The sequence below is a fragment of the Subdoligranulum sp. APC924/74 genome (genome assembly GCF_003324125.1).
Classification (GTDB): Bacteria; Bacillota; Clostridia; order Oscillospirales; family Ruminococcaceae; genus Gemmiger; species Gemmiger qucibialis.
In genome coordinates this window covers 1-57,671 of the sequence record NZ_PSQF01000007.1, presented here as the reverse complement: position 1 = coordinate 57,671, position 57,671 = coordinate 1, and the positions used below count along the sequence as shown (strand labels likewise).

The 57,671-nt window shown below is 53.8% G+C and carries 43 protein-coding genes and 2 pseudogenes (1 of these 45 running past the window's edge); 30 read left to right on the top strand and 15 right to left on the bottom strand.

All coding sequences use genetic code 11. The features are described 5' to 3' along the window. Window positions 1-1,682: the 3' portion of a M23 family metallopeptidase gene (locus C4885_RS16950; RefSeq protein ID WP_242979474.1), read on the top strand. The gene continues 52 nt to the left of window position 1, outside the view; only the last 1,682 of its 1,734 coding nucleotides appear in the window; its start codon lies beyond the left edge, outside the window; its stop codon occupies window positions 1,680-1,682. A gap of 36 nt (window positions 1,683-1,718) precedes the next feature. Here the strand turns inward: C4885_RS16950 and C4885_RS03940 are convergent, their stop codons facing one another. The 3 genes from C4885_RS03940 to C4885_RS03930 all read right to left on the bottom strand — a co-directional run bounded on the left by C4885_RS03940 (window position 1,719) and on the right by C4885_RS03930 (window position 6,071). After that, the gene (locus C4885_RS03940; RefSeq protein WP_113999109.1) at window positions 1,719-4,109 is read right to left on the bottom strand and encodes a hypothetical protein; all 2,391 of its coding nucleotides are present in this window, start codon (window positions 4,107-4,109) and stop codon (window positions 1,719-1,721) included. Between the two features lie 80 nt (window positions 4,110-4,189). Continuing rightward, complete coding sequence (locus C4885_RS17285) at window positions 4,190-4,324, bottom strand: beta-propeller fold lactonase family protein (protein WP_158538799.1); 135 nt, start codon at window positions 4,322-4,324, stop codon at window positions 4,190-4,192. A 10-nt stretch (window positions 4,325-4,334) separates the two neighbouring features. Then, window positions 4,335-6,071 carry a class I mannose-6-phosphate isomerase gene (locus C4885_RS03930; RefSeq protein WP_113999107.1) on the bottom strand — a complete coding sequence of 579 codons (1,737 nt, stop codon included), beginning with the start codon at window positions 6,069-6,071 and terminating at the stop codon, window positions 4,335-4,337. A gap of 232 nt (window positions 6,072-6,303) precedes the next feature. On the opposite strand from C4885_RS03930, the gene C4885_RS03925 reads away from it, so the two are divergent. From C4885_RS03925 to C4885_RS03915, 3 genes and pseudogenes are all read left to right on the top strand, one after another. Then, window positions 6,304-7,032, top strand: a complete 729-nt coding sequence (locus C4885_RS03925) for a GntR family transcriptional regulator (RefSeq protein ID WP_113999106.1) — start codon at window positions 6,304-6,306, stop codon at window positions 7,030-7,032. Window position 7,033: 1 nt separating this feature from the next. After that, window positions 7,034-7,909 carry an ROK family protein gene (locus C4885_RS03920; RefSeq protein ID WP_113999105.1) on the top strand — a complete coding sequence of 292 codons (876 nt, stop codon included), beginning with the start codon at window positions 7,034-7,036 and terminating at the stop codon, window positions 7,907-7,909. A 15-nt stretch (window positions 7,910-7,924) separates the two neighbouring features. Further along, window positions 7,925-8,074, top strand: a pseudogene (locus tag C4885_RS03915) (IS3 family transposase); the annotation flags it as partial. A gap of 101 nt (window positions 8,075-8,175) precedes the next feature. Here C4885_RS03915 and C4885_RS03910 read toward each other — a convergent pair. Beyond that, window positions 8,176-9,246, bottom strand: a complete 1,071-nt coding sequence (locus tag C4885_RS03910; protein WP_113999103.1) for a LacI family DNA-binding transcriptional regulator — start codon at window positions 9,244-9,246, stop codon at window positions 8,176-8,178. A 327-nt stretch (window positions 9,247-9,573) separates the two neighbouring features. On the opposite strand from C4885_RS03910, the gene C4885_RS03905 reads away from it, so the two are divergent. The 21 genes and pseudogenes from C4885_RS03905 (at window position 9,574) to sstT (ending at window position 38,859) form a co-directional block, all read left to right on the top strand. Beyond that, window positions 9,574-10,545, top strand: a complete 972-nt coding sequence (locus tag C4885_RS03905) for a sugar ABC transporter permease (RefSeq protein ID WP_113999102.1) — start codon at window positions 9,574-9,576, stop codon at window positions 10,543-10,545. Between the two features lie 18 nt (window positions 10,546-10,563). Then, entirely contained in the window at window positions 10,564-11,529 is a 966-nt protein-coding gene (locus C4885_RS03900) for a carbohydrate ABC transporter permease (protein ID WP_113999101.1), read from the top strand. A 146-nt stretch (window positions 11,530-11,675) separates the two neighbouring features. Continuing rightward, on the top strand, window positions 11,676-13,181 hold the full coding sequence (locus C4885_RS03895) for an ABC transporter substrate-binding protein (protein ID WP_113999100.1): 1,506 nt from the start codon (window positions 11,676-11,678) through the stop codon (window positions 13,179-13,181). A 104-nt stretch (window positions 13,182-13,285) separates the two neighbouring features. Next, window positions 13,286-14,275, top strand: coding sequence for a glycoside hydrolase family 130 protein (locus C4885_RS03890; protein WP_113999099.1), 990 nt, complete (start codon window positions 13,286-13,288; stop codon window positions 14,273-14,275). A gap of 148 nt (window positions 14,276-14,423) precedes the next feature. Further along, entirely contained in the window at window positions 14,424-17,525 is a 3,102-nt protein-coding gene (locus tag C4885_RS03885; RefSeq protein WP_371681619.1) for an alpha-mannosidase, read from the top strand. Window positions 17,526-17,599: 74 nt separating this feature from the next. Then, on the top strand, window positions 17,600-19,450 hold the full coding sequence (locus C4885_RS03880; RefSeq protein ID WP_158538798.1) for a glycoside hydrolase family 20 zincin-like fold domain-containing protein: 1,851 nt from the start codon (window positions 17,600-17,602) through the stop codon (window positions 19,448-19,450). A 3-nt stretch (window positions 19,451-19,453) separates the two neighbouring features. Then, on the top strand, window positions 19,454-20,731 hold the full coding sequence (locus C4885_RS03875) for an MFS transporter (RefSeq protein ID WP_113999097.1): 1,278 nt from the start codon (window positions 19,454-19,456) through the stop codon (window positions 20,729-20,731). 13 nt (window positions 20,732-20,744) lie between these two features. Further along, window positions 20,745-23,345, top strand: coding sequence for a glycoside hydrolase family 3 C-terminal domain-containing protein (locus tag C4885_RS03870; protein WP_113999096.1), 2,601 nt, complete (start codon window positions 20,745-20,747; stop codon window positions 23,343-23,345). 22 nt (window positions 23,346-23,367) lie between these two features. Further along, window positions 23,368-24,312 (top strand): ROK family protein, encoded by a 945-nt coding sequence (locus tag C4885_RS03865; RefSeq protein WP_113999095.1) that lies wholly within the window; start codon window positions 23,368-23,370, stop codon window positions 24,310-24,312. Window positions 24,313-24,323: 11 nt separating this feature from the next. Then, on the top strand, window positions 24,324-25,997 hold the full coding sequence (locus tag C4885_RS03860) for a phospho-sugar mutase (RefSeq protein ID WP_113999094.1): 1,674 nt from the start codon (window positions 24,324-24,326) through the stop codon (window positions 25,995-25,997). A gap of 216 nt (window positions 25,998-26,213) precedes the next feature. Continuing rightward, entirely contained in the window at window positions 26,214-27,119 is a 906-nt protein-coding gene (locus tag C4885_RS03855; protein WP_113999093.1) for a type I phosphomannose isomerase catalytic subunit, read from the top strand. A gap of 540 nt (window positions 27,120-27,659) precedes the next feature. Then, window positions 27,660-27,983, top strand: coding sequence for an HTH domain-containing protein (locus tag C4885_RS03850; RefSeq protein WP_158538797.1), 324 nt, complete (start codon window positions 27,660-27,662; stop codon window positions 27,981-27,983). A 381-nt stretch (window positions 27,984-28,364) separates the two neighbouring features. Further along, window positions 28,365-30,284, top strand: a complete 1,920-nt coding sequence (locus tag C4885_RS03845) for an ATP-dependent DNA helicase (RefSeq protein WP_113999091.1) — start codon at window positions 28,365-28,367, stop codon at window positions 30,282-30,284. A 14-nt stretch (window positions 30,285-30,298) separates the two neighbouring features. Next, a complete protein-coding gene (locus C4885_RS03840; protein ID WP_113999090.1) occupies window positions 30,299-30,745 on the top strand; it encodes a recombinase family protein in 447 nt (148 codons plus the stop codon). 9 nt (window positions 30,746-30,754) lie between these two features. Next, window positions 30,755-31,177: a recombinase family protein gene (locus tag C4885_RS03835; protein WP_113999089.1), complete on the top strand. Its 423-nt coding sequence runs from the start codon at window positions 30,755-30,757 to the stop codon at window positions 31,175-31,177. A 247-nt stretch (window positions 31,178-31,424) separates the two neighbouring features. Further along, on the top strand, window positions 31,425-31,802 hold the full coding sequence (locus C4885_RS03830; protein WP_113999088.1) for a recombinase family protein: 378 nt from the start codon (window positions 31,425-31,427) through the stop codon (window positions 31,800-31,802). A 10-nt stretch (window positions 31,803-31,812) separates the two neighbouring features. Then, window positions 31,813-33,342, top strand: a complete 1,530-nt coding sequence (locus C4885_RS03825; RefSeq protein ID WP_113999087.1) for a recombinase family protein — start codon at window positions 31,813-31,815, stop codon at window positions 33,340-33,342. Next, the gene (locus C4885_RS03820) at window positions 33,339-34,160 is read left to right on the top strand and encodes a recombinase family protein (RefSeq protein WP_113999086.1); all 822 of its coding nucleotides are present in this window, start codon (window positions 33,339-33,341) and stop codon (window positions 34,158-34,160) included. Before C4885_RS03825 ends, C4885_RS03820 begins: the two co-directional genes overlap by 4 nt. A 14-nt stretch (window positions 34,161-34,174) precedes the next feature. Further along, window positions 34,175-35,764 (top strand): recombinase family protein, encoded by a 1,590-nt coding sequence (locus C4885_RS03815; RefSeq protein ID WP_113999085.1) that lies wholly within the window; start codon window positions 34,175-34,177, stop codon window positions 35,762-35,764. Between the two features lie 92 nt (window positions 35,765-35,856). Then, on the top strand, window positions 35,857-36,315 hold the full coding sequence (locus tag C4885_RS03810; RefSeq protein WP_158538796.1) for a helix-turn-helix domain-containing protein: 459 nt from the start codon (window positions 35,857-35,859) through the stop codon (window positions 36,313-36,315). 1,281 nt (window positions 36,316-37,596) lie between these two features. Next, window positions 37,597-38,859: pseudogene (gene sstT / locus C4885_RS03805) on the top strand (serine/threonine transporter SstT). A 656-nt stretch (window positions 38,860-39,515) separates the two neighbouring features. Here sstT and C4885_RS16945 read toward each other — a convergent pair. The 6 genes from C4885_RS16945 to C4885_RS03780 all read right to left on the bottom strand — a co-directional run bounded on the left by C4885_RS16945 (window position 39,516) and on the right by C4885_RS03780 (window position 44,636). Next, complete coding sequence (locus tag C4885_RS16945) at window positions 39,516-39,776, bottom strand: hypothetical protein (protein WP_242979473.1); 261 nt, start codon at window positions 39,774-39,776, stop codon at window positions 39,516-39,518. Beyond that, on the bottom strand, window positions 39,745-39,888 hold the full coding sequence (locus C4885_RS16940) for an AAC(3) family N-acetyltransferase (RefSeq protein WP_242979472.1): 144 nt from the start codon (window positions 39,886-39,888) through the stop codon (window positions 39,745-39,747). Before C4885_RS16940 ends, C4885_RS16945 begins: the two co-directional genes overlap by 32 nt. 136 nt (window positions 39,889-40,024) lie before the next feature. Then, a complete protein-coding gene (locus C4885_RS03795) occupies window positions 40,025-40,999 on the bottom strand; it encodes a pectinesterase family protein (RefSeq protein WP_113999083.1) in 975 nt (324 codons plus the stop codon). Between the two features lie 88 nt (window positions 41,000-41,087). Continuing rightward, window positions 41,088-41,915: a sugar phosphate isomerase/epimerase gene (locus C4885_RS03790; protein WP_113999082.1), complete on the bottom strand. Its 828-nt coding sequence runs from the start codon at window positions 41,913-41,915 to the stop codon at window positions 41,088-41,090. A 15-nt stretch (window positions 41,916-41,930) separates the two neighbouring features. Beyond that, window positions 41,931-43,073: a glycoside hydrolase family 105 protein gene (locus tag C4885_RS03785; protein WP_113999081.1), complete on the bottom strand. Its 1,143-nt coding sequence runs from the start codon at window positions 43,071-43,073 to the stop codon at window positions 41,931-41,933. A gap of 3 nt (window positions 43,074-43,076) precedes the next feature. Next, a complete protein-coding gene (locus C4885_RS03780) occupies window positions 43,077-44,636 on the bottom strand; it encodes a glycoside hydrolase family 28 protein (protein ID WP_113999080.1) in 1,560 nt (519 codons plus the stop codon). Between the two features lie 148 nt (window positions 44,637-44,784). On the opposite strand from C4885_RS03780, the gene C4885_RS03775 reads away from it, so the two are divergent. After that, a complete protein-coding gene (locus C4885_RS03775) occupies window positions 44,785-45,657 on the top strand; it encodes an AraC family transcriptional regulator (protein WP_158538795.1) in 873 nt (290 codons plus the stop codon). Window positions 45,658-45,991: 334 nt separating this feature from the next. Here C4885_RS03775 and C4885_RS03765 read toward each other — a convergent pair whose 3' ends face one another. The 3 genes from C4885_RS03765 to C4885_RS03755 form a co-directional block, all read right to left on the bottom strand. Then, on the bottom strand, window positions 45,992-46,855 hold the full coding sequence (locus C4885_RS03765) for a carbohydrate ABC transporter permease (protein ID WP_113999077.1): 864 nt from the start codon (window positions 46,853-46,855) through the stop codon (window positions 45,992-45,994). Between the two features lie 19 nt (window positions 46,856-46,874). Continuing rightward, complete coding sequence (locus tag C4885_RS03760) at window positions 46,875-47,789, bottom strand: carbohydrate ABC transporter permease (protein ID WP_113999076.1); 915 nt, start codon at window positions 47,787-47,789, stop codon at window positions 46,875-46,877. Window positions 47,790-48,063: 274 nt separating this feature from the next. Continuing rightward, on the bottom strand, window positions 48,064-49,437 hold the full coding sequence (locus tag C4885_RS03755) for an ABC transporter substrate-binding protein (RefSeq protein WP_113999075.1): 1,374 nt from the start codon (window positions 49,435-49,437) through the stop codon (window positions 48,064-48,066). Window positions 49,438-49,907: 470 nt separating this feature from the next. Between C4885_RS03755 and C4885_RS03750 the strand changes: the two genes are divergently transcribed. Beyond that, window positions 49,908-50,087 (top strand): hypothetical protein, encoded by a 180-nt coding sequence (locus C4885_RS03750; RefSeq protein ID WP_113999074.1) that lies wholly within the window; start codon window positions 49,908-49,910, stop codon window positions 50,085-50,087. Window positions 50,088-50,301: 214 nt separating this feature from the next. Here the strand turns inward: C4885_RS03750 and C4885_RS03745 are convergent, their stop codons facing one another. Together C4885_RS03745 and C4885_RS03740 are read right to left on the bottom strand one after the other, a co-directional pair. Next, window positions 50,302-50,916: a thymidine kinase gene (locus tag C4885_RS03745; protein ID WP_113999073.1), complete on the bottom strand. Its 615-nt coding sequence runs from the start codon at window positions 50,914-50,916 to the stop codon at window positions 50,302-50,304. Window positions 50,917-51,048: 132 nt separating this feature from the next. Continuing rightward, window positions 51,049-51,696: a redox-sensing transcriptional repressor Rex gene (locus C4885_RS03740; RefSeq protein ID WP_242979471.1), complete on the bottom strand. Its 648-nt coding sequence runs from the start codon at window positions 51,694-51,696 to the stop codon at window positions 51,049-51,051. Window positions 51,697-52,023: 327 nt separating this feature from the next. On the opposite strand from C4885_RS03740, the gene C4885_RS03735 reads away from it, so the two are divergent. From C4885_RS03735 to C4885_RS03725, 3 genes are all read left to right on the top strand, one after another. Next, window positions 52,024-52,686, top strand: a complete 663-nt coding sequence (locus tag C4885_RS03735; protein WP_242979479.1) for a ClpP family protease — start codon at window positions 52,024-52,026, stop codon at window positions 52,684-52,686. Between the two features lie 492 nt (window positions 52,687-53,178). Continuing rightward, window positions 53,179-56,505: a DNA translocase FtsK gene (locus tag C4885_RS03730; RefSeq protein WP_242979470.1), complete on the top strand. Its 3,327-nt coding sequence runs from the start codon at window positions 53,179-53,181 to the stop codon at window positions 56,503-56,505. Next, the gene (locus C4885_RS03725) at window positions 56,498-57,517 is read left to right on the top strand and encodes a ComEC/Rec2 family competence protein (protein ID WP_113999070.1); all 1,020 of its coding nucleotides are present in this window, start codon (window positions 56,498-56,500) and stop codon (window positions 57,515-57,517) included. Before C4885_RS03730 ends, C4885_RS03725 begins: the two co-directional genes overlap by 8 nt. Window positions 57,518-57,671: the final 154 nt, after the last annotated feature.

Genomic DNA, 57,671 nt, shown 5'->3' with positions numbered 1-57,671 from the left:
CCGGGGAAATCCCGAAAGCTGCGCTGAAAAAGGCGTGGGCGGAGGCCAAGGAGAAAAGCCGAACCATGCTGCGAGAAAGCACTTCTACGCAGGGAGACGGTGATTATACAACTGCGCAAGATACCAGCTCGGTGGTAACCGATACATCCTATTCGGTCATCAAGCAAAACACAGATTTCACCGTGCAGCAAGGGCGCAAGATTGCCCGCAAACAGATAGAAAAATACCGGGAACGCCGTTCCGCCGAGCAAACCGAAACCATCCGCGTCCACACCGCCAATGAGCGCGGTGTCAGCCCCAAACAAGTCGAGTGCAGCACGCTGTCCGATGCAGAGCGGCACCCGCGCCGTGGGGCAGATTTGCCCCGCCAGCGGGCGAAAGAAAAAGTCGTCACCGCCAAGACCGCGCCACGAGATATTCGTGGTGTGACCCAAGGTCAGCGCCAACTGCGAACCGCCGCAAATGAAACTGTGCGGAGCATAACAACCCAAGCACAAATGCAGACCCGTACCCGTCAAGTGCAGCTTGCTATCCAGAAAGCCGCCAGCAGCACCTGCAAGACGGCTGTGGCGGTGCGCTCGGCAATACGGCATTTTCTTGTCGGCCTGCACAGTCTTGTCGCGGCCATTGCTGCAGGGATTAGCGTGGCACTCAGTATTATTATTGTCATCAGCCTTGTGGCCTTTGTGTCCGGCTCGGCCTATGGCATCTTTTTTGCCGCCAATGCCCCCAACGCCGACACAATTACCGTGCAACAGGCAGTAGAAACACTGACAGCAGAATACCGCGACAGGCTGGAAGAAATCTCCGACACCGTACAGCATGACCGCCAAGACATTACAGCCAACGATGACGTGTACTACATTCGTTGGCAAGATGTCCTGGCGGTCTTTTCTTCGTATGTTTCAGGAAATGAACAAGGCACACCCGTTGCGGCACTGACAGAGGAGCAGGTAGATAAACTGCGGGAAACTATGTGGGCGATGAATGCGGTGGATTGTTCCACCCACCCGGAGACTACCACAATAGAAACTACCGATGAGGACGGCAACCCGACTACCACAGAAATCACCGAAACTGTCCTCGTAATCGAACTGACCCACAAAACACCCGACGAGATGGCGGCAGATTATCATTTCACCACCCGCCAGAACACCTATCTGCAACTCCTGCAAGACCCACAGTATGAGGAACTGTGGGCAGAATTGCTCGGCGGTTTTGCACAGGGCGGTGGAGAACTTATGAACCCGGACAGCACCCGCATCCCGACAGGCACCCTGCAATGGCCGCTGCCTGTCGCGGGTACGATTACTTCTCAATTTGGTCACCGCGTGGACCCCATCACCGGCGAGGTAAGCTCCCACACCGGCACCGACATTGCCTGTGCCGAGGGTACGCCGATTCTCGCCGCCGCAGATGGCGTGGTCACTGTTGCCAATGGCCTTGACAGCTGGGGCGGCAGCTACGGCTATTACATCCAAATCGATCACGGCGGAGGGCTGGAAACTTTGTATGCACACTGTTCGTCCATCTGTGTAACTACCGGTCAGCAGGTGCAGGCCGGGCAGGTCATTGGCTATGTCGGGCATACAGGAAGGGCAACAGGCTCACATTTGCATTTCGAGATACACATAAATAAAATTAGGAAGGACGCAATGAGTTATTTCGGGATGCAATATTGAGAACAGATTTACAATTTGCAGCCGGTCACGGTCTGCTCAGCGCACGATCAGGACATAGGGATCAAACAGTTGTTCATGCAGCTCGTCCATGGCCTGTTCGGGGTCGGAAATATCGGTCAGCCAGAGCGAATAGTCATACTGGCAGAATCCGGACAAATCCATCTTGAAGTTTGTTTCCCAGTTGTTGTTCATGACCCAGGAATACAGCGGGCGGGCATTGTTTTCTGCTGCGCCGTCGCACAGGCGGATGGGGTGATGCTGCATCTCGCCGGTATAGAACATGGGAACATCTCTGGCTGCAATCAACACGCCGCCTTCGGGGGAAAGGCGTGCCGCGCCGTCATCCGACATATAGAATTCCATGCAGGTGCCGGGCAGCTGGTCAATGCCGGGGCGGAAAGCCTCACGCGCACCCTTGCGAAGCACGGTTCCGTTGCCGGGACGGTTCAGATCAAGCGACAGGAAAACACTCTCCACTTCGTCCGAAATTGTCTTGCCAAGTTCCAGGGTAAAGTCAATGCGGGGAATTGCTTCATACAGTTTCAGCAGAACATCAGCTTTTACTGTACCGGCAAGGCTGTAATGCAGACGCAACTGGGTGAACACAGGACCATGTTCCATGCAGGTGATTTCCATCAGTTTTCCGATGTGCGTTTCTGCGTGTTTGCCGCGAATATTGCGACCCAGTGCGCGGCGCTCCTCGTAAGAAGAGAACGGCACCTCCTGATGCAGAGGCGTACGCTGGTACACCGGCGTGAAGAATGGAATGGCAGTGCCGGCCATTTCGGTTCCAGTGCGCTTATCCACAAACGAAGTGATGCCATCGCCCGGCTTATAGCAGATGCGGAAGAATTTGTTTTCCACTTCATACGGCAGGCGGTACGTCACCGGGTCGTAGTCATTCACAATATCCCGTACTTCTTCAGCGCCCATATAGCAGTGACGTGTATTCAGCGTTTCCGGAGCTTTGTGACGGGCAGTGTAGATGTATTCTTTTTCTTCGCCGTAAGACAGCGTATCAATAAAGCTGATTTTGCGTCCGCGCGGGTGAGGGGATACCTGGCAGGTGTACAGGTTTCCTGCCAAATCACGCACCTCAACATCTTCAAGTGCAAGAGTTTCAATATAAAACTCGATCAGCTGGGGTTGGCTCGTGTGGCTGACGCCTACCGCACGCACAGCACCGGTGGTGTTGTAGTAGCGGAGCATATCGCCTTTCTTCTCGGCAATGGAGCAAAGCATAAGGGAGGCGGCTTCATGCGCCTTGGATGCGTAGCTGTTCTTACGCATATCCAGGTTCAGCACCATCGTGTCATATGGGTTAGTGATGGTGGAAGAATGTCCCCATGTATGCTCTGCATACAGCATCAAGTTGTCCTGCACGGTTTCGGACAATGCCGGATAGCGTGCTTCTGCATCCGGGTCCAGACGGTTTGCAAGCTGCCAACGGTGGTCGGCATCCTTGTAGTGCTTGACCGCATAAGGGGTACTGCCGACACCATTGGCCCACCAGTCCGTCCAGTCACCGCGGTAAACAGGTGCATCCGTAAGTTTCGGCGCGATGGCAGCGTACAGTTCCTGCAGCGAAACCATCTCAACGCGGACTTCCTGACCGTACTTTTCATTATAAGCACGGATGGTTTCCATAATCTCGGCAGACGGCGGCGCATTATCGCTGAAAACACCGGACACTGCGGTTACGATGAAATCATACGAATAGCCCTCGGTTTCACATTCGGTCAGATACTTGTCAAGATTTGTATGCAGCTGATCCGAGAAGGAAGTGCCGGCGTCGGCATCTTCACCCAGACGGTTGCGCATCATCCAGTTGACAGCGTGGTTGGGCTGAAGCCCCAGCACATTGCCCAGATTATAATGTTCGCCGTTCCAGACCAGCAGCCGCTGTCCGGAAGCGTTTTCCCAGAAGAAAGCATTCTGGTTCTGGTACAGCGGATACATACCGTGGTGGCAGTGAACATTCGTGAAGAAGAACTCCACACCGTTTTCAATCATGGCGTCACGGTAGCCCATGGAGAATCCATTGACATCGGCTGCCATGGCTGTGTGAATTTTTGTGCCGAACGGTTGCAGCTTGTCCTGCCATTTGGCCAGACGCTTGCCGAATACATCCGCATTGACAAGATCATTGAAGTTCAGATAGTTGGCCGAAATACCGATTTTGCCTTCCTTGACAAAACGGGCAAAGTCAGCGCGGTCGTCCTCACTGGCCTGTTTCCAGAACTCCTCTACGCAGTACAGCGTTTCGCAGTTCCAGCGGAAGTCAGCATATTCCGGCTGACGCATCATGGACAGCACGGTTTTGATATAGTTGACCTGAATTGCAATAACGCGTTCCTGCAGATCCGTGTAGCCTATGTCCGTGTGGGAATGATGGACAACATAGACCGTCTTGATGGAATGTGCCATGATAAATACCTCCTAATATTTGATTTGCGGTTTTCGGGGGAAAGCCACAGACTTTTGAGATTGATAAAATGCCGGCGATTCTACACCGGATGTGCCACAATGCATACCGGTACAGGGCAGGAGATTCCCGCTTTTTCCGGTTTCAGACGTCCCGTCTTTTCATCCCGGCGGAAGCAGGTGATGCAGCCGCTGTCCTGATTGGCAGCCAGCAGCATATAGGATAACTCAGTTGCGAACACAGGCAAGAATGACCTTGACCTCGCTGCCGTCCGGGCTGGAAATTTCATAATCGCCGGCTGCCTGAGGAACAATACAGGTTTCGGCATAGTGCAGCTCCAGAGGAGGGAACGCATCGCTTTTGCTGCGCAGAACCGCCCGCGTACCATCAACCAGGTTCAGCATATGCACACTGACGTTGCGATGTACCGGCAGGGTAGAAGATGTTGTAAAGCGGAATGTGTCCAGAAACTCCCGTTCATGCAGACCGGTGCGCACAACCGTTCCGTTTTCGCCGGTATAAACTTCTGCCACTGCGTTGACAAGGTTTCTGTGAACCCATTCGGTATTACGGTACCATTGGATGTTGGCTGCACCATGTTCAAGGTGGATGGGGCGCGGTTTGCCGTCAAGGTCAACACGACCCCAGTCCCACAGCTTGAATGTGAAAATATAGGGTGTAGCGCTGATTTCCAGCACCATGGTATCTGCACCGGAACAATGCACAGTGCCGGCCGGAATCAGCACATGGTCATGCTTCTTGACGGGAATCTTGTTGACAAATTTTTCTGCCGGGAAAGGCTTGCCGCCGTTCTGGGCCGTCTGCAGGGCGTCGATCATTTCTTCCGGCTTTGTACCGGCTTTAATGCCCAGATAGACGCAAGGGGCTTCGCCGGCAGCATCCAGAAGATAGTAGCTCTCATCCTGTGTATAGTGCATATGGAAATGGCTCTGAATGTATTCGGTCAGGGGGTGAACCTGAAGCGAAAGGTTCTGCCCGTGCATGGTGTCCAGCATATCAAAACGAATGGGAAATTCCTTGCCGAAGCGTGCATGAACACAGTCACCCAGAAGCTCACGCGGGTGCGCATAGACAAGGTTGAGCGCCGGTGTTTCCACAACACAGGAACCGAAATCCAGCAGCAGGCTGTTTTCCTCCGGAACGCCGTCAAAGCTCCAAGCATAGTTGCTGCCGTTTTCGGGCAGGTCAAAATGCGTTTTCATCCAGTCGCCGCCCCAAACGCCCGGGTCAAAGTAAGGCACCATGCGGAACGGCTGCGCCGCAGCTTTGGATAGTGCATCACGGTAAGCGGTACCCGGCACAATGGCAGGGTTGCCGGCTGATGTGGTATCGAGATAATAGTCAAAAACCGGCAGCAGTTTGTCCTTGATCCGGTCGCCCCAGCGCCATTCGGCAAAATAGCCGCGCTTATATTTTGCGCGCTGCGGCAGGTCATGCATGGCTGTATGCCAGTTGTCCTGCCCTTTGCGGAAACGGAGCTGAATTTCCCACCGCGTAATGTCCGCATAGATGGTGATGTCTGCACGTTCCACAAGAGAGGCACCGACACCGTAAACCAGTACCAGACCATCCGTTACGGCATCAATTTTTCCCCGGGCGGCACACAGTGCTTCTTCCGGGTAAAAATTTTTCATCTGCCAGGTGGTCATGATGCCGAACACAGGGTCGTCCGTCAGTTCGTGTTCGATTTTTGCATCCAGCTCAGCGGGTTGGATTGCCAGATCATCTGCATGAATGATAAGTTCAGCGTGCGGGAACAGCGCAAGGATCTCCGCTTGATCGGTACCGGGGTAGCATTCAACCGTCACAACGGTTTTGCTGCTGCCTGCACACAGGGCGTGCAGTTCCTGTTTTACGGCATCGGTTCCCCGTGCAGCATGGTCGGCGGCACCGACCTGTATGGTGGGGAAGCGCCGGTAAGGGTAAGTAGAGGGATTCGGCATAAAAGGCACCTGCTTTCGGATATTTTGTACGATATAATCAACATACACGGAAGCGGGACAAATGTCAATACATTTCTGAATAAAATTAAAATTAGTAATTACATCTTTACAAGTTGCCGTCTGCATGGTATACTTGATTCAGAAGTTCTGTGTGGTATAAATCTGCGCTGTGACAATATTTTTGCGCGGAGAACGCCGGAAACAGCACATCAGCAGGGAGGTTAGATATAGTATGTCGCAGCCGCGATATCTTCAGATTGTACAGCAGTTAAGGAATCGGATACAGAATGGGGAATACCCGCCGAACACCCGCATTCCCACAGAAAACGAGCTGTCTGTTTCTATGGGGGTAAGCCGCCCCACGGTTCGTCAGGCGCTGAACCTGCTTGAACAGGAAGGACGCCTGACAAGGGTCAAGGGAAGCGGCACCTATGTGACAGAACCAAAAATACAGCACGAATCCACGCGGTTCGTGATCGGCTATCAGGAAGAAAGCCGGGAACGGCACAACCACCTGCACACCAGCGTGCTGGCGCTGCAAAAAGAAAAACCGGGCAAGCTTGCCGCCAAGGCACTGGGTCTTGCCGAGGGGGAACGCGTGACCCGGATGGTTCGGCTGCGCTGGCTGGAAGGTATGTATAACGGTTGCCCCATTGTGTATACAACGGTGTATGTGCCGGTACGCCTTTTCCCGGAAATGGAAGAACAAAACTTTACGGATGCATCCTTTTACGAAATGCTGGACAGTCGCGGGCTGACCGTCATGCGAACCTCTCAGCGACTGGATGTGCGTATGCCCCCGGCAGAGGTCGCGGCAGAGCTTAAACTGTCGCCTTTTGAACCGACAGTCTATATTGTCTCGACCGGCTATAGCCAGAACGGTATTGCGGTGGAATACAGCGAAAGCTATTATCCGGCAAGCCGGAGCAGTTTTAATATTGAAATCAACCGGGGGAGATAAAATGCAGGAAGTGTATCTGTGTCTGGATGTGGGCGGTACGGAAATCAAGGCTGCGCCTCTGGATAAAAGAGGAAATTTTCTGGCACCTGTCCGCCATTTCCCGGCAATGGCCGGCGCGGACAGGCAAACGTTGCTTGAAAACTTTGGTTGGATTTTTAGCAGTATCTGCCCGGAAAATGCTGTTCCCATTGAAATTGATCTTGCGTTTCCGGGACCGTTTGACTATAAAAACGGCATCTGCCTTTTACAAGGACTGGACAAATACGATGCACTGTACGGCTGCAATCTGCGCCGAGCATTCTCCGAAATCAGCGGCTTGCCGGAGCAAAGGATTCAATTTATCAATGATGCAGCGGCCTTTGCGTTGGGGGAAATGACCTTTGGTCAGGCGACGCAAGCCGGGCGAGCTCTGTTTGTAGCAGTGGGAACCGGCTGCGGCAGTGCATTTGGGGTGAACGGATTTCTGGCTGAAGAAGGTACACCCGGTGTGCCGCCAAACGGATATTTTTATAATGCACCGTTTCGGGACAGCTGCGTAGACGACTATATTTCCCGGCGGGGGCTGGAAAAGCTGTCCGGCGAGATGCTGGGTGTGCCGCTGGATGGTCTTGCGCTTGCTGAACGCATCGCCGCCGGGGACGAACGGGCCAAAGCCTGTTTCCGGTGCTTTGGTGAACAGCTGTGCGATGCATTGCAGCCGCAGATCGAAGCATTCTGTCCGGACACGCTCTGCATGGGGGGACAGATTATGGAAAGCGCGGCATTATTTCTGCACCCGTTGGAAAAACTTTGTACAAACAAGAAGATTACTTTATATATTACACAGGATACTTCTCTGCGGACTATGCAGGGGCTGACAAGAGCTGCCAGCCGGTAGGCATATATCAATCTGCTTATATATCTGGAAAAATTTCAGTCCATGGAGCACTTCAAACAGGAACTCGTCGAATATCTGGATTACTACAACAACCGCAGAATCAGAGCAAAACGAAAGGGCTTGCCGCCTGCAATTCACAGACAACAAGCCCTTTCGGCTACTTGAACAATTTTTACTTCAAAATATGGCCCTGACTTTTTGGGATCACCTCAAAACCGCGGATGTCCTGCTATTTATTTGGTGAAAAAACCATGTAGCTGATTGCTTTATAGAATAGACTCGTCAGGATTTGAAGCTTTTGGATCGGATGCCAGCACGCCGCGGTAAAGCACTTCGGAAGAAACGTAACTGACTTCGGGCGCCGCTTTCGGGTGTTCTATCACAAAAAGAATCTTGGCGGCCAAGCGAGAACCGATGGTTTTCGGCTTTACATCGACTGTTGTAATACGGTCGGCAACGTTCAAATATTCGCTGTTGTTGTCAAAGCCCGTCAGTACGATACGTCCTTCAGGGTCTATCCCTTTTTCTTCAAGATAACGCTGGATGAAATGAGCAATATAGTCGCTGGCACAGACGATACCGTCCGGCATGGTTGGCAAAAAGTCCAGAAAGTGACTGATTTCCTCATAATGGGTACGAAGACCCAATGACCCGGTAAGGTAAAGACTGGGGTTTGGAATGATCCCATGCTCATGCAGCGCATCCAGAAATCCCTCGTAGCGTTCTTTGTTTGTCTGGGCATATTCTACATCGCCTATGAAACTGAGCTTTCGGCATCCATGACGGAGCAGATTGCTTGTAATCTGCCGGATAAGGTCGCGACCCTCAATAATGAGCAGATCCCCATGTAACTGGTTATAGGGGACAGAAGGAACCGTGTCCAGAAAAACCTTTGGTATAGGTAAAGAGGATAACAGCCGCAGCAAGGGCGCAGAGTACGTGTTCAGTACAATGACACCATCTACTGTACCGTTTGTCAAAGGCTCCGGCAACACATAGCCCGCTTTGTAATTTGTGGGAAGATATGTGTACATGAGGTTGACATTATGCTCGGAAAGATCTTTGGCAATCTGATGGATAATCTGCATCCAGAAAAGAGAGGACTCCGGTCGGCACACGGCTACCGCTACGGTGCGTGTGTGGGGAGGCAGTTGAGCAGAGACGGTCGCAGTGGTATCCTGAGAGGGAGTGTGGAAATAGCCCATCTCGGTGGCTTTTTGATGGATTTGGGCACGCATAGAATCCGAAACGCCGGGACGGTTGCTTAGCGCTTTCCATACGGTGATTCTGGAAACAGAAAGAGCATCAGCAATATCCTGCATGGTTGGTTTGCTCATGAAAGAAATCCTCCGCTTTTTGAGTTTATAGTAAGTATAGCACAATCATAAGAGAAAAGCAACGCGAAAAGTTAACTTTTGCTAATGTTTGATGTTGAAAATGTTGGCTATCTTGCACAAAAAAAACAATGCGAAAACCGTTGATATGCACGAATACAATGAAACGGTGCGCGATTTGTGCAAAATGACGATTGACAGGTACAAAAGTAAATGTTAATATTTAACTAACAAATGGCAACGAATGCTAACTATGGAGTTAACGCTTAGTTAGCACGAAATGCTGGCGGCTGTTAACACTTGGCTCGCCAAAAGAAAGGGGCACATTCTATGAAAAAGGATAAGCCGGCAGTTTCAACTTCAACGAAGCCACGCCGCAAACGTTGGACGAGTGATGACACGGAGCTGACACTGCTGGGGCTTCCGGCAGCCATCTGGTATGCGGTCTTTTGCTACCTGCCTATGTTCGGTCTGATTATTGCGTTCAAGAATTTCAAGATCACTCCGGGAAGGGGTTTCCTTTACAGCTTATTTCACAGTGACTGGGCAGGATTTGATAACTTCAAATTCTTTCTTACCAGCAACACCTTTACCATGCTGCTGCGCAATACGCTGTTATATAACATCTTATTTATCGTATTGAACATTGTAATTCCGGTTACATTGGCTGTGCTGATTAACCAGATTTACAGCCGAATCGCTTCTAAAGCATACCAGACCATGATGTTCTTCCCGTACTTCCTTTCGTGGGTTGTTGTCAGCTACTTTGTCTACGCCTTCCTGAACCCCGACAAGGGCTTGATGAACACTATCATACAGTTTTTCGGCGGCGATAAAATCATGTGGTATTCTCAGCCAAAATGGTGGCCGCTGATTTTGACTTTCATGGAGGTCTGGAAATCCATGGGCTATAATATGGTTGTCTACCTTGCAAGTATTACCGGCATTGACAGTACGCTGTACGAGGCGGCAACGCTGGACGGCGCGACCAAGTGGCAGCAGACCAAATATATTACACTGCCGGCACTGAAACCCATCATCGTTATGATGTTCATTCTGAATGTCGGCCACATCTTCTATTCCGATTTCGGCTTGTTCTATCAGGTTACGCAGGGTGTTCCCAACTCACTGTACAACGTTGCCAGCACATTTGACACCTATGTCTACCAGGCTTTGCAGAGCAATGTGACAATCGGCAGAACTGCTGCCGCAGGTTTGTTCCAGGCTGCATGCTGCTGCGCGACCGTTCTGGTTGCCAACTTCATCGTTTCCAAGATTGATGAAGAAAGCGCGATTATTTGATGAAGGGAGAACACACAAATGACTCTGGCAGAAAAGCATAAGATAAAGGCCGAAGAAAAAAAGCTGGAAAAAGAGGAAGCTCGTGCGGCGTTCCGCTTAAACCAGATTAAGCCGACAACGAATGCCTGCTTTAACATTCTGTTTGTACTGCTTTCCTTCGTCTGTCTGTTTCCGGTGTTCTACGTCTTTATGATTTCCGTTTCCTCCACGGATTCTATCACAAAGTACGGGTACAGGCTTTTCCCGGATACATATTCCACGGCGGCGTACACGTTCCTTTGGAATGAACGCGGAACGATTTTTAATTCACTCATAATTTCCGTGGTGGTCACGGTTATGGGTACGGTGCTGGGTGTGCTGCTGACCACAATGATTGGCTATGTGCTTTCCCGCCCGAACTATAAACTCAAAGGCTTCTTCACTTGGATGGTGTTCATCCCGATGATTTTCAATGGCGGCATGGTTGCAAACTATGTGGTTGTTGCCAATATGCTGCGTTTGAACAACACCATCTGGTGTCTGATTCTGCCGCTGGCGATGAGCAGCTTCAATGTTATTATCTGCAAGACCTTCTTCCGAACAACGGTACCGGATTCCATCATTGAGTCGGCAAAGATTGACGGCGCATCCCAGATGAAAATTTTCTGGCGTATCGTGGTGCCCATCTCCAAGCCTGTTTTTGCCACAATTGCGCTGTTTTTGACCTTCGGCTACTGGAATGACTGGTTCCAGTCCGCCCTGTATATTTCGGATTCCAAGCTGGTATCCTTGCAGGCACTGCTGAACAACATGATGAAGAACCTGGAGTACATCGCCAATAACCCTAGCGCAGGTCTGAGTCTGCAGCAGTACCGTAACTCGATGCCGTCCGAATCCGTTCGTATGGCAATCGCAATCATTATCGTCATTCCCATTGCGTGCGCGTATCCGTTCTTCCAGAAGTACTTTATTTCCGGTCTGACGGTTGGTGCGGTTAAGGGCTAAGAGAAAGACTCTGAAAAAGAAAAACACTGTATAAGAACATCGATGCTAACAAATAAACCCATTCAATTTTCCCACCACATTTGGTTCTGTTCCCCTATAAGGGGAATGAAGATACACAACTTTACACAAGCAAAGGAGAAAAACAGATGAAAAAGTTCAACAAAGTGCTTGCGCTGGGCATGGCCGGTTCCATGGCCCTCAGCATGGCAGCCTGCGGCGGCAGTTCCTCTTCTGCCTCCACCGGCACCGATGGCAGCAGCACCTCTACGGCTGCTCCTACGGCTGCTCCCTCCAAGGACGTCGTCACCCTGAAATGGGTGGCCGTTGGTTCTGGCATGCCTTCTAACTACGATGCATGGCTGGCACAGATTAACCCGTATCTGGAAGATAAGATCGGCGTCAACATCGACATGGAGGTTATCTCCTGGGGCGACTGGGACACCCGCCGCAATGTTATTGTGAACACCAGCGGTGAATACGACATCCTGTTCACCAACGTCAACACCTATAACAACGACGTCAATACCGGTGCTTTCCTGGATATCACCGATATGGTCAAGGAAGCGGCTCCTGAACTGTACGCTTCCGTTCCGGAAGATTATTGGAAAGCCTGCGAAGTGGGCGGACGTGTTTATGGTGTGCCTACCTACAAGGATTCTTCTCAGAGCGAGTACGTTGTCTGGGATAAGGCAAAGATCGAGGCTGCCGGCTATGACTATACCAAGGAGTTGGGCATCACCGACCTGGATGAACTGACTGCGCCCCTGAAGGCTATCAAGGACACTGACGGCGAGGCTTCCTTCCCTCTGAACAAAAACGGCGGCGGCTACCAGTCCTATATGTATGACCAGCTTGGCGCCGGTCTGTATCCCCTGGGTGTGCGCTATGATGACAGCGAGGGTAAGGTTGTTGCTACTGTTGAGCAGGATGACGTCAAGCAGATTCTGAAAACCTTCCATGAGTGGTACAACGAAGGTATCATCAACTCTGACGCTGCAACCCGTCCCGAAGATGCAAACTACAAGGCTTGCTCCATTGCACAGGGCTGGTCCGGTGCGGCAATCACTTCCTGGGGTCCGCAGCTCGGCGTTGAGTGCGTTGCCCAGAAGTGGGGTCCGACCATCGTTTCCAATGAAACTGTCCGCGGCTCTCTGAACTGCATCTCCGCTAACTGCGCCTATCCCGAAAAAGCACTGCAATTCCTGCAGCTGGTAAACACCGACACCTACGTCCGTGACCTGTTCTACTACGGCGTTCAGGGCGACAACTGGGATTACACCGATGACAGCAAAACCTTCGTCCATAAGAACAACGCGGATTGGTCTATGGCCGGTTACACCCAGGGCAGCTTCTTCGCTATCACCCCGACCGACGATTTCGATTTCAACCAGTTCGACGAAGTTAAAGAGCTGAACGAAAAGGCTGAGCCTTCTGTCCTGCTTGGTTTCACTCTCGACACCACCCCCATCGCTGATGAACTGGCAAACTGCATCCAGATTGCAGAGCGTTACAAGGGCGAGCTGCTGACCGGTACGGCTGATCCCGAAGTTATGGTTCCCCAGATGATGCAAGAACTGCGCGCTGCCGGCTTTGACAAGATCGTTGCTGAGGCACAGAGCCAGGTTGACGCTTTCATGGCTACCAATAAGTAATCTTTAAAAATCCAAATACTATCCCTGCAGGCAGGGAAACCTTCGGGAGCGGGACGCTGAGTTCCCGCTCCCGATTTATTTTAAGTACACAAGGAGAATCAAGTATGGCTAAAATCATCGGCAGCGCACTGCCCAATATTCCGTGGCAGGAACCGCCTGCAAACACCCGCACCCCTTTCTGGCGCTATGATGCAAACCCCATCATCGGTCGTGACGGCAACGCCCGTTCCAACAGCGTGTTCAACAGCGCCGTTGTGCCTTTCAAGGATGGCTTTGCCGGCGTATTCCGCTGCGACAGCCTGTCCATCAGCATGGATATTTTCGCAGGCTTCAGCAAGGACGGTCTGCACTGGGATATTGAGGATACCCCGATTCATCTGGTAGGGGACGACCCGGAGGTCACAACCCGTGAATACCGCTATGACCCCCGTGTATGCTATATGGACGGCAAATACTATGTGACCTGGTGCAACGGCTACCACGGACCCACCATCGGCATTGCATGGACGGATGACTTCAAGACATTCCACCAGTTGGAAAATGCCTTCCTGCCGTACAACCGTAACGGTGTCCTTTTCCCGCGCAAGATTCAGGGGCGCTACATGATGATGAGCCGCCCGAGCGATACCGGGCATACCCCCTTCGGCGATATTTTTGTCAGCCAGAGCGAAGATATGATTTACTGGGGACGCCACCGCTTTATGATGGGTGCTGTAAAAGGCGATGAATCTGCATGGCAGAGCATGAAAATTGGCCCCGGCCCCATCCCCATTGAAACCGATGAGGGCTGGCTGCTGATTTACCATGGTGTTATCAACACCTGCAACGGCTATGTATACCGCATTGGTGCTGCTCTGCTGGATATTGACGAGCCGTGGAAGGTAAAATACCGCGGCAAGGATTACCTGCTGGCTCCTCATGAGCTGTATGAGTGTGTAGGCGACGTGCCGAACGTGACCTTCCCCTGCGCCACCTTGACGGATGCCGCGACCGGTCGTATTGCGATGTACTACGGCTGTGCCGATACCGTGACCGGTCTGGCGTTCACCACGGTGGATCGTGTATTGGACTATATCAAGAAGAACTCTTTCTGATGTTAAAGGGGCAAAGAGATGCCACAGGATAACATTTTGCTGATACCACGATTTCGGTGTAGATACGTTCCACTAACGCAAACAAAAATGCAAAAAACAGCCAGCTTTGAATTGCTGGAAGCCTCGTTATGAGGGAAAGGAAAGACCTATGCGCACCATTGATTTTCTTGACAAGCGCGTCACAGGTATCTGCAATGAGCTGAAAAAGCTTTCTGTAAAACAGAAGTTTGAAACGAGCGACTGGCTCATAAAGCCGGGCAACTTCCTGCGCCCGGAAGATGCCGATGCAGACCCTGCACCGTTTGAACCCTTTGACAGCCGCACCATGCATTGGTACGGACCGGACAAGCATTACTGGTTCCGCGCGGATGTGGCTGTGCCGCAGGAAATGGACGGAAAACCGCTGTGGATGCACGTCTGCACCCAGATTGATGAGTGGGACGATGCCAAAAACCCGCAGTTCCTGCTGTTTGTGGACGGCAAGGTGACACAGGGCGTGGATATGAACCACCGCGACATCCTGCTGGACCGCTGCGCCAAGGGCGGTCAAAAGTACCGTCTGGAATTGCAGTCCTACACCGGAATCCTGCATACCGAATTCAACCTGATTGTAGACCTGCGGGAAATCGACCCCGAAATTGAGGGTCTTTACTACGATATGGTTGTGCCGCTGGAGGCTTTTCCCCGGTTGGAAGAGGACGGCAAAGCCCGCCGCGATCTGGAAAACGTGCTGAACGAGGCTATCAATCTGATCGACCTGCGCACACCTTATAACGAGAGCTTCTATCAAAGCATTGCTGCTGCCCGCCGGTATCTGGCAAAAGCACTTTATACCGACCTTGCCGGTCATGAGGAAGTCATTGCAAGCTGCATTGGTCACACGCACATTGACGTGGCATGGTGGTGGACTGTTGCACAGACCCGGGAAAAAGTGTGCCGCAGTTTTGCAACTGTGCTGAAACTGATGGACGAATACCCCAACTACAAGTTTATGTCCAGCCAGCCGCAGCTGTATTACTTCCTGAAGCAGCGCTACCCCGAGCTGTATGAGCAGATCAAACAGCGCGTGGCGGAGGGACGCTGGGAACCCGAAGGCGGTATGTGGGTTGAGGCGGACTGCAACCTGACCAGCGGCGAAAGCCTGGTGCGTCAGTTCCTGTACGGCAAGCGTTTCTTCAAGGAAGAGTTCGGTGTGGACAACCGCATCCTCTGGCTGCCGGACGTATTCGGCTATTCGGGCGCACTGCCGCAGATTATGGCAAAGTGCGGCATTGATTATTTCATGACCACAAAACTGGCGTGGAACCAGTTCAACAAAATGCCTTACGACACCTTCAAGTGGCGCGGCATTGACGGCACCGAAATCCTGACCCACCTTGTCACAACGCTGGGGGTCGGTCAGAGCGAGAATGACTTCTTCACGACTTACAACGGCATCCTGCATCCCGATGCGCTGATCGGCGGCTGGCACCGCTACCAGCAGAAGGACATCAACAATGATATCCTGATTTCCTACGGTTACGGTGACGGCGGCGGCGGTCCGACCCGCGCCATGCTGGAAACCTCCACCCGTATGGAAAAGGGCATCGAGGGACTGCCCAAAGTGCGTCAGGCATTTGCACGCACCTACTTTGATGAGCTGGCTGAGCGTGTGAAGGACAACCGCCGCCTGCCCACATGGGAAGGTGAACTCTACTTTGAGTATCACCGCGGCACATACACCTCCATGGCGCGCAACAAGCGTTCCAACCGTAAGATTGAGCTGCACATGATGGACTTGGAACTGCTCAGCCTGCTGGCACAAGCCAAGGTCGCATACCCAGAGGCAGAAATCGACAAGCTGTGGCATGGAATCCTCATCAATCAGTTCCATGATATTCTGCCCGGTTCCTCCATCCACGAAGTATACGAAGTCACCAAAAAAGAGTATGCCGAGATGGAAGCCGAAATCACGGCACTTCGCGAGGAGCGCCTGGATGCACTGACCCCCGCCGGGGAAGGCGTTACCGTGTACAACACTACCGGCTTTGTCCGCAGCGATGTGGTTGAACTGGGTGATTGCAAGGCAGAGGCTTTGCAGGACGAAGCCGGCAATATCTATCCCGTACAAAAAACAGCCGATGGTGCCGTGGCGTTCCTGAACAACCTGCCTGCCAAGGGCAGCAAAACGTTTGCGGTCGTACCGGCACAGGTTTCGGCTGCGCCTTTTGAAATTGCGACCGATGGACATAAGATTGACACCCCGTTCTATACTGTCACCTTTGATGAACACGGTCAGATGACCGGCATCTTTGACAAAGAGAACCGCCGCGAAGTGCTCAAGCCCGGTCAGGCAGGCAACCTCTTCCGCGTATATGAGGATAAGCCCATCTATTATGACAACTGGGATATCGATATTTTCTATACCGAAAAGTTCTGGGATGTCACCGACCTGCAGGACTTCACATGGACGGAGAACGGTCCCGTGCGCGCCACACTGCACATCGAACGCAATTACAGCAACTCCACCCTGGTGCAGGATATCCATTTCTATGCAAAGCAGCGCCGGATTGAGTTTGTTACAACCGTGGACTGGCACGAACACCAGAGCCTGCTGAAGGTTCACTTCCCGGTAAATGTCCATACTGACGAAGCTACGTTTGAAATCCAGTACGGCAACCTGACCCGCAAGACGCACGCCAACACCAGCTGGGATCGCGCACGCTTTGAAAGCTGCGGTCAGAAGTGGATGGACCTGAGCGAAGGACATTACGGCGTCAGTATGCTGAACGACTGCAAGTACGGTCATTCCGTCAAGGATTCTGTGATTGGGCTGACCCTGATTAAGTCCGGCATTGAGCCGAATCCTACCACGGATCAGGAAGTTCACCATTTCACATACGCCATTTATCCGCACGCCGAAAAATGGCAGGCAGCCGGCACGGTGCCGCAGGCGTTCTTCCTGAACCAGCCCGCGTTGGCTGTGCAGGGCGGAAAGCCGGGCGAAAGCTTCAGCCTTGCCGGACTGGATGCACCCAATGTGGTGCTGGAAACCATCAAACGCGCCGAGGATGGCGATGGTGCCATTGTGCGTATGTATGAGTGCGAGAACAGCCTGACAAATGTCACCCTGGACTGGAACCTTCCCTTCCATGCGGCAGAAAGCTGCAACTGTCTGGAACAGCCCGACGGCGAGCCGGTTGAAGTCAAAGACGGCAAGATTACCTTTACGGTAAAGCCGTATGAAATCAAGACAATTCGTATCCGTTAAATAACAAAGTCCGAACATTCTGCACGGGCGGTTGGCAATGCGCCCGCCGCCCGTGCCTTTTTTTGGAGGAAATGATGATGGAGTTTATTCCGAATCCACATAAGATCGAACACCCTGCAGGGGTTCATATGCTGGACAATCAGAGCCGAATCACCCTGTGGCAGACCGAACCCGCCGCGTTGCTTTATGCACAGATGCTGCAGGGCTGCCTGCGGGAGTACGCCGGGCTGGAAGTGCCGTTCACCCGCGGTAAGCCCCGGGCAGGTGACGCCGTACTTACGGTGGATACCGCCCTGCCGCAAAACCGTTACACGCTGAGCATTATGCCGGAATGCATCACGCTGAAAGCCGGCAGCGATGAAGCACTCTGCAACGGTGTGCAGACACTGTGCCAGTATATTGAACAGCACGGAGCCGTACTGCCCGCACTGGAAATTGAGGACTGGCCCGATCTTGCCAACAGAGGCTATTATCAGGACTGCTCCCGCGGACGTGTCCCGAAGCTGGACTACCTGAAACAGGTGGCAGATATTCTCTGCCGCTACAAGATCAACCAATGGCAGCTTTATATTGAGCACACCTATCTTTTCCGTGACCTGAGCGAAGCATGGCGTGAGGATACGCCGCTGACCGCGCAGGAGATCATGGAGCTGGATGATTACTGCGCAGTCCGGCACATTGAACTCGTTCCTTCCTTGTCTACCTTCGGGCATATGTACCGTATTCTCAGCACAAAAACCTGTTGCGACCTCTGCGAGCTGCCTGACTCGGAAAAGATTCCGTTCAGTTATACCTATGCAGGGAATCACCATACCCTGAACGTATCCAATCCCGATGCGCTGGGGTTTGTAAAAGGGCTGATTGACGAATACCGCCCGCTTTTCCGCAGCAGCAAATTCAATATCTGTGATGACGAAACGTTCGATTTGGGCAAGGGGCGCAGCAAGGCACTCGCCGAGGAGCAGAGCGAGCGCAGCCTGTATCTCAGCCATGTGAAGGCGCTGTGCGAATATCTTGTTGCGCAGGGGGTAACACCGCAGTTCTGGGGGGACATCATGTGGCGCTTCCCGGAAAGCTGTGCCGAGCTGCCCAAGGAAACCATCTGCCTGAACTGGGGATATCTGCCGCATCAGCGGGAAAATGAGATCCGGGATATTGCCGCCAGCGGGATTACGCAGTACGCCTGCCCCGGCGTCTGTGGCTGGAACCGTTGGATGCCTCTGATGTACAATTCTTACCTGAATATCCGTACCATGTGCCACCATGCACACAAGTACAACGCCATCGGCCTTTTGAACACGGACTGGGGCGATTATGGTCATGTCAATGACCCGCGCCTGACGATTCCGGGCATCCTGTACGGCGCAGCGTTCGGTTGGAATGCAGAGCCTGTGGAATTTGACGAGCTGAACGAAGCGGTTTCCCGCCTGTATTACGGCGATACCACCGGGCAATTTGCCGGTCTGATGGCAAAGCTGCAGGATTATGAAGTTTTTGACTGGCGGAATACCGTCAACTGGATAGAATGTGATGAGAAAACCCGCGCCGAGATCCTTTCCGAGGTGGACTTTACAAGGATTGACGATGCCAACCGCGCCGTAGAAAAGGCAAAGGCAGATATCCTTGCAGCCGCGGTAAACCTTCCTGCCGGCAAAAAGCAGATTGTACAGGTACTCTGCCAGACGGCAGACATCATTGTGCTGTGGAACCGTATTGGCGCATGGCTCAATGCAGGCTGCCCGCACGGCCCCGAAGCAGATGCCATGGCAGCTGCGCTGGAACACTGGCTGCAGCGCTACCGTGCGCAGTGGCGTCAGGTCAGCAAAGAAAGCAGCCTGTCGGTTCTGACAAACCTAATCTGCCGTTACGCGGATCTTCTCCGCGGACGCGCTTACGGAACCGTGGAGGCGCCTGCCGGGAGGTAAGCCATGGGCTGGCTTTATCAGCTGTTTTTTCCTGCGCATACACCGACCGAAAATGAACTGGAAATGGGTCGCTACCGGATTATTGCCGAAGGCGCAGTGGCCGGCGTGATTTATGCCGTTGCCACCGGCAACTTTCTGGCCGGGTATTTGAGCAGCCTTGGGGCGTCCGTATCCTTATGCGCCGCAGCGGCCATGATACCGTCTTTCGGGTGCGTACTGCAGTTTTTCTCGCCCTTTGTGTTTGAACGGATGCACCACCGCAAACTGGCTATATGGCTTATGTGCGTGGTGTTCAGGCTTTCCATCAGCAGCATTCTGCTGGTACCGCTGGCTCTGCCGGACCCCGGTCATGCCCGCGCTGTGGTGCTGGTGCTTTATACCATCGGCTTTTTCTCTGCGGGGCTTGTTACGCCGGGGCTGGAACACATGGTTTTGGGCATCGCCCCCCAAGGCGGGCGCGGTCAGTTCTACGCCGTCAAGAGCATTATCGGAACCTGCGTTTCCAGCGCGGCAACACTTGCACTTGGTCGCGTACTGGATTATTATCTGGAACAGGGGCAGGGCTATACCGGCTTTCTTATCATCGGTATTGTCAGCCTGTCGCTTACTGTGGTGGATGCCGTTCTGCTTGCTTCGGTAAGAGAGAACCCGGTAAAATTCACCTCCAAAATGCGCCCGGCGGATATTCTGCGCCCAGTGCGCGACCCTGCTTACCGTCCATTGCTTTTTTACTGCATCATCGGCGGGCTGACTGGCGGCTTTGCTTCTCCGTTCCTTTCCGTGTATGAGCTGCGGGTGCTGGGGCTCAGCCACACCTTCATCACATCGGTGGGTGTCGTGTCCGCTGTTGTGGGCATGGCAGGCAGCTGGGTGTGGGGGCGGCTGGCCGACCGCACTGCGTGGAACTGCGTTATTTGGCTTACTGCATTCCTGAATCTTTCCTGCACGCTGGGCTGGTCCTTTGTGCGCCCTTCCTTTGCACATTTGGTTGCGCCGGTTCTGATTGTCGTTGCGGCGGGCTGTGCAGGCGGCGCATCACTGGCAAGCACAAACCTGCAATTTGCATTGAGTCCTGAAAGCGGCAAAACCGCTTACTTTGGCGTAACGGCTGCCATGAGCAGCATTGCCACCTGCACATCGGCCGCAGTGGAAACCGCCATCCAGCCCATGCTGGAAAAATCTATGGGGGACAGCTCAATTTCGCTGCTGTTTTTTGTGGCAGGCATCGGCGGTTTTGCCAACCTGATTATAAATGGGCGAAAATTGCCCTCTGTAACATAAAGGGAGAAAAAAGATGTACCCATACCAGAACCCGGATCTTTCGACAGAAGAGCGCATTAGCGACCTGATGAGCCGGATGACCCTTGAAGAAAAGATCCTGCAGACAGATCAGTATTATTCCGGCGATTTTACAACGCAGGACGAAAACGGCAAGGTTACAGCCGTGGATATGCAGCGGTTTGATGCACTGATGCAGCACAATAGTGTCGGCAGTGTGCAACTGCGCGGTATGACTGCTGCCCAAGCCAATGTTGTGCAGCGGTATGCCATAGAAAACACACGTCTTGGCATCCCATACCTTTTTAGCGAGGAAGCACTGCATGGGCTGATGACAAACAACGCAACCAGTTTTCCGCAGCAAATTGGTCTGGCGGCAAGCTTTGAGCCTGAACTCGGGCGCGAGATGGGACACGCCATTGCGGCAGAGTCCCGGGCTTGCGGGATTCACGAAACATACAGCCCCGTCATGGATCTGATTCGTGATCCACGGTATGGTCGCGCGGAAGAATCCTATGGTGAGGACACATACCTTTGTGCTGAGTTTGCACGCGAAACCGTATTGGGTATGCAGGGGACAGACCTGACGACACCGGACACCGTGGCTGCCGAACCCAAGCACTACGTCGGCTACGGCAACCCTGTGGGGGGACTGAACTGCGCCCCCTGCACCATGGGTCGGCACGATGTATTCAGCGACTGTCTGCCTGTCTTTGAAGCGGCTTTTGCAGACGGCAAAGCGTGCGACGCTATGTGCAGCTACAACTCCATCGACAGTATTCCGGTATCCATGGACCATGAGCTTTTAACGGATGTCCTGCGCGGGCAGTTTGGTATGCCGGGGTTTGTCCGCAGCGACCTGACGGCGGTTTCCCGCCTGTATGACTGGCACTTTATTGCCGAAACGCCGGAGGAGGCCATCCGCCTTGGGCTGGAAGCCGGCGTGGACTTGCAGCTTTACGACTTTCCGCATGATGTCTGGCAGAAAGCGATTGCCCACCTGATTGAAAGCGGTTCCATGAAGATGTCGGTGCTGGATACGGCGTGTCGGCGTGTGCTGCGTATGAAATTTGCACTGGGGTTGTTTGAAAATCCTTATACGGATGAAAAACGCGCCGATAAAATCCTGCGCTGCCCGGAACACCTGACCACCGCGGAAAAAATAGCGGAAAAATCCATCGTATTGCTCAAGAATGACGGCTTGCTGCCGATCAGAAAAGACCTGCGCAGCGTGGCAGTCATCGGTCCGGCAGCTGATACGGTTTCTTATGGCGACTATACCGAAACACGCGGCCGTAAAGGCGGGGTTTCTGTGCTGGACGGAATCCGTGCTGCAGTCAGCCCTGAAACCGAGGTGCTGTATGAGCGCGGCTGCAACTTTTTGGGGCAGGCGCTGCACCCGTTTGATCCGTCCATGCTGCGCGATGAAAACGGCGAATCCGGGCTGACAGGTCACTATTATAACGGACCTGTGCCGCAGGGCGAACCGGTGCAGGTTCGCACGGATCGCACCGTCAACTTCAACTGGATTTTCGCACTGCCGCATCCTGCCCTGGATGCCAACTGTTTCAGCGTTGTCTGGACGGGTTCTGTGGTTATGCCCCGCACAATGGATGGCTGCATCGGGCTGAGTACGCAGGATAGTATGCGCCTGTACGTGGATGACAAACTGCTGATTGATGGCTGGGGCAAGGATAAGAGCGCTGACCAGGCATTGGATTTCCACTTTGAAGCCGGACGCACTTATAAAATCCGCATTGAGTTTGTCAACGACCGGCGGGGCGCCCGCGTGATTTTCGGGTACAGCGCCGGGCGGGAAAATTTCCCCGCAGCAGTGGAAGCCGCACGCAAAGCGGATGTCGCCATCCTTTGCATGGGCGACAACGAGGAGACCAGCGGCGAGAACTTTGACCGCACCGACCTGAACCTGCCCGGCAGACAGCTTGAGCTGGTACAGGCTGTTTATGCAACCGGAACCCCTGTGGTGCTGGTGCTGCAAAGCGGACGCCCCGTTACGGCGAATTGGGAAAACGATCATCTGCCTGCCATTCTGGAGGCGTGGTTCCCCGGTGAGCAGGGCGGCACCGCTATTGCAAAAACACTGTTTGGCGATGCAGCCCCGGGTGGACGGCTTCCCATCACATTCCCGCGCAGTGTCGGGCAGATTCCCTGCCATTACAGCCGGCGACCCGGCGGCGGAAAACGCTATGTGGAGATGGACTGGCTGCCGCTGTATCCGTTTGGCTACGGTCTGACCTACACAACATTTGCTTACCGCGATATGGCCCTGAGCCGCAGCGTGATCGACCCGCAGGACACGGTCACTGTCAGTGTCACGGTCACCAATACCGGCAAGTACACCGGCGATGCCGTGCCGCAGCTGTATGTGCGGGATATGTTCAGCTCCGTCGTAAAGCCGGAGCGCCAGCTGGCAGCTTTCCGCCGTCTGACGCTTGCGCCCGGTGAAAGCCGTCGGGTGGAACTGACTGTCGGACCAAAGCAGCTGCGTACCCTTGGTCCTGATTATGTATGGCGGGTAGAACCCGGAAAATTTGAACTCCAGCTTGGCGACAATGCAGAGAATATTCTGCTGCGCGCCGACCTGACCGTAGAGTAAAGCAAGGAAGGAGAAACGGCGTATGTTGTATCTGGGCGTAGATCTTGGCGGCACAAACATCAAGGCCGCACTTGTGAACAGCGAGGGTGAAATTCTGTGCGAAGCCAACACCCCCACAAACCTGCCGCGCCCGGCGGAAGCTGTCTGCGATGACATTGCAGCGCTGTGCCTGCAGCTGGCGGAGGGAAAGGACGTTGCAGGTGTTGGTGTCGGATGCCCGGGAACTGTGGACGGCGGAACGGTGCTGTATTCCAACAACCTAGATTGGCATGATTTTGCAATGGAGGAATATCTGGCGCAAAAGACAGGTCTGCCGGTTGCCGTTGGTAATGATGCAAATGTTGCTGCATTGGGCGAGGCTCTTGCGGGCTGCGCTAAAGGCGCACAGAGTACGGTTGTCGTTACTCTGGGTACCGGCGTTGGCGCAGGAGTTGTACTGGACGGAAAACTGCTGACAGGCTACACCGGCGCCGCCTCCGAAGCCGGACACATGGTGATTCTTGATACAGCAGACGCCCCGCGCTGCACCTGCGGACGTCATGGATGCCTTGAGGCACTGGCCAGTGCCACCGCACTGATCCGCATGACAAAAGAAGCACGGCTTGCCCACCCGGAAAGTGCGCTGAACGTGCTGGCCGCAAAGCCGGAAGACGTGAACGGTCGCACGGCATTTGATGCCGCTGCGCAGGGGGATGCCGCCGCACAGCAGGTTGTGGATACCTACATTCATTATCTTGCGGTAGGCATTGCCAACCTGATCAACATCTTTTTCCCGGAGGTCATCGGGCTGTCCGGCGGTGTAGCCAACCAGGGTGAAAACCTGCTGAAGCCGCTGCGTGCCGCCGTGGAGCCCATGGTGTTCGGACATGATTTTGCCCAAAAACATACCCGCATTACAGCCTGCACGCTGGGCTACCGCGCAGGGGTCATCGGTGCAGCCCTGCTGGCCAAAAGCCGCATGGAATGAGGAAAATTAAGATGGACATCAAAAAAGAATATGAGCGATGGCTTGCTAATGCAACGGCAGATGCCGATGTTGCCGCCGAACTGAAAACGCTGGATGATGCAAAAGTCGAGGATGCATTCTACCGTGACCTTGCCTTTGGCACGGGTGGTCTGCGCGGCGTAATCGGTGCGGGTACTAACCGCATGAATATTTACACGGTCGCAAAAGCATCGCAGGGCTTGGCTGACTATCTGAAGAAAAACTTTGCAGAACCTTCTGTGGCAATCGGCTATGACAGCCGCATCAAGAGCGACGTGTTCGCAAAAGTTGCCGCTGGTGTGTTTGCAGCAAATGGAGTGAAAGTCAATATCTGGCCTGTTCTGATGCCTGTTCCTACAGTGTCCTTTGCGACCCGTTATCTGCATACCTCTGCGGGTGTCATGGTCACCGCTTCCCACAACCCCGGCAAATACAACGGCTACAAGGTTTACGGCGCAGATGGCTGCCAGATTACCACTGAGGCTGCTGCGGAGATTCTTGCCGAAATCGAGAAGCTGGACATTTTTGCAGACGTCAAGACTAGCGATTTTGAAGCAGGTGTTACAAGCGGCAACATCCAGTACATCCCGGACGAAGTCTATACCGCATTTGTGAATGAGGTCAAGAATCAGTCTGTCCTGTTTGGCGAAGAAGTCAATAAGGATGTGGCTATTGTTTACAGCCCGCTGAACGGCACCGGCCTGAAGCCTGTGACCCGCACACTGAAGGAGATGGGCTACACCAACATCACCGTGGTCAAGGAGCAGGAGCAGCCGGACGGGAACTTCCCGACTTGCCCGTACCCGAATCCGGAGATTAAAGAAGCTATGGCACTGGGCATGGAGTATGCCAAAAAGTGCAATGCGGATTTACTGCTTGCCACCGACCCGGACTGCGATCGTGTGGGCATTGCAGTCAAGAACAAGGCGGGTAAATATGAACTGCTGACCGGAAACCAGACAGGTATGCTGTTACTGGATTATATTTGCTGCCAGCGTGTGAAACACGGCAAGATGCCCGCCGACCCGGTCATGGTTAAGACCATCGTGACGATGGATATGGGGGAACAGATTGCCACCCATTATGGTTTGCGGACAATCAATGTGCTGACGGGATTCAAGTTTATCGGTGAGCAGATTGGCAAGCTGGAAAAGCAGGGCAGGGCAGACAGCTATGTGTTCGGCTTTGAGGAAAGCTACGGCTACCTGACCGGCTCCTACGTCCGCGATAAGGACGGCGTGGACGGTGCTTACATGATCTGCGAGATGTTCAGCTACTACGCCACCAAGGGCATCAGCCTGCTGGATAAGCTGGACGAGCTGTACAAGACCTATGGCTACTGCCTGAACACCCTGCACAGCTACGAGTTCGACGGCAGCGCCGGTTTTGCCAAGATGCAGAGCATTATGCAGGCATTCCGCGGCAATATCAAAGCGTTTGGCGGTAAGAAGGTTGTAAAGCTGCTGGATTATGCTTATGGCCTGGACGGGCTGCCCAAGTCTGAAGTGCTGAAGTTCCTGCTGGAAGATAACTGCTCTATTGTCGTGCGTCCCTCCGGCACGGAGCCGAAACTGAAAATTTACATTTCTGTCAGTGCCGAAAACAGAGAAGCTGCTGAAAAGGTCGAATGTGAAATTGTGAAAGACGCCGAGAAGTGGTTTGCTTAAAGTGAAGATTTTAGCGCCCTGTGCTGAGCGCCATAACCTATTTTGGTGCAGCTGCGACCGCACGGGGCATCGGCGGCATAGCCGAGGCTGGAATGCGGTGTTTCTACTCTGGCTGGGCATGACACAGTCAGCGTTTATTGTGTGCTATTTTTTGCGAGAACAGGAAACAGAAGATGCCTGAGTAAAAAATGAAATTTTGAGGTAAAGGAGATCCATATGAATATACTGAAATTGACTCCCAGCTGCAAGGATTACCTGTGGGGCGGCAGCCGCCTGCGCAGTGACTTTGGCATCAAGAGCGATCTGAACCCGCTGGCCGAGGCGTGGGTGCTTTCCTGCCACCCGGACGGTCCCAGCTATCTGGCGGACGGCACAACGCTGGCGGACTATGTGACCGCCCACCCGGGCTGCCTTGGCACCGACTGCGAGAAGTTTGAACAGTTCCCAATCCTGACAAAGTTCATTGACGCAAAGAACAATCTGTCCATTCAGGTACACCCCTCCAACGAGTACGCGCTGAAAAACGAGCATCAGTACGGCAAGACCGAAATGTGGTATGTGCTGGACTGTGAGCCGGGTGCCTTCCTGTACTATGGCTTTGACCATGAAATCTCCAAGGCGGAGTTTGAGGAGCGCATCAAGAATAACACCCTGACCGAGGTGTTGAACGCCGTGCCGGTGCACAAGGGTGACTGCTTCTTTATTCCGGCCGGCACGCTGCACGCCATTTGCAAGGGCATTGTCATTGCCGAGGTACAGCAGAACTCCAACGTGACCTACCGTGTGTACGATTACGGCCGTGTGGGGGCGGACGGCAAGCCCCGCGCCCTGCACGTGGAGAAGGCGTTGGACGTGACCCTGCGCACCCCGCCTGTCAAGCATGACTTCGGCAGCCATCTGGCGCAGGGTGAATATTTCACCGTGGATGCCAAGAACGGCGCGTTTGAGGACACAGCGGACGAGAAGAGCTTTGTTTCGCTGCTCGTCACAGACGGCGAGGGTGAGCTGACCTGCGGTGGTGAGACCGTGGTCGTCAAGAAAGGCGACAGCTTCTTCCTGCCCGCAGGCAGCGGCAGCTATGCCGTGCGCGGTACCTGTCAGACCTTGGTGACAAGGGTGTGAAGTAAGACTATTCGCTTGGCAGCGAACATCGGGATAGAAAAACACCGCAACTTAGAAATCAATCTGTGCTGGATACGCAAGCAAAACAGATGAAAAAAGTTTATAAAAGCAAGATGGTAAGGATACACATAATAATAGGTGAAGTAATATAAGGCAATACCGCATAATTCTAAGTACCGATACGGCGAGCAAGGTGCGGCAGCCGCCGGAACGGTGCTTAAGCCGTCAGGCGGGAATTGTGCGGTATTGCTATAAATTTTATGCTGTACCTGATACATTGCAAACAGCAGAAAAACTAGTACAGAGATATTTCATTGAAGAACTTACACTGAATCTTTCTGTATGAGACAGGAACTTTTCCGCTATTGGCATATAGTCGGAATAAAAAACTTCTAATGCAAAACACCGCTGATTCCTTTACTGAAATCGGCGGTGTTTTTTTAACTTCAAAAATTCACAAAAAGTTCAAATAATTAGTGCAAGGTTTTTGCACTAATTACATTTAAGATGGGGTTTAGAGAAATGAGAGGAGGTGATGGAGTGTCTGACGTCGAAATACGCCGCAATGAAATTATTGAGCTTTTATATACATATAAAAAATATAGCATCGATGATTGTGCGAAACGGTTCGGCGTTTCTCGCCGCACAATCAATTATGATATTGTTTACCTTATGGACTTTTACGAAATTGACACGAAGCCCGGTCCGCATGGAGGAATTTCTCTTATAGACCGCAGACCCAATTCTCATACAGCATACTTAAAACCGATAGAAATTGAGTGGCTTCGCAGGAAGTACAATGAGGCAGAAACAGAAGAAGATCGTATGGCGGCACACTCCATTCTCCGACGCTTTTCTCTTTAGCGGATATAGTCCGTTCCCCAGCACCTTGACAACTGAATACCCAGCATAACAGGTACGTTCCTTTTCCGGCAGACCCGATGGGCGGTTTGGCAAAACCATATGTTGCCAAGGAAAAGGCTATAATGATACACCTGCAGCCTCCCGCGTCAGAGGGGGTGACCGAGCCGGAGTTGTAAGCAGTAAGACTCCGGCAAAGTCAGTGAACGGCCATTGCCAGTGGCCTGCCTGTTGTGTTCCCGGTGTCAGGGGTGCGGGCGGCAAATGTGGCACAGTTTCTTAACTATCTACTTTTGCCGTTTAGGGCAAATCGTGGGCAGCAGGACCCCAAGCGCCTGCTGCCCATCATTTTGCTTTAAACGGGATGGAAAACAGGGGTGTAAAATGCAAACCTATCCAACGGGCTATGCGGAATCCCACCACATAGCCGAACAGATTTTCCGGGAGATTTTACCCCGGCACGGCATGGCGGTGCGCGAGGAACAAATCGCGCTTTGCCATGAAGTTTTAGATACCTTATATAATAAGGAAATTTCCCTGTGCGAAGCAGGCGTGGGTACCGGCAAGACGCTGGCCTACCTCGTGGGCTGTATTCTTTGGCAGATGAACCGTCCCGAACGGATGAAACTGCCTATCGTTATCTCCACTTCCAGCGTTGCCTTGCAGGACGCTATCCTTACTGAGTATCTGCCCGACCTGTCCGCTGTCTTGCTGGACGAAGGTATCATTACAGCACCCATCACAGCCGTTGTCCGCAAGGGCAAAGAACGCTTTGTCTGCGATGCCCGCCTTGCCGAAAGAGCATCGCTGGTGCAGCCAAGCAGAAAACGGCAGACCAACAGCCTGAACATTGCTGCGCACATTTTGGACATGGATCATATCCCGGAACTTTCCCGGTATGACCGCTGCCGAATTTGTGTGCCGCAGTCCTGCCCGCGAGATTGCTTTATGCGCTTGGATTGCCGCTACCAGCAGTATCTGCGGGATTCCATGAAACCCGACATCCAAATTTGCAATCACAATTATTTGCTGGCAGACGCATCGCACCGACTTGAAGATAGGCCGCTGCTCCTGCGCAGCTATCAGGCGCTGGTGGTGGACGAGGCACACAAACTGCCCGATGCCGCCCGTCAGATGTACACGGAAACACTATCCTCGCGCGCCATGGATGAATTGTGCCTTTTATTACAACAGGCGCACTACAAGGATTTTGCCAGACAGCTGCGGACGACGTTCCTTACGCTGTCGTTCTCCTGCACGCAGGGGTTTTCCAAGCTGCGAAGAAAAGTGAGCGAACCGTTCGTGCTTACACCGTTCCGCCGCGCTGCTCTCATCGACTGTATAGCACTGTTGCAAAATGCTGGCGGATTGCCGGATGTGCCGCGATACCTGCTGAACAGGCTGGGAGAAGCAGAAAGCCTCCTGCGCCTTTTTCTTTTGGAGGTGCCGACGCGCATCTTATACATCGACTACGATGCCGATGGCCAGCCCACATTCTGCGCAGCCAGCAACCGCGTACCGCAGCTGCTCCGCAGCGCCCTGTGGAACACACGCGAACCCGCGATTCTGACCTCCGGCACGCTGGCTGCAGCCGGAGAGTTCAGCCACACCGAACAGCTTTTGGGGCTGACAACCTACCGGCCGTTGCGCCACTTCCGCGCGGATTCTCCGTTTAACTACAAGAAAAAATGTCTGTTATACTTTCCGCCGCGCACAAAAACGCGAATGGACAACCGCCGAATGGCAGAAGAAATCGTTCGGTTGGTTGGTGCCTGTCACGGTCATGCGCTGGTGCTGTTCACAGCGTACCGCCAGATGGCGGAAGTCCGCGCGCTGACGGACGGTCAGTGGCAATACCCGACCTATCAGGCATGGCGCAACGGCGGCAAAATCATCCAGAAGTTCAAGCAATCCGGCAACGGCGTTCTGTTTGCGGCAGGCTCCTGCTGGGAGGGCATCGACTTTCCCGGTGACATGGTGTCTTTGCTGATCATCGCCAAGCTGCCGTTTCCGATTCCCGACCCGGTCAGCGACTATGAGCGCCGGCAGTACCCGAACCTGCGCGACTACATAAACGCCGAGGTCATCCCTGAAATGCAGAAGAAGCTGCGGCAGGGTTTTGGTCGTGCCATTCGCACGGAACAGGATTCCTGTGTGGTAGCCATTCTGGACGAACGTGCGGGCATTGGCAGCAGGTATCATGACGCCGCGCTGGCAGCGCTGCCGTCCTGCCCGACCACCGAGAAAATCGAAGATGTGCAGCAATTTATCCGGGAGCAGAAGCGCCCGGATTACTTTTTGTGAAAGAGGGATCTGAGATGTACCTTATGCGAAACCACGATGTCTGGATTTATGTGCGCTGCGCCAACAGCGATCCGCGCATTGCCTTTGACCGGCTGTATGACCTTATCGACGAAGCAGCTGGGCATGGATTCCTTGTGCGCGGCACATCTTTTGACCATTGCAGCGGAAACACCTTGAAAGACCGCATCGGTCTGCGTTCTATGTTGGACGCAGTAGAGAACGGTCGGATTGAAGCCGTGATGGTGCGCGATTTGGAGCAAATCAGCCGCAACAGCTACATACTGGTAGGAGTTATTGAAATTCTGCGTCAGAATGATGTCTATCTCATCACCACCGAATGTGACCTAAACGCCGAACTCATCAACAGCGGTCTGGAACGCTTTGTCGGCGACCGCTTCACGCGGGCCTCCTTTGGCAAGCCCCGCTTTGATGTCCGTCTCCCACTTATGGATCAATTCTGAGGTGCGCCCATGAAAGAATACAAAATTTGGGCGTTCGCCCGCAGTGCCGCACCGAACCTGCCCGCATTGGAAGAACAGCTTGCCGATGTCATGCGCGAAGCCGACAGGCGCGGCTACATCATCGTCAACTCCTGCATGGAGCAGAAGTACGGCACCGAGTTCTGGCGACCTGATTTGTTTGCCATGCTCACCGCTGTGCAACAGGGGCGTGTCAATGCCGTCATGGTGCAGAGCCTTGACCGTTTGAGCCACGACATTACAATCTTGTACCGCATCCTACGCTTTCTGCAAAATTACAGTGCCGTACTGATTACGACCGAAACCAATCTACAATATGAACTCTATCTGACAGGGTTGGAGAGTCGCATCCTGGCTCGTACCGCGCGAACCGGAAAAAGAGTGCCGTGGGAGGTGGCTGTCGATGCAAATTGACCCGTTTCCCGTAAGACTGGAACAGGAGCTGAAATATGCACTGGCCTATGCCGCGCTGGTATCCGCTGCCGCAAACGGAAGATTGCCTAGGGACATCTGCCAGCGCACGAATGTTGGTTATGCCCGGAAATGCGGCGTTTTGCGCCGAGAAGTTTAGTGGTTCTCGTGAATAGCTTTTGACCTGCCTTTCGAGTATGTTGTATGTGATAAAAAGAATGTCACAGCGTCAAATGCAAAGGAGAAAGTCATGCCACAAATAGCAGATAGAAAATCCATGGCGCGTTACATCTGTGTGGATAAAGGTGCAACCCACCCTGCATTGCAACGTGAAGAATTACCTAAACATATGGCGATTTATGCTGACTATGGCGTTACGGGTACGGATCTGCGCCAACGCCCGGAACTCAACCGATTGCTGACTGACTGCCGTGCAGGACGTGTCAACTGCATTGTGGCGCAGTCAACGACACATCTTGCCCGCCGTACAGCAGACCTGCTGACAATCCTGCAAGAATTGCAGAGCCTTGGTATAACAACTGATTTTGAAAAAGAGCGCTTCTCCACCAATTCTCCTACAGGGAAAAAGATACTGGACACACTTCGCGCAATGAGTGCAAGCATTTAGGAGAACTCTCATGCCACAAGTCCAAGTTATCCAGCCAATCCAGCAACAACCGAAGCGTCTGCGCGTGGCGGCCTATGCCCGCGTCAGCAGCGATTCCGAGGATCAGCTAAACTCGCTGGCCGTGCAGGTGGATTACTACACCCACTTGATACAGGAAAACCCCAACTGGGAGTTCGCTGGAATTTACACTGATGAGGGTATCACCGGCACCAGCACGAAGCGTCGTGAGCAGTTCAACCGCCTGATGGACGACTGCCGTGCCGGACTGATTGACCGTGTGCTGGTTAAGTCGGCATCCCGCTTTGCCCGCAACACGGCGGATGCACTGTCATCGGTTCGTGAACTGAAAAGCCTTGGTGTGACGGTAGCCTTTGAAAAAGAGGGCTTCGATACCGAGACCTCCAACGGTGAAATGCTACTGAGTATAATCTGCGCCGTAGCACAGGAAGAATCGCTGTCCATCTCACAGAATATGAAGTGGGGAATACACAAACGGATGCGTACGGGTAACTATATCACCAACGCTACACCGTTTGGGTACACGCAAATCAATCACCAGCTCGTGCCAGAAAAAAATAACGCAATGATTGTCAACGATATTTTCAAAAGTTACCTGTCTGGAATGAGCATAAATGAAATTGCTGAGCATTTAAATACAATATATCCAAAAGAAAATAGCAAATGGAATCCCCGAACGATTCATGCAATCCTGCGTAATGAGAAATATATTGGAGACAGCTTGTACCAAAAAACCTACACAACGGATTCACTCCCATTGAAAAGGTATCTTAATACCGGTCAGCGCTCAAAATACTATGCGATGGAAACGCATGAAGGTATAATTTCTAAGACCGATTACGAAAAGGTACAGAACCTACTTGCAAAGAAAAGCATTACAGGGGAGATTGATAGAACTTGTGTATTTTCAAAGAAAATCTACTGCTCAATATGCGGCGCTATATGCTCTAGAAAAGGGCCGCCCACGCAAGGATTTGTATGGTGCTGCCGAACGCATTTGCAATCGAAAGCTCTTTGCCTACTCAAATCAATCCGTGAGGATGAACTCCAACAGGCGTTTTTGTCAATCTATAATCGACTGCAATGTAATCAGAAAACGATTCTGGAACCACTTGTGGATGACCTGCTTGGGTTACGGCATTTGCAAGAACAAAAATATAAAAAACGCCTTGCACTTGGAGAAGATATTCAGCATCTTGCAAAACAGAAACACAATCTTACCAGAATCCATACACTAGGTTATATTGAGGAACCACAATTTATAGAGCGAAGTGCAGCCATTGAGCAGCAAATCAGGGAAAGGAAACAACAGCTTTCACGAAATGATATGTCTAACACATCGGAAAAAATTCTACAAAAAACAAGACTCATCCAGAAGAAACTTTCCAGTACACCGCCGCTGGAATTATTTGACGAGTCTGTCTTTAAAGAGCTTGTGAAAAAAGTGCTGATCAGCAATACGGCAATCCAATTCGAACTCATCAATGGCATGAAGTTATCAGAAAGCCGTGCAGCCACATGAAGAACAGGTACATTCCTTTCGGCTATCAGATTCAAAATGGAGATTCAGTCATCAACACGGAACAAGCCGCAACTGTACAACACATATTCTATGCGTATACCGAAGGACAGAGTTTTAAGGAAATTGCAGAATACTTGACCACAAGTGGCACAGCCTATCACTTTTCAGATAATAGCTGGAACAAAAATATCGTTGCCCGCATACTTGCAAATGAGATTTACTGTGGAGCCAAAGGATACCCAGCCATTATTTCAAAAGAAGTTTACAGCCAAGCTGCCAGCATCCGAAGCAATAAAACCGTAACATATTCAGCAGTGCTAAAACCATTTCGAAGCGATATGCAGTGTGCCTGCTGCGGTGAGCGCCTATACTGGCGACCTAGAACCCAACAATGGACTTGCCGACAGTGCGGAATGTGGTCAAAGCCGATGCAACCTGAAAACATGGCACAACAAATCGTGGATAGGTTATACCAAATCCAACAGCACCCGGAAATAATCCACAATCCAAAGGAACAATGCAACACCCGGTCAATAGAAGTTGCTCAGCTGGATCATGAGATTCACACAGCCCTTGCATTACCAGAGCTGGATGCAGATGCAATCATCGACAAAATTCTGCGCCGAGCAGAACTGCAATTTAATTACTGCGCAGCAGGGGATGACGATCCGACAACAATGCAAATCAAGCGCGCCTGCAAAGAATTCAAACCCACAGATACATTTCCAGAATCATTCTACAGCTCCATCGTCAGCAAAATCATCTTACACCTCGATACACATATCGACATCAAACTGCGAAACGGACAGACATTATAATAAGGAAGAGCACCATGAGCAACGCAAGAATCATCGAAATTCCAGCCACTAGACAGATACGCAGTGGGAAAAACAACACCATGCGAAAAATGCGAGTGGCGGCCTACTGCCGCGTCAGCACCGAGGAAGAAGAACAACAGGGAAGTTTTGAAACGCAGAAACTGTACTACACTGAGAAAATCAACTCAACCTCAGAATGGGAACTGGCCGGGATTTATGCCGACGACGGTATCTCCGGCATCCATACAAAAAAGCGTGACGGATTTAACCAGATGATTCAAGACTGCAAAAAGAAGAAAATCGACCTAATCCTTACAAAATCCATTTCGCGCTTCGCCCGCAACACGCTGGACAGCATCCAATATGTCCGAATGCTGAAAGCAATCGGCATTGCGGTGATTTTTGAAAAAGAAAACATCAACACGTCAACAATGAACTCCGAAATGATTCTGACGGTGCTGAGCGCCTTTGCACAGGCGGAAAGTGAGTCGATTTCGCAGAACGTAGCACGCGGTAAACGAATGGGGTTTAGGCAGGGAAAATTCCCGTTTCCCTATGGACAGATACTTGGCTACCGAAAAGGCTTGGATGGTAAACCAGAGGTAATCCCCGAAGAAGCCGAAGTGATTCGCATGATATTCAACAGCTATCTGCAAGGAGCCAGTCTACTGACCATTAAAAAGAAACTGGAAGCGGGCGGGGTTCTGACTGCAAGAGGAAACAAAAAGTGGTCGTCCGAGAGCGTACAGCGGATTCTCCAAAATGAGAAATACTGTGGCGATGTGCTGCTGCAAAAGACCTTTATCGAGGATGTACTGACAGGCGTTTCCAAGAAAAACACGGGTCAGTTGCCACAATACTACATTGAAAACAACCATGAAGGTATCGTCACCAAGCAGATGTTCCGTGAGGTGCAGGCTGAAATCGCCCGCCGCAATAGTAAGTCGGCAGCTAACCAACGCAAACGACACCAAGGCCGCTATAACAGCAAATATGCCTTATCCGAACGACTGGTCTGCGGAGACTGTGGCAGCCCTTATAAGCGGGTTACTTGGAACATCCACGGCAGAAAACAAATCGTTTGGAGATGCGTCAATCGACTCGAATACGGAACAAAATTTTGCAGTCATTCACCGTCAATCCCGGAAGAAGAATTGCATCAGGCTATTTTGAAAGCTGTGCAGAATCTGGCCGCAAACTTTACCGATGAAGTTGCTGCACAACTTGACGGTATTCTCCGTCAAATGAAAGCAGGAGAAAACTTGAAAGCCCAGCTTCAAAAGCAGCTAGAAAAAGCACAGCAAGAATTTGATCGTCTGCTTGAAATGTCACTGGAACTTGACGAGAGTACACCGTTCCTTGATGATAAGCTGAGAAAACTCAGCGGTAAAATCAAAATACTGAAAGCAAATATCGCAGAAAGTACGGATGGTAAGGGGGAGGACGAAGAAGCAACCAAACAGCTGACGGCGCAAGACCTTTTAATAAAGGAATACGATGACATCCTTACCGCAAGAATCATCGAAAAGGTTATTGTCCACTCACGGCAAGAAATCGAAATCTACTTTATCGGCGGTTATACCCAAAAGATTGACCTTATATAGAGCCATTCACTCATACACAAACGCCCGCACTGGCAAGTCGAAAACGCTTGCTGATGCGGGTATTACTTTTTGGGAAAGTGAGCTATTACACGATGGATACAGGATCACGGATCAAACTGGTACGCGAGCATCGCGGCCTTACACAACAAAAATTGGGTGAGATGCTCGGATACGGAAAGAGCAGCGCGAACCGCATTGCACAATATGAAATGGGGTATCGCAGCCCAAAGGCAAACCGTTTAAAAGAAATTGCAAAAGCCATGAACATCCGCGAAGAAATTTTCCTTATGCCGGACGAGACACCAATCGACCTGCTTCGAATTTTGATATGGTACGATTGGGAACATGAAGGTGTTTTGCAACTGGCAACGAGTAGAACGGCGAACACACCACCCGGAAAGACAGTCAGTCCGATAATTTATTCTGAACAACTTCCACTAAATAGATTGCTGCTTGATTGGGCTGACCAAAAGCATTCTCTTTCCGTAAGGAAAATAACGCGCGCCGACTATCTGGAATGGATGCTGCAATGGCCGCCACGATTGCCCTAAAAGAGCAAACAAAAAATCGGATGAATTTTGAGACAGGGTATCTTTTTTGTCACGTCGAGACAAAGAAAAGCACCTAGAAACGTAAGTTTTTAGGTGCTTTCTTTTTGCTGTACCGCAGCGTTTACCGCACCTCCGTACAGGTACGCGCCTTTCGCGTCCAGATAATGGACTTCTGTACAGCTTCGACTGCTTCGGTCAGGTCGTTGACAGCTTCCACGATGTCGTACGGGTCGGGGGCATCGTGAATTCGGCATTTATTCCCACACCCTAACCGGAGACGCCGCCCACACGGCCCAGGCCGTGAACGGCGTGTTCCTGCAGGTACTGAAAAATGCATAAAAAATAAGAGCCGGTCATAGACGGCTCTTGAAAGGGTGGGGGGGCGCACACCACTATGACATGGCGTGTTGCAACCTCCTCCACCCCAATAATACAGGATTATAGCGTATATGTCAATAAAAAAAATGGCGAGACGCGCCCACCGAAAATAGCGGACGACACCTCGCCGGGCCGTTGGCCCCCCGCCAAAACGGGCAGAGGAGCGGCCACTAAAGCTATAATACAATTCTTTTTCTGTGTTGTCAATACCGCATTTTTACCGCATCTCGGGGCCGTGGTTATACCGCACTTTTTACCGCACTCTTGCATTTTACAGCGCCCTGCACTGCTCTTGTGACAGAATAAAAACGCTTGTAAAAATCATAGCTATGCAGGATTATGAGCACTGCGTTTTGACATAATACCGCGCAATATTGGTTCAAATCCCTTCATCCGCACCAAAGAGCTTCAAGCTTTGGCTTGAGGCTCTTTTTCTTTGTCTTGGCTTTTAAGTTGTTTATTGCCCTGCCAAAAGCAGAGAGATGATTACCGCTCCGGTATCAGTGAGGAAAAAGGCCATATGAAGGTTTACCACAAGCTGTCAGGCGAATTTCCATATGCCTGCGTTTCTCTGTGGCTCTGAATCTGGCTCTAAACCGTGTTCCCAATAAAGCAAGATAAAAGGGCAGTGTATTCGTATGCTGCCCTCTTTCATACAACGAAATGTCCACGGACGGAACACAGATATATTGCCCACGAAAACATTTTTTGAATATTTTTTACTTCGTATCAACGATAAAAATAGATTGTTTTTCCACAGGGCACACCTGTCCGCCTCTTGCAATCTTGAACGATTGCGGTATAATGGAAAACATTCCGCGAAACCGTTTGTGCGGGCGGCTGCGGAATGGGCAGGTGCGGAACATCTGCCAAACCCAATTAAAATAGGGAAGAGGAATTGTTATGAATCAACTCACAAAAGCGGCCAAAACGCTGGCTGCCAAGTACAACTCTACCAGCCTGATCCTGCGCATTGCAATCGGCCTGGTGGTCGGTTCGGTGCTGGCTTTGATCTGCCCCGGTGCTGCATGGATCGAAGAATTCGGCAACCTGTTTGTCGGCGCGCTGAAAGGCGTTGCACCGGTGCTGGTGTTTGTTATTGTTGCCAGTGCACTGGCGCAGGGCTCCTCCAAGCTGGACCGCCGCTTTGGTACGGTGGTCTGGCTGTACATGCTCACCACCTTTGTGGCGGCTGCGCTCAGCGTTGTGACCAGCAAGCTGTTCCCGCAGACGCTGGTTCTGGCGGAAGCTGCCACGGCGGATGTGGTGCCCCAGGGCCTGGGTGATGTGATGCACACCCTGCTTTCCAACATTGTTTCTAACCCGGTTGCTTCCATCATGAACGGCAACTATATCGGCATCCTGATGTGGGCCTGCCTGTTCGGCCTTGCCATGAAAAAGCTGGGCAGCGATACCACCAAGAACTTTATGGCCAACACGGCGGATGCAATTTCTACCATTGTGCGGTGGATCATCAACCTGGCGCCGTTTGGCATTATGGGCCTGGTGTTTACCAACGTGTCGGACAACGGCCTGTCCATCTTTACCCAGTACGGGCGCCTGTTGCTGCTGCTGGTGGGCACCATGCTGCTGATGGCGTTGGTGATCAACCCGTTCATCATCTTTATCTACCTGCACCGCAACCCCTACCCACTGGTGTTCCGCTGCCTGCGTGAAAGCGGCCTGACCGCTTTCTTCACCCGCAGCTCCGCCGCCAACATCCCGGTCAACATGTCTCTGTGCGAAAAGCTGAGCCTGGATAAGGATATTTACTCCGTCTCCATCCCGCTGGGCGCAACCATCAATATGGACGGCGCTGCCATTACCATCACCATAATGACGCTGGCTGCCGCCAACACGCTGGGCATGCAGGTCTCCGTGCCTGCCGCCATCCTGCTGTCCATCATGTCGGCTTAGGGCGCATGCGGCGCTTCCGGTGTTGCGGGCGGTTCGCTGCTGCTCATCCCCATGGCCTGCTCGCTGTTTGGCATTTCCAATGATATTGCCATGCAGGTCGTCGGCGTTGGCTTCATCATTGGCGTTATTCAGGACTCCGTTGAGACTGCGCTGAACTCCGCCGGTGACGTGGAATTTGCCGCCACCGCTGAATACCACCAGTGGCTCAAAGAGGGCAAACCTCTGCCGGCTTTCATGGGCGGTAAATAAGGTACATAGGTATCATTTGAGGCAATACCGCATAATTCTAAGTGCCGATACGGCGAGCGAGGTGCAGCAGATGCTAAGCCAAAAGCGCAGATAATACTGGATGCTGCAAAGGTGAGCGCCGCCAGTGGCGGAAACAGCGAACCGAAGCAGGGGCAGCGGTCGCAGAGTGCGAGGGGCTTTTGCCCCCGAAGCACGATGCGGGTACCGCAACCCGACATTATCGAGCATTTTGGCAACGCAGATGCCGTGCCGCAGCTGCCGGAGCGGTGCTTAAGCCGTCAGGCGGGAATTGTGCGGTGCTGCCTTAAGTATTACAGCCCCGGTTCTGCGTTTGCAGAGCCGGGGCTGTTGTTATATCCTGAGTGTGGGTAGCAGGGCGGTGGGGGAAAGTGGGGCGGCCAGCCCTCTGGCCGCCGGACGGGCCCGATCACAAATCTCATTATGCCAGATTTGGACAAGGCCCCGGAACGGTCAAGACCATTCCCTACAGAACATTTTATTCTGCGCGGCTAACCTTCTAAAATACCAGTAGGGCGGGATGCTCTCACCCCGCCGCGGAGAAACATAAAATCATTCGTTGTGCACCTAAATGATAATTTGTAGGGGACGATGCGTGCCATCGTCCCGTTTGGCAGCCTTGCCATCAATTCTCTTTCCTATACTTTGCTACTTTGCCTATAAAACATAAACTCAATAGAAGGTATACCAATGCCCACATGCACGGCTCGGAACCACGACCGGTATCCGCCCGCCAACTGTGGGGCATGGGGCTGCTGGGCGTTGTAGTGGCTGCGCATATAAACAGTGTGTGCGCTGCCATCGGTATCCACGCTTTGCAGCTTCATGGGCTGGTCGGCCAGGCGGTGAGGCACGTTCAGAACTTCTTCAATGCTGTGGATCCAGCACAGTATCGGCACCGCCGTCCACCGGGCCGATGGACTTCATGGAAGAATGGATTAGAATGGTTTCCTGCCCGGTCAGGCCCATATCAGCCAGGTCCTGCAGAAGGTCCAGTTTGGTATAGCTCATTAAAAAATCCTTTCTGGAATCAAAGCGGCGGTATGACAGCAGCAAGCCCGCAGGCGCATACAGGGGCGCGGTGCGGGCTTGCTGCTTTTTTAGGAGGAGGTGAAATGTTATAATTGGCGGCTCCGCAAAGAGCGTGTTACACTTCTGCACCGAAGTCGGCCCGGAATTCAGCCAGCATGGCGCGCATTTCCTGGGCGGAGGCTTCATCATTCAGGGCGGCGTAACCGGCGCGGGCGGGGCTTGCTTTGGGGGCACCGGGGCCTTTGGAGCCGTACTCGCCAAAGTGAACGGTTTCCTCGTTGGCGGGGTCAGACCAGTTGTCCCACCCAAGGGGGATGATCTCATCGCTTAAATCGCAGTCCAGCCAGTACACGCGGGCATACTGCCGCCACGGGCGGCCCAGATAGACACTGCCTGCGGGGCTGTTGCCCTGCACGGTGCAGTTGGCAAACAGGTAGCCCGGCTTGCCCTGCGGCGTGCTGGCGGCGGCAATATAGCTGGTAACGCCGCGGTGGGCAACGGGCACAATGCGGCAATGGTCAAACACCGCGTTGGCCCCGCCGAAAATGAAATCAATGTTGCCGGAAATCTCGCAGTCACGGTAGTATTGTTTGGTGTCCAGCCGGGGCGTGTTCTCCCGCGGACCGCGGAAGCCGTTTTTCTGGCGCACGGCCAGCGGCAGGGGAGCGGTGAAGAGCGTATCCTGGTTGCCGTGCAGGGAAACATCCACCATGCACACACGGCTGGCATCGGCATATACCGCCAGCGCCTGGCCGCGGTCCGCACCATCACCGGCGGTGTTTTCCACGGTCAGGTGCTCCAGCCGGGCGCTGCCGCCGCCAAGGAAAAGCGTCTGGCTGCGAAAGGTACCGGTGCGCTCCTCGCCGGGCCAGGGGTCGCGCCCGGCGGCCCCGGCGGAGATCACGGTCTGCCCCATCCCGGCACCGGTGATGATGTAATCCGCCAGTTCCAAAAACGGGCGTTCATAATAGGTCCCGGCCCCCAGCACAAAGTGAAGCGGCTGGGCGGGGTCCTGCGCGGCAGCAGCGGCGGTCAGGGTGATAAATTCAGCGCTGCCATCCACGGCAACGGTTACAAGCTTGCGTTCCATATTGAATCGGTTCCTTTCACAAAAAGGCTTCCATGGTATCAGTGCAAATACTCCGGTCCGGTGGGGCAAAAAGAGGCGGCATTACACCTTAGAAAAACTGTTTGATAAAAGCAATATCGCCGGCAGCGCGGGCGGGCACGGCTTCCTCGCGCAGAACGGGCAACGGCTGTGGCAGGGTGCGCAGCATAGCAAAGGCACCGGCGTAATCGGTGCAGGAATCTTCCAGGCTGGTGTGCAGCATGGTGCCGTCCGGCGCAAAGTTCTTGCCCTTAAAGTGTACGGCCTTGATTTTGTCCCCAAGCAGCTCGCCCATGGCGTCCCACAGGGGCTGCTGGTTGTCCTTGCCCTCAAAGCTGACCAGGTTGCTCATGTCCAGGATGACCCCCAGCGCGGGGCTTTGCATCATATCCAGGATGTGCCGCGCTGCCTGCGGGGTGTTGGTGCTGTCGCCAACAACGGGCTCAATGGCAACGGTCACGCCAAGGCGCTCGGCTTCCGGCAGAATGGTTTCCAGGCTTTTGCAGAGCATATATTGGGCACGCTCGCGGGTGGTGCCGGCGGGCTGCTTGTGCATGCCGGTAGTCTCGGTGCCAACGCAGCCCGCGTTCAGCGCCTTGCACACGGCCAGCTGGCTTTTGAAATCCGCTGCGTTGGCGCTGCGCTGCACTTCGTCCGCGATGGCAAGCTCCACATAGGTGCCCAGCACGGCAACAGCGATGTTGTGCTTCTTTTGCGCTTCCAGCGTGTTCTGCACCAGCTGCGGGGTAACGTCCGCATAGCTGGCAACGCCGGGCACGCATTTTTTGTAGGCCAGCTGCACGCAGGCAAACCCGTCTGCGGAAACCTTGCCAAACAGCTCATCGGGCGTGCCCTTACCGTAATCATGCAGGCGGGCACCAACGGTAAATATGGCCATAACAGCGGAACCTCCTTACTGGATGATCATTTCAGTATAGGCCAGCAGCAGGGGGGCAACGCCCTTGGCGTCGTTTTCCACAACCGGCTCGCTGAAATAGTATTCTAGGCTGCCATCGCGGCGGGTGGCGCCGCCCAAACCGGCTACCAGGCAGATGCCGGACAGTTGCAGCTCGCCCTTATCGTTCACGCCCAGGTATTTGTCACAGGTGCCATAGAATGCCTTTTCGCCGTAAGCGCGGAACCGCTTGGGCAGGTAGCCCAGCCGCACGCCTTTGAGCACGGCGTAAGCGAACAGGGAGCTGCCGGAGGTTTCCAGATAGTTGCCCGGTACGCCGGCTTTATCAATGACCTGCCAGAACATGCCGGTCTCGGCGTCCTGGAACTGGATCATGGCCTCCACTGCTTCCTTGAACATAGCCATAATGGCGCGGTATTCGTAATACATCTGCTCGTCCATGCGCTCCAGAACATCCACCATGGCAACCAGGAACCAGCCCATGGCGCGCAGCCAGAAGTTTGCGCTGCAGCCCGTTACAGGATCGGCCCAGTACATCTGGCGGCTTTCATCATAGCCGTGGTAGTACAGGCCGGTTTTGGGGTCTCGCATGTACTTTTTGATGTTCATGAACTGCTTATAACTGTCCTGGCAGCCCTTCATGCCGTTGTAGCGGGTCTCGTATTCCATGTAGAATGGCTGCGCCATATAGGTGCCGTCCAGCCAAACCTGCCACGGGTAGATGGCTTTGTGCCAGAAATTGCCATCCTTGGTGCGGGGCTGGGTGTCCAGCTGGGCGCGGATGGTGTTGATGGCATCCCGGTAGCGCTGTTCGCCGGTCAAATCAACCAGGGAAAACAGGTTTTTGCCCTGGTTGATGTTGTCCAGGTTATGCTCGTTGGCGTCAAAGGTGTAGATCTCGCCGCCATCCTTGACAAAGTAGTCTACAAAATCACGGGAGAACTTCAGGAACTTTTCATCCCCGGTGGTCTTGTACAGGCTCAGGCAGGCGGTGATCATGCAGCCGTCCACATAGTTCCATTTATTGGGCTTGCCGCTGCGCACCTTTTCAATGTTCCACAGTGGGGCTTCGGCAGAGCTGCCGGCAATCAGATAATCCACATAATTGCCCAGGGTGGTCAAAATCTCTTCATGGGTCATGGCTTAATCCTCCTTAAAGCTGCCAACGTTGATAAAGTTCAGGCGTTCGCCTGCATAGCCTTCCAGTTTGACATTGTGGAAGTGAATCTCCTTCACGTTTTCGGCCCAGATCGCCAGCTTGCTGCATTCGGCGGCACCGCACATCATGGCGGCGTGGCCAGCCCCGGCGTTTTCGGCAAAGGAGATGCTGACATTGTTCATCTCCACTTTTTCAACCGGCTGCTCCGGCAGACCGCTGAACCAGCAGCCTGCATACTCGGCGTCGGTGGCAGTGATATTTTCCATCGTCAGGCTGCCCAGGCGGGGGGTAGCATCGTCCAGCGGCAGGGGTTCATGGCTCTGCACATAGTCGCTCTTGCCGTCCGGGTCACAGAAGTAGAACATGTTGATGACGAATGGGGTCAGCACATGGCGCATTTCCACGTTGCGGAACACCAGCCCGTCGATCACGGCGTTCTTGCCGCGACCGCGGCGGGTCTTGATGCGCAGGCCGCGGTCGGTGTGGTCCATCAGGCACTGGGTCATCACCACATTTTTCACGCCGCCGCTCATCTCGCTGCCAATAACCAGGCCGCCATGGCCGCGGTTCAGGTTGCAGTTGCGGATGGTCACATTTTCGCAGGGGGTATGCATCACAGTGCCAAGGAAGAGTTTGCCGGACTTGAGGGCGATGCAGTCATCGCCAACATGGATGGAATCACCGATGATGTTCACATTCTTGCAGCTTTCGGGGTCAATGCCGTCGGTGTTGGGGCTGTCGGCACGGTTGTGGATCTGCAGCTGCAGGATGTTCACCCCGTCCGAGTAGGTGGGGTGGATGGTCCAGGAGAAGCTGTTGCACACCTCCACACCGTGCAGGGTCACATTCTTGGCTTTGCTGGTAAAGAAGAGCCGCGGCCGCCAGGCGACAAGTTTCACCTTGATGTGCTGGTACCAGTCGCCGTTGTCGGCGTTGGCGTTGATGCAGCCTTCGCCGGTGATGGTCACATTTTCGGCATTGATGACATTGATCAAACCGGCAAAGCAGTCCAGCGGGTTTCCCTCCCAGCCGCCGAGATAGGCTTCGTGCTGTTCATCGGCGCAGGGCAGCACACCAGGCAGGATGGGATATTCGCGGCGGTCGGTGCCGCCCAGCAGGGTGCAACCTTTTTCCAGGTACAGGGTGGTGTTGCTGCACAAAAACAGGCTCTGGGTGCGGTAAGTACCGGCGGGCACATACACTGTGCCGCCCGGCGGGCAGGTGGAAAGCGCAGCCTGCAAAAAGGCGGTGTTGTCGGTCACGCCGTCATTCACCAGGCCATAGCGGGAAGCATCTACAAAAAAGCTTTCCGCCGCGGTGGCAAAGTCCAGTGTACCGGTATCGCCATCAGTGGCAAGCACTTCCAGGTGGTAGGTTTTGCCGGGTTCCAGGCTGAACACGCTGAACACGTTGGTGCCGCAGGCTTCCAGCACAGTCTGGCCGTTCAGCTGAACCCGGAACGGGGCAGGGGCGGTATAGCAGGTGTTGTTTTGCAGCTCAAAACAGGCGCTGCGGGTACAGGCACGAACGAGAGCGAGTTTCATACGATAATTTCCTCCATAAAAAATGAAAAAAGTTTTGAAATTCAACAAGAAATGTGTTAATATGAAATAAATCAACAAAATTGAAGCGCGTTCCGCCCTAAAACTGGCAAAAATGCTTGGGCGGGGCGTGGCGGGAGGTTTGAACAGGATGGTCAAGGAATATACCTATTCCCCCCATGTGGACTTTTATATCGATATGATCGACCGCGAGCATAGCTACGATATGGGAAGTTTCCACACACACCACAAATATGAACTGTATTATGAAGTGGAAGGCGCGCGGCGCTATTTTATTGAGGATTCCGCCTATATCGTCAATGCAGGCAATGTGATCCTGATTGGGGAAAACCAGATCCACAAGACTGGTTCGGTAGGGGATGGCCCCACCAGCCGCATTGTGTGCAATTTCAGCCGCGAGTATCTGCAGGAGATCAGCGGGGCTTTCCCGGAGATTGACCTGTTCAGCTTTATGAGCGAGGAGAACAACCACCTGCTGAGCAACATCACGGTTAAGCAGCAGAACTATATCTACTCCATCCTGCAGCAGCTGATCCAGATGCAGGACGAAAACAACCCCGAAAGCGCTGTGACCCGCAAAATGCTGCTGGCCACGCTGCTGTTGCAGCTGAAAAAGATGTGCGAAAACCAGCATGAGCTGGGGGGCGACAGCGGCCGGGTGACCAACCGCATCGTCAGTCAGATCCAAGGCTATATTGCGGAGCATTACGCCGAGAAGCTGACCCTGACAAGCATTGCCAACCAGTTCTACATCAGCCCGTATTACCTCAGCCGTCTGTTCAAAAAGACCATCAACCTGAGCCTGATCGAATACATCAACGGCGTACGCATCAAAGCGGCGCAGAACATGATCGAAAAGACCAACGAAAGCATTTCCAGCGTGGCGGAAAAGACAGGCTTTATGACAAGCGCGCATTTCCGGCGGGTGTTCAAAGATGCCACAGGGCTTTCGCCCCAGCAGTACCGCCAATATTTCAAGCGGGTAAACAAACCGGAAAAATAAGGCCAAAAATGTTACAGCACAAAACCACAACCCCCGGCGGCTGCCAACAGGCAGCCGCTTTTGTTTTGCCCCTAACGGATAAGCAGGGCAGGGGAGAGCGATGCAAAGGGATCAGCAGAAAAGGCACCATCATGTGCCGGAATACAGCGGAAAGCCGAAAGCCTTTTTATTCCGGCTGCATCCTGAATATTAGGAACGGCCAAAAGCGAGAAAAGCCAGTGGCCGGAGTTTTCAAAATAAAAGCTGCCCGGTACCCCTTTTGCAGCGGTACGGGGCAGCCTGTGTGGTGGTTTGGGCGCAAAAAAGATCAAAAGTTTTGGAAAAAACTTGAAGCTTAGCCCTTTACACTGCCAGCGGCAATGCCGTCAATAAAGGAATCCTGAGCGGCAAAGAAAACCAGCAGCTGCGGGATAATGGAAATCAGGGACAAGGCAAGAATGCGGTTCCACTGAATGCCTTCACTGGTACTGTCCATAGACAGCTTAACAAAGATTGCCATGGGGTATTTGCGCGGGGTAGTAACGTAAAGCAGGGGACCCATAAAGTCGTTGCAGCTCCACATGAACTGGAACAGCGCACAGGCGACCAGAGAGGGGCTGAGCATGGGGCAGATGATCTTGTACAGGATCTTGACCGGGCCGCAGCCGTCAATGGCGGCGGCTTCGTCCAGGTCGTGCGGGATGCTGCGCATGAACTGCACCAGCTGGTAGACGAAGTAGGTCTCGGTAGCAAACAGGGACGGCACCCACAGGGCGGGGTACAGGGGGTTGTTGATCCAGTTAAACTTGTTGTACATCATGTACTGCGGAACGTTCAGAACAACCTGCGGCAGGAACAACGTCATGATCATAACGCCGAACAGGAAATCGCGGCCCTTGAACTTGAAACGGCTGAAACCGTAAGCAGCAATGACAGAAGAAATAACAGTGAACACAACCTTGGGGATAACGTAGCTGTAGGTGTTCAGGAATGCACGCCAGATGGTGATATCGCCGCCGTAAGTTTTGGTCACAGCGTTATAATAGCCATCCAGGGTGGGGTGCGTGGTGAACGGGGAAAGGCTGGTAAAGATTTCGGCGTTGGTCTTAAAGGTGGAGCCCACCATCCACAGCAGCGGATAGACCATGATAAAGCCCATCAAGATCAGAACAAAATACTTGAAGAAGGTTGCCACATTGGCGCGTGCTTTCATACCCATAAATCAATTCCTCCTTCAATCAGTCAGCATAGTAGACCCAATGCTTCTGGCTGCCAAATGCGATGACAGTGAGCAGGGCGATGATGATGAACATGACCCAGGCCATGGCGCAGGCCATACCCATTTCGTTGCTCTTGAACGCATAGTTGTAAACCAGCAGCGAAACCAGCGTGACGGAACCGCGGGGGCCGCCATTATTAAAAATAATGTAGGGACCGTTGAATTCCTGGAACGCCTGAGCAATCTGGGTAACGAGGTTGTAGAAGATAACGGGGGTGATCATCGGCACGGTGATGGAGAAGAACTGGCGAGTCTTGGAAGCACCGTCGATGGTGGCGGCTTCGTACAGGTCGACCGAAACGCCCTTCAATGCGGCAAGGAACAGCACCATGGCGGAGCCGAACTGCCATACACGCAGCACAATGATAACGACCATGGCGTAATCGGGGTCAGCCAGCCAGCTGGGCCCCTGAATGCCGATAAAGGAGAGCAGCATGTTGATGATGCCATCCTCTTTGAACAGGGCCTTCCACAGAACGGCAATGGCAACAGAGCCGCCCAGGATGGAGGGAATGTAGTAGATGGTACGGAACAGGTTGACGCACTTGATTTTGAAGTTCAGGATGTAAGCGATGAACAAAGCAAAAATCAGCTTGAGGGGAACGGTGATGAGGGCATAACGGAAGGTGATGATGAACGAGGTCAGCGTTTTCTTGTTGGTGAAAATGTAGATGTAGTTCATCAGGCCGTACTTGGTAATGCCGTCAAAGAAGTTCATATCCGTAAAGCTGTAGAACAGGGAAGTGGCAAACGGATACAGCTTGAACACCACAAAACCAATGATCCAGGGAATCAGGAACAAAAGGCCAACGTTTTCATCACACCATTTTTTGAAAGGAGTGCGGGTCACTGTCTTGGCAGCAGGTGCGCTCATAAAGGAAACCTCCTTGTTACATAATAAAGGGCTGGCCCCACCGCCATGGGGCCGGGGCCAGCCTTGCTGATGTGTAAGGTTAAGGTAATACCGCATAATTCTAAGTGCCGATACGGCGAGCGAGGTGCGGCAGCTGCTAAGCCAAAAGCGCAGATAATACTTTGTGTATTATCGAGTATTTTGGCAACGCAGATGCCATGCCGCAGCCGCCGGAGCGGTGCTTGAGCCGTTAGGCGGGAATTGTGCGGTATTGCCTTAAGTGTGAAAACGGGGATTAGGCAAGTGCTTCGCAGATGCCATCGTACAGGATCTGGGCAGCCTCGGCGGAATCATACTGATCGTAGCTGAAGCCTTCAAACACATCGCCGTACACGCCATTGGTCTCGTCCTTCAGGGAAGTGCTCTCGTAGCAGGGGTCGAACGGCTGGTCAACAAAAGCCATAACCTTGGTGTTGGCTTCCAGAATCAGCTCGTTGACAGCACCGGCTTCCTTGGCGTATTCCTGGCCGGCCTTGGAGCAAACCATGCCGCACTGGGTGCCCATGATGGAAGCGCCCTCTTTTTCGTTCAGGATGAAGTTGATCAGGGCAGCAGCCTCAACAGGATGCTCGCAGCTCTGGGTAATAGCCATACCCATGGAAACCTTGGCAAAACCGCCGTTGGCAGCCTCGCCCCACTTGATTTCGTCGCCAACAACGTACTCAGCGTCGTCGGGCAGGTTCTGGCTTGCACTCAGTGCGCTGGAGTCCCAGGTGAAGATGCCGGCGTACTTGCCGGTGATCCAAGCCTGACCATCGGTGATGGTCTTATCGCCGGCGGCGTTCATGGTCTTCAGGTCGGGCATCACGTGGTTATCTTCCAGGCTCTGGATCCATTCCAGACCTTCCTGCAGCTGCTCAACGGTGTAGTTCAGGGTGCTGTCGGTAACCCAAGGCTCGCCGTACTTGCTTTCCAGGTAGAAGGTCATCATGATCATGCGGTCCAGCGGGCCGGCAGCCAGCGGATAGTAGTCATCGCCCAGCTTTTCCTGGAAGGTCTTGGCGGCGTCCAGCAGCTCCTGCTCAGTAGTGGGGTAGTGGTCCAGGCCAGCCTTCTTGAAGGTTGCCATGTTCCAGTAGTAAATACGGCCGGCCATAGCGACGGGAACAGCCTGCAGGGAATTAGCCACAGTGCAGGCATCCAGAGCGTTAGAGGGGAACTGGGTCAGATCCAGCACATCGGAGTAATCGTTCAGGTTAACGAAGCTCTGACCCTTGCCGGAGTACTGGAACAGCCAGTTCCAGTTGACCTGCATCACGTCGGCAGCGGTGCCGGCAGCCAGGGCAGTGGACTGAGCTTCCTCCCAGCCGTTCCACGGGCCGTAAGTACACTCAACGGTGATGTTGGGGTATTTTTCAGTGAATGCCTTGCAGGCAGCCTCGTATGCAGCCTGGCGGGCATCGCCGCCCCACCAGCTGATGGTCAGGGTGATGGGATCGGTGGTGTTGACGGTGTGAGCCTCGGTAGCAGCCTCGGTAGAGGTGGAAGCAGCTTCAGAAGAAGCGGCCTCGGAAGAAGCTGCGGTGCTGTTGGCAGCGGAGCCGCCGCAGCCTGCCAGCAGGCCAGCAGCCATAACGCTGGCCATTGCAAGGGCGATTGCCTTTTTCATTGTTTTAGTCCTCCTAAAAATGTTCCTATAACGAGCGGCCTGACAACTGACCGCTTCATTCAACGCTATTATAATAACAAATTGTGAACATCAAAAAAATATCCAAAATAGTGTGCAAATTATAAAAACAAACAAATATTGCTTTAATTAAATGGGCAAAAAATCAGCTCATGTCAAAACATACGAACTAAGAAAAAACAATTTGTACATAGTGCTGAAACGGCTTGACCCTGCATCTAACAAAAATTACGGCAAAATCTTGCATAAAGTGAGGCGATTTGTGCGTATTTGTATATGCTACAAACGGTTACAACGAAATTATAGGGGAAAACGTGTAAAATGCTGAATGAATCACAGAAAACAAACGCACAAATTCGGTAACGCAAAAAATGTACGCAAGCGCACTTCTTTTGCGCATTCGTGCAAAATTTGCAATGGGAAGAAATACAGTATGCTAAAAAATATTCGCGATGGCAAAATATGTGCGAAAAATGGAATGGAAATTGCTGCACATAAAACATATCTTGTATATGCGGCCTTTTGGTGCTCTGAAAATTGTGCCGCAAAGTGTTGGAAACAAAAATGGCACAAAAGCGGTGCTGCAAGGCTGGGCAGCGGCTTTTGTGCCATATATGTTGTCATTTACTTAAGGCAATACCGCATAATTCTAAGTGCCGATACGGCGAGCGAGGTACGGCAGATGCTAAGCCAAAAGCGCAGATAATACTGGATGTCTTATCGAGCATTTTGGCAACGCAGATGCCGTGCCGCAGCTGCCGAAGCGGTGCTTAAGCCGCAAGGCGGGAATTGTGCGGTGTTGCCTTATATAAAAGGGCGGAACACAGATTGAAATAAAAGAATGGATCACTGGTGCGCGGGGTGGCGTTTCAGGAAAGCGCGGTATTCCCGGTACCAGCACTGGGGGCAAAGGCTCTGATACTCTACAGCATCCACTGTGTCAATCGCAACCTGGGCGCCCTCAAACACGAACTCGCCGTTTACCTTGCGGCCGTTGCAGGTGGCTTTGCGGCCGCAGGCACAGATGGTTTTCATCTCCTCGATGGTATGGGCCAGCTCCAGAAGGCGGGTGGAACCGGGAAAGCCGCGGTTCATAAAGTCCGCCCGCAGCCCATAGCAGATGACCGGAATGTTCAGGTCCACCGTGACCAAAAACAGCTGCTCGGCCTGCGCCGGGGTAAAGAACTGGCTTTCGTCACACAGCACACAGGCAGGGGCGCTGCCATGGGCGGCAGTATCGGCCCGGACGATATCCAGGATGTCCATGTCCGGGCTGACCAGCACATCCACCTTGTGGCTGACCCCCAGGCGGGAAACAATATGATCGCCGCCTTTGGTGTCCACGCTGGCTTTCAGAATCAGCACCCGCATGCCGCGTTCGTTATAATTGAAAGCAACCTGCAAAAGCGCCGTGGTTTTGCCGCTGTTCATTGCGCCGTAACGGTAATATAGCTTTGCCATGTTTGGCTCCTTATTAAAATAAAGTAAAAAACAGCATGAAAATCGGGGTGTACCACAGGATCCTGCACCCATGCCAGGGCAGGCGCTGGGGTACACCCCGCCGGAAACAGTCACGTGCTGTGTGCCCGGCTTTTATTCATCATGGCTGCGCAGCCGGTAGCCAAGGCTCATCAGGCTGTCGCCCAAATGGACGTTTTCCACTGTGACCTGCGGATAAACGACCGAAAGATCATAGTGGCTGAAGTTCCAGAAGCCCTGAATACCCAGCCGGACCAGCTCGTCCGAAAGGTCCATGGCGCTCTGGCGCGGCACGCACAGCACGGCGACCACCGGCTTGTGCGCCGCACAGAAGCTTTCCAGCTCGGACAGCGGGCGGATGGTTACGCCGCTGATCTCCTTGCCCTCCAGGGCGGGGTTGATATCAAACGCGGCAATCAGCTTGTAGCCGTTGGTATCGCGGCTGATAAAGCTGGAGACCGCCGTGCCCAGGCGGCCGGCGCCGATCAGCACGGTAGGCAGCAGCTCGCCGTTGCCAAACAGCAGTTTGCCAATCTCGGTAAGCAGCACATCCACCTTGTAGCCGATGCCCTGCTGGCCAAAACCGCCAAAACAGTTGAAATCCTGCCGCACCTGGCTGGCGGTGGTGCCCATCATGCGGGCCAGCTCGCTGGAAGAAATTTTATCACGCCCATCTGCCTGCAGGTTGCTCAAGTAGCGGTAATATTTGGGCAGCCGCTTGATCACGGGTAACGATGCTTTGTTTTGCATTGTTGATGACATAAAGACTAATCTCCCGTTCTCCGGGCAGGGGTAAAGGGAACGCCCTGCCTCTTGTGTGATTCCGATGTAAATTCTAGTAAAAGTATAATCAATCTTGTGCCGATTGTCAATTTTTTATCTAAGTTTTTCCGCGCTTTTTTTGCCCAGTCGCGCCCCTCTGTGCATAAAAAAGCGTACCAGCGGGGCATACTGTCAGGGTATAGCCGGGTTTTGCACTGCCCGGCGCACCGATTTTGTCGGAAGGAAAGGACCCCCGCCATGCCAAACCGTACCCCAAAACAACAGCCCGCCCCCCATGCTGCCAAGGTCGCCAAGGATGTGGAGCGCATGCGGCTGGAACATGACCTGATCACGGACAGCGGCATTGTGCCTGCCACCAAGGGCCGCCATGCCATTTATTGCCTGACGGTGATCGGCACCATTGAGGGCCACAGCCTGGCCCCCGATAACCAGAAAAGCACCAAGTATGAGCATGTGATCCCCCAGCTGGTGGATATTGAGGAGGACCCCGCCATTGAGGGGCTGTTGGTCATCCTGAATACCGTGGGCGGCGATGTGGAAGCCGGGCTCGCTTTGGCGGAGCTGATCTCCGGCGTCAGCAAGCCCAGCGCAACACTGGTGCTGGGCGGCGGGCATTCCATCGGCATCCCGCTGGCGGTTTCGGCCCGCAAAAGCTTTATTGTGCCCACCGCCACCATGACGGTGCATCCGGTGCGCCACTCCGGCATGGTGCTGGGGGTGCCCCAGACCCTGCGCTATTTTGAGCAGATGCAGGAGCGCATCGTCAGCTTTGTGGCGGGGCATTCCGGCATCAGCGCCAAGCGCTTTACCCAGCTGATGCACAATACCGGGGAGCTGGTGATGGATATGGGTACCGTGCTGGGCGGGGAACAGGCTGTGGAAGAGGGGCTGATCGATGCCATCGGCAACCTGGGCGATGCGCTGCGCTACCTGTATGCCGAAATCGACGCCGGGAAAACCGGATATTGAGGGGGCGCTGCCCGCCGGTGGGCGGAAAGGCTTTGATGAAAATAGAAAGAGAAAGGGGTTTTACAAGCGGGCGTTTTCATGCTACAATATACCTTATGCTATAAGGGGCAGTATGCCCCTGCCCAAAACAGCACGGCACAGCCGCCGTGGCGGATGGCAGATAAAATCACTGCGCGGAAAGTCTCTTTATGCGGGGCCGCCGGATGCTGTTTAATGGCCGCCCGCTGCCAGATAAAAGGCGAACGAACTTTCGTTCAAAACGGGGGCAGGGCCCGCCGCGCCAAAGCAAATCAACAATGGCTGCCCGCTGAACAGGGCAGCCTGAATATACGCATATTATAGTAAAGAGGTAGGGAGAGCATGGCACGTTCAAGTTCCGCCAAAAACGGAAAAAACAGTAAAAACACATACCGCGCCTCCGGCAGCAAAAGCAGTAAAAGCAGCAGCTCCGGGGCCAGACACAACAGTTCGGCCTCCGGAAGCAAAAAGCGGATGTCCAGGCTGGAACAACGCCGCGCCCAGCAGCAAAACCTGATTCGCAGCGTGGTGCTGGCCGGGTTTGGCATTCTGGCCATTGCGCTGGTGCTGGTGCCGGGGCAGAGCTTCTGGAATGTTCTACGCAGCTGGCTGTTTGGCGCCTTTGGTGTGGTTACATATTTTGTCGGCCCGTTTTTGCTGTATCTGGCCTATCTGCTGGCATCCGGTTACCATGTGGGCACTTTCATTGGCAAGGTGCTGCTGCTGGCGGTACTGCTGGCCGGTACGGCGGTCATCTTCTCGGACTTTAAGGTAGGGGATACCCCCTGGCAGACCGTCAAGATGCTGTTTGCCTGGGGGCAGCGCAAGTTCTGGACCGGCGGTGTGCTGGGCGTGCCCATCGGCGCATCGCTGCTGGCCGTCTGTGGCCGTCCCGGTGCCAATATCGTCATGATTATTGTCATCCTGATGGGGCTGATGGTGTTTTTTGCTGTTACCCCGGTGGATGTGGTGCAGTTCATCAGCTATTATATTCAGGAGTTCAAAGCCCGCCGCGCCGCCCGTGCGGAGGAAGAAACCGCTTATGATACCCAGCTGTTTGGCCATGAAGCGGAGGAAGAATCCCTTGAAAACCTGACCGGCAGCCTGCCGCCCATGGCCGGCGAGCCTCCGGCCACGCCGCAGTCTGGCACCCGCCGCCCCTTTGATGTGGCCCCCTATCTGGAACAGGAGGAAGCCGCCCGCCGCAATGCGGCCCAGGCAAACCCTGCCGACCAGGCAGCCGCCGCAGCGCAGGCCGGCCAGCCGGCGGCCCAGCCCCAGCAGGCGTATACGCAGCCCGGCACCGCAACATACCCCGATATGCAGCGTGCCCAGGCTGCGCCCCAAGGCGTGCAGCACACCCAAAGCTTTGCCCCGCCCGCCCAGCGCTCGGACTTTGATGTGGACCTGGGGCCGGATGCTTCCCAGCGCGCTTTGCAGAATGCCGTGCAGCATGACCCGCTGCAGAAAATTGATATCGGCCCCGGCGGCACCTTTGGCCTTGACCCGCTGGAGCAGTTGAACCATCGCAAGTACCCCGCGCCCCAGCCGGAACCCCAGCCCCAGCCGCAGGAAGAAAGCTTTGAGCTGCACCTGGAACCGGAAGCCCAGCAGGCTGAGGAAGCCCCGGTGGAGGAAGACAGCCTGAATGACCTGATCCAGCGCGCCGTGACCGGGCGGGATACCCCCGTGGCCGGTGCCGATGTGGGCCTGCCCGATGAGGAAGAAGCGGAAAGTTTTGAAACCCCGCTGACCCCGGAACCGGAGGATAACGCACATGCCGCCTCGGTGGAAGATTTTTCCACCCCGCTGGAGCCGGTAGAGAAATTGCCGGAACCGGATGACGTTGGCAGCAGCGAAAGCGCGGATAATTTTGAAACACCGCTGGTGCCGGAACCCACCCAGCCAGCGCCTGCCCCTGTTACAGCCATCCCCACATTGGGCGGCAGCTTTGACCAGGGCGGTTTCGATGCAGCCAAGGCTGCCTGGAACGCCGGAATTCCGGTATCGGATCTGCTCACCGGGCGGGTCAGTGTGCAGGCTCCGGCAACGCAGCCCACGGCCCAGCCTGCCGCCGCTGCGCCTAAAGTATACAGCGTAACGGATGAACGCCGCCCCGGCAGCCCCAACCGGCTGCGGGTATCTTCCAGCATGGGCAATTCGGCTTCGGCTCCCATTTCCAGCCCGCCCAGCGTGGCCAAAGCAATGGCGAAAGCCCCTGCCGCCCCGGCAGCCACCGCACCCGCCGGTGCAGCCCGCGAAGCGGACGAGGAGGCCAGCAGCGAAGCTACGGCAGCCTTTGCCGCCCAGGCCAAAGAGGAGTTCCCGCCGTATACTTACCCATCTTTGAACCTTTTCAATGCGGCCAAGCCGGAAGATGAACGCGGCGCGGCCGCCGAGATGAAGAAAAACGCCGATATCCTGGTGAACACGCTGGACAGCTTTGGTGTTAAGACCCATATCCTGGATATCTGCCGCGGTCCTTCCGTGACCCGGTATGAGCTGCAGCCCCAGGCGGGCATCAAGGTCAGCCGTATCACCAGCCTGTCGGATGATATCGCCCTGAACCTTGCCACCGCCGGTGTGCGTATCGAAGCCCCCATTCCCGGCAAACCCGCCGTTGGTATCGAGGTGCCCAACAAGATCCGGTCTACCGTCAGCATCCGCGGGGTGTTTGAATCCCAGAACTACATCAACATGCGCAGCCCACTGACCATGGCGCTGGGCAAAGATATTGCCGGTACAGCCCAGGTGGCGGACCTGTGTAAAATGCCCCACCTGCTGATCGCCGGCTCCACCGGCAGCGGTAAATCCGTCTGCGTCAACTCGATCATCATCAGCTTTTTGTTCCGCTCCGGTCCGGAAGATGTCAAACTGATTCTGATCGACCCCAAGGTGGTGGAACTGGCTGAGTACAACGGCATTCCCCACCTGTTAATGCCCGTTGTGACCGAGCCGCGCAAGGCCGCCGGTGCCCTGGGGGCCAGTGTGGCCGAGATGGAGCGCCGCTATAAGCTGTTTGCCGAAAACAATGTGCGCGATATCAAGAGCTATAACAAGCTGGCCAAGCAGCACCCCGATGTGCTGGAACACCTGCCTTATATCGCCATTATCATTGACGAGTTGGCCGACCTGATGATGGTTGCCGGCAAAGAGGTGGAAGATTATATCTGCCGCATTGCCCAGAAAGCCCGTGCGGCTGGTATCCACCTGATTGTGGCAACCCAGCGCCCCAGCGTGGACGTTATCACCGGCCTGATCAAAGCCAACATCCCCAGCCGTATTGCATTTGCAGTTTCCAGCCAGATCGACTCCCGCACCATTCTGGACAGCGGCGGCGCCGAAAAGCTGCTGGGCAACGGCGATATGCTGTTCCTGCCGGTCGGTGCTTCCAAGCCCGTGCGTGTGCAGGGTACCTTTGTGACAGATGAAGAGATCAGCGCTGTGCTGAACTTTATCAAATCCACTTCCAGCGCCCAGTATGATGAAGAGATGATTGCCGAGATGGAGCGCCGTGCCGTGGCCGAAAAGGGCGGCAAGGGCAGCAGCTCCGATTCGGACGATGACAGCGGCAGCCGCGACCCCATGTTTGAACAGGCGGTGGAATGCGTCATCGAAGCCGGGCAGGCATCCACCAGCCTTTTGCAGCGCCGCTGCAAGCTGGGCTATGCCCGTGCGGCCCGCATCATGGACCAGATGGAACAGGAAAAGATTATCGGCCCCTATGAGGGCGCCAAGCCCCGTGCCGTTTTGCTGACCCGCGCCCAGTGGCAGGAACGCCAGCTGGGCCAGGGTGAGTAAATACCGGCGGCGCAGGTATTGCCGCCATTCCTACCGCCGCCCCCAGCTGTGGACCATTGTGGCCGCTGTTCTCATCGCCGTTGCCTTGTATGTGGTCGAAAATTACGGCGGCAACGGTTTTGTGCCCAGCTGGGACCAGATTTACCAATGGGTTGGCCTGGAACCCAGCCAGATCGAAACCACAGCCCCGCTGCCGGAGGGGGAAACCGAAGTGGTGTTCCTGGATGTGGGACAGGGGGATGCCGTGCTGATTTTGCAGAACGGTGCGGCCTGCCTGATTGATGCAGGCCCCAAGGATGCCCGGCAGAACCTTGTGCAGGACCTGCGCAGCTATGGCGTAAGCCAGTTGGACCTGTTGGTGATGACCCACCCCCATGCCGACCATGTGGGCGGCATGCAGGCCGTTTTGCAGAACTTTGATGTGCAGACCCTGCTGACCCCCGACCTGAGCGAAACTGACGTGACCGGCCAGACCCAGCGCACCCTGCAAACCGCCCAGGAATGCGGCGTACCGGTGGAAACTGCCTATACCGGCCAGCAGTACACCATCGGCACCGGCACATTGACCGTGCTGCTGCCCGGTGTGGATGCCGATACGGCGGGCAGTGACGATGCAACAAATGATATGTCGCTCTGCCTGCGGTTTGAAGCCGGGAACTTTACCTTTTTGGATACCGGCGATGCCGAGCGCAACGAGGAAGCCGCCCTGGCGGAGCAATATCCGTTCCGCTTGCGGTCCACCGTGTTCAAGGCCGGGCACCATGGGTCGTCCACATCCAACACCCAAACACTGCTGTGGCAGGTGCAGCCCCAGCTTGTGGTTGCCAGCTGCGGCCTGAACAATGATTACGGCCACCCCCACCGCGAGGTCATCCAGGAAATGCAGGATGAGGGCATTGACTTTTACCGCACCGACCTGTACGGCACGGTGACCGTGACCGCCCAGGCGGACGGCAGCTTTACTGTGCAGACGGCAAAACAGCCGGACGAAGAGCTGGCTCCCGCCGCGTAATCCCCGGCAGCCTGACTCTGTGTGCCTGACCCCGGTAAGTCGGCAGGAAAGTGTTCCCGCACGCCCCAAAAGTTTTAGGCAACACCGCACAATTCCCGCCTTGCGGCTTAAGCACCGCTCCGGCAGCTGCGGCACGGCATCTGCGTTGCCAAAA

Coding starts and splice junctions, on each gene's coding strand:
- C4885_RS03940 (WP_113999109.1), bottom strand. CDS start 4,109: ATGGCACATTCCATCAAGACGGTCTATGTTGTCCATCATTCCCACACG.
- C4885_RS17285 (WP_158538799.1), bottom strand. CDS start 4,324: ATGCTGCTGGCTGCCAATCAGGACAGCGGCTGCATCACCTGCTTCCGC.
- C4885_RS03930 (WP_113999107.1), bottom strand. CDS start 6,071: ATGCCGAATCCCTCTACTTACCCTTACCGGCGCTTCCCCACCATACAG.
- C4885_RS03925 (WP_113999106.1), top strand. CDS start 6,304: ATGTCGCAGCCGCGATATCTTCAGATTGTACAGCAGTTAAGGAATCGG.
- C4885_RS03920 (WP_113999105.1), top strand. CDS start 7,034: ATGCAGGAAGTGTATCTGTGTCTGGATGTGGGCGGTACGGAAATCAAG.
- C4885_RS03910 (WP_113999103.1), bottom strand. CDS start 9,246: ATGAGCAAACCAACCATGCAGGATATTGCTGATGCTCTTTCTGTTTCC.
- C4885_RS03905 (WP_113999102.1), top strand. CDS start 9,574: ATGAAAAAGGATAAGCCGGCAGTTTCAACTTCAACGAAGCCACGCCGC.
- C4885_RS03900 (WP_113999101.1), top strand. CDS start 10,564: ATGACTCTGGCAGAAAAGCATAAGATAAAGGCCGAAGAAAAAAAGCTG.
- C4885_RS03895 (WP_113999100.1), top strand. CDS start 11,676: ATGAAAAAGTTCAACAAAGTGCTTGCGCTGGGCATGGCCGGTTCCATG.
- C4885_RS03890 (WP_113999099.1), top strand. CDS start 13,286: ATGGCTAAAATCATCGGCAGCGCACTGCCCAATATTCCGTGGCAGGAA.
- C4885_RS03885 (WP_371681619.1), top strand. CDS start 14,424: ATGCGCACCATTGATTTTCTTGACAAGCGCGTCACAGGTATCTGCAAT.
- C4885_RS03880 (WP_158538798.1), top strand. CDS start 17,600: ATGATGGAGTTTATTCCGAATCCACATAAGATCGAACACCCTGCAGGG.
- C4885_RS03875 (WP_113999097.1), top strand. CDS start 19,454: ATGGGCTGGCTTTATCAGCTGTTTTTTCCTGCGCATACACCGACCGAA.
- C4885_RS03870 (WP_113999096.1), top strand. CDS start 20,745: ATGTACCCATACCAGAACCCGGATCTTTCGACAGAAGAGCGCATTAGC.
- C4885_RS03865 (WP_113999095.1), top strand. CDS start 23,368: ATGTTGTATCTGGGCGTAGATCTTGGCGGCACAAACATCAAGGCCGCA.
- C4885_RS03860 (WP_113999094.1), top strand. CDS start 24,324: ATGGACATCAAAAAAGAATATGAGCGATGGCTTGCTAATGCAACGGCA.
- C4885_RS03855 (WP_113999093.1), top strand. CDS start 26,214: ATGAATATACTGAAATTGACTCCCAGCTGCAAGGATTACCTGTGGGGC.
- C4885_RS03845 (WP_113999091.1), top strand. CDS start 28,365: ATGCAAACCTATCCAACGGGCTATGCGGAATCCCACCACATAGCCGAA.
- C4885_RS03840 (WP_113999090.1), top strand. CDS start 30,299: ATGTACCTTATGCGAAACCACGATGTCTGGATTTATGTGCGCTGCGCC.
- C4885_RS03835 (WP_113999089.1), top strand. CDS start 30,755: ATGAAAGAATACAAAATTTGGGCGTTCGCCCGCAGTGCCGCACCGAAC.
- C4885_RS03830 (WP_113999088.1), top strand. CDS start 31,425: ATGCCACAAATAGCAGATAGAAAATCCATGGCGCGTTACATCTGTGTG.
- C4885_RS03825 (WP_113999087.1), top strand. CDS start 31,813: ATGCCACAAGTCCAAGTTATCCAGCCAATCCAGCAACAACCGAAGCGT.
- C4885_RS03820 (WP_113999086.1), top strand. CDS start 33,339: ATGAAGAACAGGTACATTCCTTTCGGCTATCAGATTCAAAATGGAGAT.
- C4885_RS03815 (WP_113999085.1), top strand. CDS start 34,175: ATGAGCAACGCAAGAATCATCGAAATTCCAGCCACTAGACAGATACGC.
- C4885_RS03810 (WP_158538796.1), top strand. CDS start 35,857: ATGGATACAGGATCACGGATCAAACTGGTACGCGAGCATCGCGGCCTT.
- C4885_RS16940 (WP_242979472.1), bottom strand. CDS start 39,888: ATGAGCTATACCAAACTGGACCTTCTGCAGGACCTGGCTGATATGGGC.
- C4885_RS03795 (WP_113999083.1), bottom strand. CDS start 40,999: ATGGAACGCAAGCTTGTAACCGTTGCCGTGGATGGCAGCGCTGAATTT.
- C4885_RS03790 (WP_113999082.1), bottom strand. CDS start 41,915: ATGGCCATATTTACCGTTGGTGCCCGCCTGCATGATTACGGTAAGGGC.
- C4885_RS03785 (WP_113999081.1), bottom strand. CDS start 43,073: ATGACCCATGAAGAGATTTTGACCACCCTGGGCAATTATGTGGATTAT.
- C4885_RS03780 (WP_113999080.1), bottom strand. CDS start 44,636: ATGAAACTCGCTCTCGTTCGTGCCTGTACCCGCAGCGCCTGTTTTGAG.
- C4885_RS03775 (WP_158538795.1), top strand. CDS start 44,785: ATGGTCAAGGAATATACCTATTCCCCCCATGTGGACTTTTATATCGAT.
- C4885_RS03765 (WP_113999077.1), bottom strand. CDS start 46,855: ATGGGTATGAAAGCACGCGCCAATGTGGCAACCTTCTTCAAGTATTTT.
- C4885_RS03760 (WP_113999076.1), bottom strand. CDS start 47,789: ATGAGCGCACCTGCTGCCAAGACAGTGACCCGCACTCCTTTCAAAAAA.
- C4885_RS03755 (WP_113999075.1), bottom strand. CDS start 49,437: ATGAAAAAGGCAATCGCCCTTGCAATGGCCAGCGTTATGGCTGCTGGC.
- C4885_RS03750 (WP_113999074.1), top strand. CDS start 49,908: ATGGCAAAATATGTGCGAAAAATGGAATGGAAATTGCTGCACATAAAA.
- C4885_RS03745 (WP_113999073.1), bottom strand. CDS start 50,916: ATGGCAAAGCTATATTACCGTTACGGCGCAATGAACAGCGGCAAAACC.
- C4885_RS03740 (WP_242979471.1), bottom strand. CDS start 51,696: ATGTCATCAACAATGCAAAACAAAGCATCGTTACCCGTGATCAAGCGG.
- C4885_RS03735 (WP_242979479.1), top strand. CDS start 52,024: ATGCGGCTGGAACATGACCTGATCACGGACAGCGGCATTGTGCCTGCC.
- C4885_RS03730 (WP_242979470.1), top strand. CDS start 53,179: ATGTCCAGGCTGGAACAACGCCGCGCCCAGCAGCAAAACCTGATTCGC.